Here is a 44,272-nt window from a genome sequence, read left to right as displayed (position 1 = left end):
GCAGCCAGGATGACTGGGATAGATATGAAGGGTTACAGTGGTATGCTGCGGAAACCTGGGCGAGTGATCATCGGGATGATCCAGATGTGGAGACCGTGCTGAAGCGAGTGCGTGAGAGTAAGACAGCATATCTGAGGTGGGGACGAGAAACGCTGGGGTGGGCGATTTATGCGTTCAAGAAGGGGGGCATAGCACATTTCTAGTTGGCTAGCGCACATTATTGGGTATGCCCATGACGAGCCAGATGAGAAAAGAGGCATCACCGCCTCCGAACAAACCGTTCCACCGGATCGGCGGGAAAAGGCACCCGCCTCCCGGTGAACTTCACGTTGTCAGGCAGAGGGATGAAATCCAGGTCAACACCGCTTCCGGCCTGCCGGAACGGCATGCTCTTTGATAACTCGTTGAATGATAAGCGCTTTCGGATTGACATCCGAGTGGAGAACGGTTATGAAGAGGGTTGCAAACGGGGAGCCATAAATCACCCGCTGATTTCAGCGGTTCTTGTTTAACGCAAGACCCCGTGGGTTGATCTCCTCGGGGTCTCGTCGTTTCCGCCGTACTCACGTCACTTGCGCCACCCTTCACATCCTTCCCGGTTCTCTGTTTCGAGGCCTGCCGTCCGGCGCTTCGCGGAGGTGGACGGCGAGACTCTGTTCCGCCTGGCCGCGAACGCCGCCCGGACGGGGCCGTGGACATCGAACGGTTCAAGGCCCGGCTCCGGCGCTGCCGGGGTCAGTCAGCGCCTCCATCGCCTGCCGGACCGAATTCCGCACAACTTACCTCCTTCCACAAGACCACTGTCCCAGGCTCAGGCGAGAGATTAGTCTTGCATTTCTGGGTGGAGTGTCGCACCTGCAGTAACTGCGGGCACACCTTTGAAATCCATAACACACTGCCAGTTGGCTCACAAGGACAAAGGTCTGCAGTGGGTGTTCTGCAAGGAATGCCATGAGGTGGTGGAGCTCCCCCTCACCCGCAAGGATTTGCTGTGGATGCGGGACTCGCATGCGGATCGCCCAGGGAAACGCCATGTTGTCCGATCATGGTGAACAGCAACAGGGTCCCGGCGGTAGTTGAGAGGATCCTGCAAAGGGGGTCTAGGCCTACTCCGGTTATCTAAGGCAGTGTCACCCTACCCATCGATCCCCTCCCGGATCCCCAGGCGCGGATCATAGAGACATTCCCCGACTGTCTCAGTGCGGCGTGCCACTACACGCAGCAGTCCTACAAACTGTCCCTGGTCCCTTTCCAGTGCCTCAGCGTCAGAAGGATGTATGCCTTTTCCGGCTACTTCCAAGGCTCGCTCAAAGTCACGGCAGTGACGCCACCCTTCCGGCATCACCTGGACGCTCGTGCCTAAAACCATGGGGCAGCGCTCCCAGAGGTCGAGCCAGAAATCCGCCGTCTTGGCACTCCGGCACGTACTGTCCCAGAATACCTTGCCGTTGGCTTGAGGCTCGGTGAGGTGGCTGGGTGGTCTATTGCCTATGGGCCGCATGAGCCCGGGAACAGCTATTCCCAGGAAGCCGCCGGGTCGAACGAAGCGGCTGAGGTAATCAAGGTACAGCTCATCGGTGCCGAAGTACTGGTAGGCATCAACAGAGACGGCAACATCGAAGAAGCCTTGGGCGAATGGCAGGGCATGCGCCTCGGCTTGCAGTGGGCACACCAAGCCGGCGGTGCCCGCATCTAAGACGCGTCTCCAGTTGCTGTCAGGAGAGATCCACAAGTCGACCGCCCAGACGCGTACCCCGAACTCCCGAGCCAGGAAGATGCTGGTCATGGCCTTGCCACAGCCGAGGTCCAGCACCCTCATACCGGTCTCAAGCGGGACCGCCTCACAGAGCCACTCCATAAGCCAGAGGGCGTTCGGCCCCATCTGGTTCTCAAGAACCCAGCCTGCGTCATACTTGTTGGAGCGGGGAAACTCGGGCTTTTCCAGCAGCGTCAGCACTTCGTCCATGGACTACACCCTCCGTCCAGAGAATACTCCAAGATTGGAAAGGCCAGGACCTTCATGCAGGTGTTATCACCGGAGGGGCGCCCGGCTTGGTGAGCAAGCGCCATCCCCGGATGCTTGCGGGTCAAATTCCCTGGATCTACCATCTCGGTGAAACTAGGGCATCACTACGATACCCCATCGGCATAATAAGCGCAATGCCTTAACGCGCCAAGTTTCAGAGGGTTCACATCAACTGTCCTCGATCCCGCAGTAAGAAACACCTTCTTCGAGGACTGGGCCAACGGCACGCCTCGGCTGGCGATCATAGGGTTCCAGGAGCAACCAGGGTTCGACACGGAGGCTTGCAATCTGCCGGAACTTGGAATAAAATGGAAGCACCTCTCATTGAGGGAAGAGAGGTCGCCCGGTCCAGATCAGGGTTGTCGTTCCCACACCGCTTTCCATTACGTGGGCATGCTGTGCAGTGGGGAGGGCAACCGGACTGGGAGGTCTGCAAGGATGCGCAGGAGCAAGGGGTTCACTCTGGTCGAGCTTCTGATTGTGGTGATTGTACTATCAGTACTGACGTCAGTTGTTGTGGGCGTGGTTCCCGCAGCCACAACCAGGGCCAAGGAAGCAGCCTTCGGGGCAACCCTGGCGGTGATTCAGTCGGCCTGTGACCGGTTCTACGCAGAAACCAATGTATACCCCAGCGAAATCCAGCCCGAGGCGGGGCAGGTGGCTGGTGTTATTGCCCTGTCCGCCTCGGATTCCGCCAAAGAAGGGTTTCTGGGTGGGTATGTGCAGTTTGCGCCCAATGACAACCCGGTGGACCTTGGGCTAAGGGCGGCAGACGGTGAGAGGGTGTACTACGGGGTTACCGCTTCAGGACGGGTCTTTGCCACACAGGCAGAACCGAGCCAGGGTGGGTGGACAGAGGAGGATGACGTCCCGGTCTACACCCAGAATGACGTAAGCGGCATCCTGTCCTTGACGGACATCTTATAGCAGTCAAGCGGTTCCCGGGCGGGGGGTAGGCCCCGCCCGGGTTCCCATGAGGGAGGGGCGATCGTTGATGTTCAGGTTACTCCGTACATCCCGGAAGGCGGCAGGGATACCAGGGGGGCACCTGGGGGAGGGGCAAGAGAGGGGTAGCGCCCGGAGAGCCTGGGGCGGCTGCTGCGGGTGGCTCACCGGCCCCGATCCCGCAATCATTGTTTCTGTGTTCCGCCAGCTCCACGCCATGCTTAAGATGGGGATCCCCGTCCTGGCTTCCCTGGAGATCCTGTCTAGAGGGACGGCAGGTGCCTGGAGCCCAGTCCTCGCCGGTGTTGCAGCGAGGGTCAGGGCCGGGCAGGGATTCGTAGACGCCATGGCTCGGTATCCTGGGTTTTTCTCCCCACTGCACGTGTCAATGCTTCAGGCGGGTGAGGCAAACGGGGCTTTCCCTGCAGCCCTGGATAGGTGCGCATGCCATTTAGAGCGATCCATCTCAGTGAAGCGAAAGGCAGAGGCTGTCATGACCTATCCCATACTAGTTTTCCTGGCCGTCTTCGCGGCTATTACATACCTCTCTTTGTCGGTATTCCCTGGAAGCCTGGAGATGGCTGGCATGATGGGAGCCTCCATGCCCCGTCCTATCACTTGGTTTATGAGTGCTTGCCTTTATGCGTTTAGGCACCCCGTAAAATTGGCTCCGGTCACCCTGATCACCGTATTATTGTATTTCGCAGTGTTCCGGGGGTCAACCGGCAAGGAGAGGCTAGAAAAAATGTGGGGGGTACTGCCCCTCTCAGGGAGGGTTCTCAGGTTGAACCAGGTGAGTCGTTTCGCCCATGCCCTGTCGGAGGGACTCTCCTCGGGAGTTGAGATTGGCCAAGCCATGGCTTTGGCAGCCCAGTCCTGTGGAAGCCCTCGCCTTGAACGCGGGGTTCAGCGTATCATCCCCATGATCGTGGGGGGTATGCCCTTGGACCAGGCACTGGCCGCAATTCCAGGGCTTCCCTGGGAGGTATGCCATGCGGTACACGCCAGCCACAGCGCGGGCAACACCTGTGAGGTTCTGAAAAAGGCGGCAATGCTCTACGAAGGCGAGGCTGACCGTGCTGCGGCCAGAGCCCTTGCCATCCTTGAACCAGTCTCCCTCGCGATAGCCGGGGGCCTTGTGGCCTTAATCGCCCTCTCGGTCATCTTACCTACCTACAGGCTCCTGGAGGCCATATGAGGGGGGTCAATCCCATGGCTACTGCAAGGCCAAGCCTCGCCTCAAGGAGACAGGGGGACCTTGATTTGCCAGGGGAAGCCCGCCTCGTATCTGAGTTAGAGGCTTCAGCGCTGGACGTTATCCCAGAGTACATGGCTCGTCTCTATCAAGTAGTCCCATTGCGAGTCCGCGACGGGGTGCTAGAATTGGCCGCCAGCAGTGTCCACAGTAGTCTTGCCCGGCTGGTCCAGGATATCACCGGTCTTGAAGTTCGCTGGAGGCTGGTTCCTGCCCAGGACATCGGGGAGGAACTGCTATCTGGCTGCCATGGGAGGGCACGACCAGGGGACGGCAAGGATGAGAAGGGGATGATGACATGGGCGCCTGCGGTAGTAGACTCGCTCTTGGCAGGGGCTGCCAAGGCCGGAGCCTCAGATCTCCACATGGAACCGGGGGAAGACTCGGCGCTTTTCCGTTACCGGATCGATGGCAGCCTGGTAGATGTAGGGACCATTCCCCTGCCAGACTACAGCTGGGTGGTGAACAGGGTCAAGGTACTCGCCGGGATGAACGTGGTGGAACACCACTCACCGCAGGACGGGAGGGCTGTGGTCAATACCCAGGAAGGGGTCGTTACGGTGAGGGCTACCGTCGTTCCCACCCTGAACGGGGAACGGATTGCCTGCCGCCTGGTGGATAGGGGCCGGGGCCTCCTCCCTCTTGAACGCCTGGGCTTTGAGTCTCACACCCTTCGATGTTTCAAGGAGTCCGTGATGTCCAGGCTACCGGGACTAACGGTCATTGCCGGCCCCACCGGATCCGGTAAGACCACGACTCTATACAGCACGCTCCTAGACATGGGAGGTACCAATGTGGTGACCATGGAGGACCCTGTGGAGTGGAGGCTTCCCGGGGCCACACAGATAGAGATCAAGCCCGGGAGAGGCTGGACCTTTGGATCTGGCCTGAGTGCCGCCTTGCGCACGGATCCGGATGTGCTGGTGATTGGCGAGGTGCGGTGTGAAGAGAGCGCCAGGGTCACCCTTACGGCAGCCTCCACCGGCCACAGGGTATTGTGCTCGCTGCATGCCCCAGACGCGCTCTCGGCCCTGCGAAGGCTCTCGGAGTATGGAGGACCCGGATCCTCGGCGGTGCCTCCGGTCAACTGCGTGGTGGCTCAGCGACTGGTCAGGCGCATATGTTCCCGGTGCATCCAGCGGCTGGCACTTGTCAAGGAAGAACGGGATCACCTCAAGAGACTGGGTGGGAGCTATGTGACAACCGCCTTCAGAGGGAAGGGCTGCCCCCACTGTTCTGGCACGGGCTACAGGGGGCGATCCGGGGTCTTCGAGTTTCTAGTCCCGACAGCCCAGGTGCGGTCTTTGCTGGTGCAATCCGGCCCTGAGGGCCTGGTGCCAGCCCTGGGGAGTGCAGATTACTGGAGCCTGGGCGCAGACATGGTATCCAAGGTAGAGCGGGGGATCACCTCAGTGCAAGAGGTAATGGAAATCGCCTATCCGGTGTGTACGAACACGTGGGACCGCAGGGTAGATGAAAAGGGGGAGGGAGTGTGATCTGGGGCCGGACGCTTCAGTGGCGCATTGGGGGCACCCTAGTACAGTTGCTTATTGCACTGGCCTTGATGGGTACGTTACTGGCAGTGACCAGGGCTTCAATGCCGGACCTGGTGAGGCGCGCAAGGCACCAGGCCCTGCGCAGCACGCTGGCACGCCTGCAAGTGGCCGTAGACCGTTTCCACGCGGAATCCGGTTACCTCCCGGCGGGGGACACACCAGGGGTTCACCGCGAAGGGGAGGTCTTTGGATGGGACCTCTCCATGACGGCCCAGGACCCTGCAGGCAATTCCCTGGTGGGAGGATATCTACAGTTCGAACCTGCCCGGAGCGCAGCTGCTTTCGGGCTGGATAGGTCCCGCGGGGAAATGATCTACTACTGTGTCACCCCCACAGGGTTGGTGTTCGCCACACAGGAAACAGCCTCTTCACCCCGGCACAGCAAGCCGGACACCTTCTTCACCCAGTTTGAACTGGACATGGGATCAGGGGAGGCACCAGGGCCCGCGAAGCCGGTGACGGTGGCAGGAGGCGGCTCCCATTCACTACTATTGTTGCCTGACGGTTCTGTAATGTCCTGGGGTGAAAACATGTTTGGCCAGCTGGGCGACGGCTCTTTTGCGTACCGCACTGCCCCTACCAGCGTTGTGGGCCTCGCTGAGGCGGCTGGCGTGGCGGCGGGTCTTACCCACTCCCTGGCTGTGCTGTCATGTGGGAGGGTGCTGGCCTGGGGAAGGAATGAGAGCGGGCAGCTGGGTGATGGAAGCACGGCGGTGAGAACGAGGCCTGTGGATACAGGGATCGTGGATGCCATTTCGGTGGCTGCTGGGGATTCTCATTCACTGGCGCTCCTATCTGATGGCCGGGTGATGGCGTGGGGTAACAACGCAAATGGGCAGCTGGGAGACGGAACCCACATCACGAGGCGGAGCCCCGTGGCAGTGAAGAACGTCAACAATGCGGTGGCAATTGCCGCAGGTTCGGAGCATTCCCTGGCAGTGCTGGACGACGGCCGTGTGGTAGCGTGGGGAGGAAACACATACGGCCAGCTGGGTGACGGCAGCAATTCGGCTAGATCAGAACCCGTGCAGGTGAGCCAGGTACAGGCAGCGGTGTCTGTGTCCGCCGGGGCTCGCCATTCGCTGGCGCTCCTTTCAGACGGAAGGGTCATGGCCTGGGGGTACAACGGACAAGGACAACTGGGAGACGGGACAATAGGGTGGAGAAGCGTTCCTGTTAAGGTTTCAGGGCTAGGTACCGCTTCCGTGGTGATGTGCGGGGCCAGGCATTCCCTGGCTATTCTAGAGGATGGTAAGGTTATGGCATGGGGCAGCAACGGTTCCGGGCAGTTGGGCGATGGTACAACCTTCGACCGCTGGAACCCGGTGGAGCTGGCTGGCCTGGCGATGGTGCAGGCTGTTGCTGGCGGGGGCTCCCACTCCGTTGCGGTCCTGGCGCCTGGTGCTGTCAGGGCCTGGGGCCTGAATGACCGTGGGCAGCTGGGGGATGGCACAGGTAATGGAAGCCTGCATGCCGTAAATGTACTGGGATTTGAATGATTTGCCCGCCAGGGACACTTGTGCCTGGAATTGATGTCCACTCCTGGAAGACCATCCTGGCAAGGGTGGCGCAAAGGGGTTTGCCCCGGTGCCTGAACCGGGCAGGCGAGAGACGCCGGAGTGAGAAACGGTGAGCTCGAGGGTTAATGAGTAAAAGCCCAGCCTGGGAAGGGTTTGATGCGGGTTCGGAGGCGGCAACGGGTTGCATTGGGCGGCTGTTGTGCTATACTGTACGTGTAACGCGCCCGTAGCTCAGAGGCAGAGCAGTCGACTCATAATCGATAGGTCGTGTGTTCGATCCACACCGGGCGCACCATTTTATCCGCCGATTAGGAGGCCGCTTAGCGCGCCTCCTTTTTCACGACGACACATGGCTTCTTGCCCTCTACTAAACACCTCAAGGTTTTACGCTGGCATCTTCTTGGCATTATTAGCCTTTTCGTGGGGAAGAATCATAAGGTGCGGTCCTGGGCATCATAATCCTGTCATGGTTTTCTTCCCTTAGACATCAGGCTATCATCTGGAGGTGAACCCGTCTTGAACCTCCGTGTCTCGGGCCCATTTGACTGTCCCCCGGTAGTCTTTGTCAGCACCTACCCGCCACGAAGGTGCGGCATAGCCACGTTCACTCAGGACCTGAGGCACGCCATGGAGGGTCTCGCCAGCGGCCCCAGGCCGCTTGAGACCATTGGGTTCCCCGTGGTCTCCCTGGTCGAGGAGATAACGGACACGGTTGGGCCGGGCGTGACCGCCCGTATTCTCCAGGATGACATTACCTCCTATACTGAGGCTGCCCATCGCATCAACACTCAGTGCCCAGCCCAGGCGGTATCCATCCAGCACGAGTTTGGCATATTCGGTGGGGACGACGGCGAGTATGTCATCGCCCTCCTGGAGGCCCTAAACAAGCCAGTGGTGACCACATTCCACACGGTGCTGAGAAGGCCCAGCAGGCGCGTCAAGACCATCGTAAGAGCCATCGCTGGGCTCTCCAAGTCCGTGGTAGTCATGGTAAAGGCGGGAAAGGAACTCCTGCAGGAACTATACGATATTGACCCTTCCATGGTGGTGACAATACCCCACGGTGTCCCCACAGCGGAAGGGCTGGACAGGGAGGTCATCCGTAAGGAGCTGTCTCTCTGCCCCTGTAAGGTACTTTCGACCATAGGGCTCATCAATCCAGGCAAAGGCGTAGAGTACGTCATCGAGGCGGTTTCCCGGCTTTTCAAGGAGTTCCCCGACATCATCTACCTGGTTGTTGGGCAGACCCATCCCGTAGTCAGGAGGAAGTACGGCGAGTCCTACAGGGAGCACCTGCAGGAAGTCGCGCACAGGATAGGGGTTGAAGGGAATGTTCGTTTCGTAAACGAGTATCTCTCCCAGCAGGACCTGCTGAGGTACCTGGTGGCAACAGATGTCTATGTCGCTCCCTACCTTAACGAAGAACAGATATCCAGCGGAACCCTGGCTTATGCCCTCGCCATGGGACGCGCCGTGGTCTCCACTCCCTTCATATATGCCAGGGAGGTCCTGGAGGGTGGGCGCGGCCTCTTCTCAAACTTCACTGACGCCCGTTCTCTGGCAGCCGCCACTGGGGCAATTCTCAGGTCACCAGATCTCCAGAGAGACCTGGAGGCCAGGGCGGTGGCGTACCGTGCCCGGATCCAGTGGCCCAATGTCGCCCGTTGTTACCGGGATGTCTTCAGGGCGTCTTTGCGTGGGACCGCGCGGCGTGTCGCCACCATGGATGTACCGGTGTCTGGCAGGAGGCATGAATAGCTATCAGGTGAGGTGACTTGCAGCTGAACAGGTACCCGGCGCCCAAAACGGATCACCTTGTACGGCTCACCGACGATACGGGCATGATACAGCACGCTGCCTACTCTCTGCCAGACAGGGACTCAGGCTATGCAACGGACGACAATGCCCGGGCACTCGTGGTCGCCTTGGCGCTGGAAGAGGCGGGTATTCAGGGCGTCACCCCCTTGATTGAGGTCTACATGGCCTACCTGAAGCACTCCCAGCTGGCCGATGGCCGTTTCCATAACCTCATGGACTACTCCCGCCGTTTTGTTGACGACGTGGGCTCTGAAGACTGCCTTGGCCGGTGCCTATGGGCCAGCGGGCGGGCTACTATGAGCCAGAACCCCGCCATCAGGCTCAATGGGGAGAGACTCTTCAATGGAGCCCTCCCCTGGTGTGAGAGGCTAAAGGCCCCCAGGGCAAGGGCCCAGGCGATCCTGGGCCTCAGGTTCCGCCTACTCTCTCTGGGTAGCGGGGAGGGGTTGGAGGCAACGATGATAAAGGGCATCATGAAGGTGCTGGCTGATTCCCTGGTTACGCAGAAGGAATGGTACTCCCAGCCCCAGTGGCAGTGGTATGAGGATATACTTGCCTACGATAATGGGCTCTTGCCAGCGTCGCTCTTCGCGGCCTACCGCGAGATCAAGGATGACCGGTACCTGGGTTGTGGCCAAGAGACGCTGGCGTTCCTTACGGGCCAGACCTGGCGTGGCCGCCACTTCAAGACAGTGGGCAATAGGGGATGGTATAAGAAGGGGTACACCATGGCTGAGTACGACGAGCAGCCCGTGGACATGGGAACACTGGTGCTGGCATGTGGGGAGGCCTATCACGCCACCGGGGAGGAAAGGTACTACCGCCTGGCTCACATGGCGTTCCAGTGGTTTCTCGGTAGGAACTCTGCGGGGAAAGCCCTCTACGATGAGAGGACGGGAGGATGCCATGACGGCATCACCCCAGAGGGTGTTAACCTTAACATGGGTGCCGAGTCCGTACTAGCCTTTTTTATAGCCTATCTATCCTTACTTGAGTGCGCCAAGAAGCGCCATCACGTGGCCGCGTAAGGAGGATAACCTTCTCATGGATGACCTGAAGGATGTTGCCTTGGCACAACATGTACAAAGCCTGCTTGGAGCCGATCAATTCCTCGCCACGTATCCGATCAAGGTGATTGCCCGCAACGGCACGGTGTTTCTTTCCGGCGCGGTGGGTGAGGAAGGCTGCGTCAAGGAAGCGGAGGTCATCGCCCGGGGTGCTCCTGGGGTAAGAAATGTGGTAAACGAGATCAGGCTCAGGTAGGTGACCGCTATTGTGTTACGGGCGTTTCTCTGAGGATGGGCTTGAGTACATCATCGATCGCTATGACACGCCAAGGCCTTGGATTAACTGCATCACCAATGGGAAGTACTGCGCGCTGGTGTCCCATACCGGCGGAGGGTATTCCTTTCTTGGCAGTTCCGGGTATAGCAGGATAACCCGGGCTTACCCCCCCGAGACAGTCCTGAGCGACAGGCCCGGGAGGTACGTGTACATAAGGGACCGGGTCACCGGTGAGTACTGGTCCGTTACGTGGCAGCCCGTGCAGAGACTCCCCAGCTACTGGCAGGCCCGGCACGGACTAGGCTATACAAGGATAGTCTCCGAGACGCGCGGCATCATGGGTGACATACTGTACTTTGTTCCCCTAGGGGCGAACCTTGAGGTTTGGCGGGTTAAGATCGGCAACAGCACGGGGATTCCCAGGGAGCTTACCATCTTCCCTTACGTTGAGTGGTGCCTGGGAAATTATGCCTTCGACCTCATTGAGACGGGGTTCTCCGGCCTCTTCAACCAGGTTGAACTGCGGGAGGGTATGATCGTCGCCCGGAAGAACCTGTGGAACATCGGGCACCGGCCCCAGAAGCCCCATGCTCCCTGGGACAAGATAGCCTTCATGGGTACCAGCGCCGTTCAGGAGGGGTTCGACACTGTCAGGGAGAGCTTCACCGGAATGTACCGGTCCACGCAGAACCCCGTGGGTGTGGAACGAGGGCTCCTGGCGAATTCCGTTTCCACGGGGCGGGATAGCTGCGGGGCCTTCCAGCTTCCCGTGTTTCTTGACCCAGGGGAGGAGTGGGAGTTCACGGTAACGGTGGGGGCTGCCGGGAGCATTGAGGAGGCCCAGTCTCTGGTGACGAGGTTCTCCCAGCTTGAGGCTGTGGCGGAGGAGTCTGAGAGGCTGGCGGTCCACTGGAGGGAATACATAGGCAGGCTTCGCGTAGATACCCCTGATGACAGCCTCGACCTAGCCATCAATGTATGGAACAAGTACCAGTCACGCTTCACCTTCGACTGGGCCAGGATGAGCAGCTACTATGTAGGGGGAGGTAGCATAATAGGTTTTCGCGACACCTGCCAGGATGTCCTGGGGGTAGTTCCCATGGAGCCTGGGCGCGTCAAGACAAGGCTTAGGGATATCGCGGCCCACCAGTTCAGGGACGGGGGAACCCTTCACAACTGGGATCCCATATCTGGCTCGGGACCCCGGACCGGCCACTCGGACGACCCCCTGTGGCTGGTGCTGGCAGTGGCTGCCTACGTGCGGGAGACAGGGGAGATGGGTTTTCTTGATGAGTCCTGTGCGTACTACGACGAGGGAGAGGGGATCATCTACCAGCACATCCAGCGGGCAGTTGAATACACCCTGGGGCGCCTGAGCTCCAGGGGGATACCGCTGATGGGTGCGGCGGACTGGAATGACGGCCTTGACCAAGTAGGGTCCGCGGGCAGGGGTGAGAGTGTTTTCACAGCGGGGCTCCTGGCCTTGGCCTTGAGGGAACTCGAGGCACTGGCCAAGGAGAGAGGGGACGATTTAACCAGGGACAGTTGCCGGGGTTCGTACAACGAGTTGGCCAGGGCCGTGAATGAGCACTTCTGGGACGGGAAGTGGTATGTCCGAGCAGTGACCGATGATGGCTATACTATTGGTTCTTCCAAGAACGATGAAGGGCGCGTGTTCCTGAACGCTCAGGCGTGGCCCGTGCTCAGCGGCATAGCCCCCAGGGACAGGGCGATTGCGGCCATGGATAGCGTGAGGGAAGTGTTGGATACACCTTATGGACCTGCACTGTTCCTTCCTGCCTATTCTGGCCCGGATCCGCGGATCGGCATAATAACCATGTTCTCTCCTGGGTCCAAGGAGAACGGTGCGGTGTTTAACCACTCCGTTGCCTGGGCTGTGATGGCCGAGGCCATTTTAGGCCGGGGAGATGTTGCCTACGAGTACTACCGCAAGTCTCTTTTCCTTACACAGTCCCGGGATATTCTCCGGTACAAGGCGGAGCCCTATGTGTACGCAGAGTACGTCCACGGACCTGAGTCCCCTTACTCCGGCATGGGGGAATTCTCCTGGACCACGGGAACGGCACCGTGGATGTTCAAGGTGTGTACCGAGTGGATCCTTGGAGTGAGACCTGAGTACGGTGGCCTGATGGTGGACCCCTGCATTCCCCCAGAATGGAAAGGCTACCGTTTCCAACGTGAGTTCAGGGGTGCCACATACGACATCAGGGTGGAGAACCCGGACCGCGTGTCCTGGGGAGTGAGACAAGTGAAGATCGATGGTAAGCCCCATGAGGGCCAGGTGCTACCGGATCTTAAGGACGCCAAGAGGCACCAGGTGGATGTAGTCATGGGACGTGCCCAGGGGCCTGCCAAGGGATGAGGATCGCCATAGTCTCCCCCATATGCTGGAGGACGCCCCCGCGGCACTACGGGCCTTGGGAGATGGTAGCCAGCCTTGTGGCAGAGGGATTAGGCGAGACCGGAGAGGAAGTTACGCTATTTGCGACGGGGGATTCCATTACCAGGGGCCGCCTATTGTGGACCTGCCCAAGGCCGTTGTACGAAGACCCTAACCTGGATTCGAAGGTAGAGGAATACCTTCATGTCTCCTCGGTGTTTGAGGAGGCAAAGAAGGGATCCTTCGACCTCGTTCACAACCACTACGACTTCATGCCACTGGCCTTTTCCCGAATGGTGGACACCCCTGTGGTCACGACCATTCACGGGTTTTCTGGCCCCTCCATTCTCCCAGTCTACCGGAAGTACTCTGGAAGGGTAAAATACGTTTCCATTAGCAACGCCAGCCGGCACCCGGAACTGGAGTACATCGACACCGTCTACCACGGCATCCCCGTCGAGGAGTACCGGTTCGGTGAGGGACGCAGGGATGGGCTTGCCTACCTCGGGCGGATCGCGCCGGATAAGGGGACGCACCTGGCTATAGAAACAAGCCTTGCCGCCGGGGAAAGATTGACCATTGCTGGTATTGTTCAAGACCGGGATTATTTTCGGGAAATGGTGGAGCCTCACCTGGACGGGGACCGGGTAAGGTATATAGGCCCCATCGGCATTGAGGGAAAGAACGCTTTACTCCCGTCGTGTGTGGCTCTCTTGCACATGGCTCCCAGGCCGGAGGCCTTCGGCCTTTCCCTGGTGGAGTCTATGGCTTGCGGTACTCCAGTGGTGGCCTATCCCTACGGATCCATCCCCGAGGTTGTCGAGGATGGTGTCACAGGCCGTATCGTCCAGGATGTCCGGGAAGGGGTCCGGGCTATAGCGGGTGTGTCATCCTTAGACCCAAGGCCAATACGGGAATGGGTGAAGGAACGCTTCTCGAGGGAGCGCATGGTCCAAGGCTACCTGGGTGTCTATCGGCGAGTACTTGAGGAGCACACATCCTGACTCTTGGGCTAGGTGATGTTCCCAATCCCGGGACACCAGGAGGAATGGCGGCACTGGCGAAGTATTCCCCAGGCAGGTTATGTGGAACCGGGGGTGCCGCCCATTGTCGCGCCTTTCGGAGATAGGGGATACGGTCCAGCAGGTGGCTGAGGCGATATCGGCTGCCCTTGGAGTGGAGACAGAAATCGTGGACAGCGAGCTCACGGTTGTGGCTGGAACGTCTAAGTACAGGCTACGCGTGGGTGACAAGCTGGAATGGGGCGACAGGAATGCAGGTTTCCTGTATGGCCGGGTAATGAACACTCGGGAACCATACGTTGTTGAAAACCCCGCCAGTGATCCCACGTATGATCCCTCTTCCCTCAAGGGTGAGACTGAAGAACTGGCTGAGATATGCAGCCCGATCATGCTTTTAGATGAGGTCCTGGGTGTTATTGGCTTTGCCGCTTTTAACAGCGAACAGCGCAAGACCCTCCTCAGCCAGCGAGATACCATTTTGCTGTTTCTCAGGAGAATGGCGGACATGATTGCCAGCAAGGTGTCAGAGACCGAGGGATTGGAGAGGCTTAGGCTCGCCTCAAGCCAGATGACTACCATACTCGAGACCATCAGCGAAGGAGTGCTGACTATAGACGGTAAGGGTGTGGTTACCCACGCTAACAGGGCCGCTGAGGCGGTCACTGGTATTCCCAGGCGGGAATTGGTGTGGAAGCCCTTGGCCAGCCGCTGGCCCAATTCCTGTGTGCTTGAGGTACTCAGGACAGGAAGAGAGATAGTGAACCGGGAGGAGATCTACGGGTCACAGTCCAGCCGCGTTCACGTCTTCACCAGCGCGAGGCCGGTACTGGACGGGGACAGCGTGGTGGGGGTAGTGGCATCGCTAAGGGACGTGAGCGATGTCCGCCGCCTAGTCTACGCAGTGACGGATTCAGGTCAGCGCTACGGGTTCGATGACATCAAGGGGCAGAGCGAGACTCTCCTTGAGGTTAAGGACAAGGCACTGCGTATCGCCGGGACCAACTCCACGGTGCTGATCACCGGGGAAAGTGGTACTGGCAAGGAGCTCTTTGCCAGGGCCATTCACCATGAGAGCCTCAGGGGTTCAGGGCCCTTCATAACCGTGAACTGCGGCGCAATTCCCGAGTCACTCCTTGAGTCGGAGCTCTTCGGCTATGAGGGAGGGGCATTCACCGGTGCAAGAAGGGAAGGGAAGTCCGGCAAGTTCGAGCTGGCCGACGGGGGCACCATCTTCCTGGATGAGATAGGGGACCTTCCTCTTCATCTCCAGGTGAAGCTTCTGAACGTTCTCCAGACACGGCGCATAGACCGTATAGGTGGAAGGAGAACCTTTCCTGTGGATGTGAGGATCATCGCGGCAACCAACAGGGACCTTGAGACCATGATCAGGGATGGTGAGTTCCGGTCGGACCTGTTCTTCCGGCTCAATGTCATTCCCATCTACATACCGCCCCTGAGGGAGAGGAAGGAGGACATCCCTGTTCTCCTTGAGGCCTTCCTGCGTAAACACTCCGGGTTTCTGGGAAGGAACTTCAGGGGGTTCAGCAAGGCAGCCATGTCTGTCCTGTGGAACTATGATTGGCCAGGGAACGTTAGGGAGCTGGAGAACGCGGTGGAGTATGCGGCAAATATGGAGACAGGTGAGACAATCACCATTGACAGTGTTCCCTTCAGGGTGAGGAAGGCCGCGATTCATGGTGCCCGGGATGAGTCCCTATCGTTGAAGAAACGCATACGTGAGCAGGAAAGGGATATCATTGAGAGCTGCCTCATGAAGTACGGAGACAGTCGCGAGAGCAAGGAACGCATTGCACGCATGCTCAAGATCAGCCGCACTACGTTGTATAGGAAGATACAGGAACTGGGTATCACACTGCCCGTCAGGAGACGGTAGACTCCACGTGATGTGGTCACTGGTAGCTTGGCAAACGGTGGAAGGCGCCCCGCGGTTAACCGGGGGCGCCTTCCTCATCTTCGTGCCATCCAGCTACACAGGGTACCAGGTCAGATACGGAAGCTGTAGCTACACCGATGACACTGTCGGCGGCGCCGTAGTACACCAAGATCTCGTCGTGAGCTCCCAGGACTTCCTTGTCCTCGCGGGGCACAGCGCCACACGTGAACACCACATTGGGCACCCAGCACTTGCCGGGCTCACCCACCTCGCAAACCTCCCTGGGTTCCAGGACGGGGTCGGGTGTCCTGTACAGCACCGTCGATGGGTCATCCAGGGCTACCAGGAAAGCGCCCAGCCTGTAGACGAGATTCTGGTCCACTCCGTGGTATATCAGGAGCCATCCATACTCGGTTTTAATGGGCGGGGCTCCTCCTCCAATGAAGGAGTCGTCCCAGTAGTTTTCCCGGGGACCCATGAAGAACCGGCCATCATCAGCGTTCCAGGGGCACGTAAGGTCCTGCGCCCTGGATATCACTATGTTTGGCTTGATCCTGTAGTACAGCACGTATTCACCGTTTGTCCGCTCAGGAAACAGTACCGGATTCCGGTGAGGCTGGCCAGGGAACATGTGCCCGTGCCTCTCCCAGCGGTCCCACCGGTCTGCCAGAAGGTCTTCTACGTCTATTGACGCCAGGCCAATCTGAGCCAGGCGACCGTCATAGGCGTTGTAGAACAGGAAGACACGATCCCCCATCATGAATAGGCGTGGGTCTTCACAGCCCATCTTCTCGGCTTCACCTATTGGCTCAAACACCGGGTGTGCCAGTCTCTCTTCTATGCACAGGCCATCGGGGCTCCTGGCGAGGCCCAGCCGGGACACACCGTCAGTGCCCAGTGCCCTGTAGAAGATGTGGACGACACCGTTGATCCGGATAGCCCCAGAATTCAGCACATAACGGGACTCCCACCAATGGCCCCTCTTGGGTTCAAGGATGGGGTTCCCTGGGTACCGCTTAAGCGGTAGTGTTTGTGCTGTCTCCTTTTCTATGATGCGAGCCATGGTGAGCGCCTCTCTTCGTGTGAATGTCAACAAGGTACTGGGTGTTCAACATGAACCGTTTAGATCCTCCTTGTTACGTAAACTAGTACTGCTCTATAACGTTACAGTATTCAGTATATGGGGATCAACGGTAAATGGTGGCTCTGCTGGGAATTAGGCGCCCAAGGCCTGGTATAAAAAGGGCCGGAGCAAGGGTGCCTAGCTGTGGTCTAGGGCGTAGGGTTGAAATGCGGGAGTTCATTAGGTATAATGGGGTCGACATCAACGGGCGGCTAGCTCAGTGGAAGAGCGCGTGACTCACATTCACGAGGCCACAGGTTCAAGCCCTGTGCCGCCCACCAGGTAAACCGATAAAACCGGCCACCCAAGAGGGTGGTCAAAGTCTTTCTTGTGCTTGTATAGTGCTTGAAACTCAAGATGCCTCACTTTCCTTCTGCTGTCGGGCAGGACGTGGCTGTATGCACCCAGGGTGAGAGTTACGCTGGCATGTCCGAGGCGTTCACTAACGATCTTGGGATTTACGCTCTCCTTCAGCAGCAACGTAGCATGGCTGTGGCGGAGGTCGTGAATCCTGATGTCATCGGGAAGGCCGGCCTTGGCTAAGAGGTTTGAAGTGTCCGTACCAGGTTGCGGTAGTGGACAGGCTGGCCATCACTTCCGGTAAACACCAAGCTAAGGTCCTGCCGGTTTTCACCGGCCTGAAGGCGTGCCTCGGCTTGCGTCTTTCCATGCTGCTTTAGGGCCTTAGTTACGGGTGGAGGCAAGGGAACCACCCGCCTTGCACGGGGTGTCTTGGGCTCCTCGAAACCCTTGCCAGGTGCAAGGCTTCGCTGGACATGTAGTCGCCCGGTTTCCAGGTCCATGTCTGACCACCTTAGGGCCAGCGCCTCACCCGGGCGGAGGCCGGTAGTTAAGAGAAGCCTAAAGACAACACCAAATCGGTCTTCCTCGCAAGCCTCTAGAAAGCGCTTCACTTCGTCTGAGGATAATGGCCGCATTTCTTCCCGCTGTTGTCTGGGCAGATCAACATTGTCAGCCGGGTTCTGCTGGAGAAGACGCCATTTGACTGCTTGTTCGAGGGCATTTCTCAACACGGCGTGAACGTAACGGATCGTTCTTGCTGAGAGGTCGCGCTCGAAGATGCTCGTAGAGGGTTATGGACAGCATGCCCCACGGAGTGGCCAGGGCCAGCCGAGATGAGTACCGTAACCGCTGGTAAGTGCTCGGGATGATCAATACGGCAGGATCTTAGAGCAATTAGAGCAAATAGCTTCATGGATAAATGCCTTGACAAATTTATAGATATGATATAGCTTGCTAGCAAGAACAGCAGTCCATGACTGTCACTGAGAAGGGTGAATGTTATGCAGAAGGCCGTCTCTATCAAAGACTTAGTGAATTCTCTTGTGCCGATTTCCCGCTTCAACAAGGGCGAAGCCAACAGGGTTTTTGAGGAGGTTCGTGAAACAGGCTTCAAGATTGTGCTTAAGAACAACTCCCCCGTCTGCGTACTACTCTCACCAGAATCCTATGGGCAGATGCTTGAGGCCATCGAGGACTATCACCTATTCATAGAAGCCGGGAAGCGGATGGAAAATACAGGGGCAGGGGATTTCATCCCAGTGGAAAAAGCCATGCAGGAACTGGGCATCACTGAGGCTGACTTAGACGGTGCAGACGTGGAGACAGAATAGATGTGGAAGGTGGAGTATTTGAGAGAAGCATTGGAGGACATCAGACGGCTTGACCCGTCACAACGCATCCAGGTGTTGAAAGCCGTCAACAAGGTGGCGGTTAATCCATTACCCCTGATGGAGGGTGGCTATGGAAAACCCCTGGCCAGTAGAAGCAGCATGAACCTGACAGGCTACTGCAAGATCAAAATTCGAAAATTAGGTTTGCGAGTGGTCTACAAAGTCTCGCGGGAAGACGCCACCATGAAGGTCGTTGTGGTTTCCAGAAGGGCTAATGATGAAGTGTATCTTCTGGCACATGAACGTAGAGATTCGTAGCCCCGTGAAGGTTTCCCCACCCCAAGCCTGTCACCCTGTGTTCACACTAGTGTAGTGTCAACCCTAAAACTATAATAAGAACCAGTTTCATGGTATACTCTTCTTCAGAGAGAGGAGGGGTATACCATGCCAAAGCTAAGATACCATGTTCGTCTTTCTGATGATGAACGAAAGACCCTGCTCAAGATCGTTTCCAAAGGTTCTGCCTCAGCCAAAATCATCATGCATGCTAATGTGCTGTTGGCTGCGGATGAGAACGGTGAAAGCGGGCGAAAGAGTGAAGCAGAGATCGCGAGGCTCTTTCATGTTCACCAGCAAACGGTTCATACCATTAGACGACAATACTCTGAAGAAGGGCTGCAGGCCGCGCTCGGCAGAAAGAAGCGGAAAACACCACCAGTTGAGCCCAAGATTACCGGCGAGGTAGAGGCAAAGATCATTGCGCTCAGTTGCAGCTCTCCTCCACCGGGGCGATCCAGATGGTCGCTCAGGGTGTTGGCGGATAAAGCGGTTGAATTGCAGTACATTGACAGCTTCTCACATGAGGCCGTAGGACGGCTCTTAAAAAAACGAACTCAAGCCGCACCTTCGTAAACACTGGTGTATTCCACCTGAACAAAACGCCGCCTTTGTCGCCTGTATGGAAGACGTCCTGGATCTATACCAGCAGCCCTTTTGTGAATCGTATCCAGTCATCTGCATGGATGAAAAGCCGTATCAGCTTCTGGGTGAAACCCGAACTCCGATCCCGATGGAGCCTGGGAAACAGGAGCGTCGGGACGGTGAATATGTTCGACACGGGACTTGCAGTATTTTCGTTTTCACAGAACCGCTTGCAGGTTGCAGGCACGTAGCGGCCTGTGAGAGAAGAACTCAGATTGACTGGGCAAATCAAGTCAAGGAACTGCTTGAGGTTCACTATCCAGACGCCCTAAAGATCCGGTTGGTTATGGATAACTTGAATACGCACACCATGGCATCGCTTTATGTGGCGTTTCCACCGGAGATAGCCAGAAGTCTTGCTAAGCGTCTTGAGATCCACTACACGCCGAAGCACGGTAGTTGGCTCAATATAGCCGAAATAGAACTGAGCGCAATGACTAAACAGTGTCTTGACCGCCGGATTTCCTCAATCGAATCTCTTTGCATTGAGTTGGCGGAATGGGAAACAACAAGAAACAGCAATCAAAAAGGCGTCGACTGGCAATTCACGACCGATGAGGCAAGGATCAAGTTAAAGAGGCTTTATCCACAGTTTAAGAGTTGACGCTGTACTAGGCGCATCCGGGGTCCGGAGTCAATGAGGAACGGCACGCGCCTCCTATTGCCGAGGAATCGAGGGGGGGGTACCCTGATAGAGGCAAAAACGCACCTGCGGGTTGTGCATGGGTTTCAGATTGCCTACGGGTGCACGTCCCGATGACACGTTGGTCAAAAGCGAAGACAATTACCGTAACATATTGTACCCCCAAGTTTTTCTTCGTCCCACGCCACCACAAACCGCTCGGGCTCAGCCTCCAGGTCTTTCAGCACCTGAGCAAAATAACCTGGAGCCGCAGCTCTCGGCCGAATGGATGCTGACACCACCCCTGCCAGGACCGAGTTCCACACACCGCGTACGGGATAATCGTCCCTGCCTTTTGCCCTCTCTGACTCAAGGACCCGCATCAATTCCTCGTCCGGCATGTGCTCTATCACCAGCCGCAGCCGTTCAAGATCTCCAAGTTCCTCGATCTCTTCCCACCCAAACAACCCCTGCTGTGGTATGATGGCCATGGGTGATCCTCCCTTCCCGCATACCCTTCTACGGTGCCCTGTACATCCCCGACGCCGTTGGTGGTTACTCCTCCGCGGCCATGGTGGGGTTCCTTACCGGACTTCTACCGTTCACGCCTATCCGTTAGAGGCCGACCGAAGCCAGGCCTGCCCCGGGGTCTCCCGGAGCGCCGGCTCAGAAGTGGGTGTACCCACCCTTTCCCAGGCGGACCTCCATGTCTCCTGTTTTTATGTGAACCCCTTCGCCCTGCCTCATCCTGCCAATGTACGTAAGCGGCGTACCGCATGACATCACTGCCTCTGCCACCGTTTCCTTCCTCGCCGGGTCCACCGTCATCAGGAGCTGGTAGTCCTCCCCTCCGTGAAGCGCCCACTCCAGCGGGTCTTTGCCTAGATTGAGAGCCATTGCCCTCGCCGCTGGGTCGACTGGCACTTCCCTGTCCAGGAGGGCGCCGAGCCCCGATTCTTCGCATATGTGCCCTAGATCCCCCGCGAGCCCATCGCTCACATCTATCATGGCTGTGACCCCCCCCGTGCCAGCTGCGGCCTGCGCCTCCCTTACCCGGGCCTCAGGCGCCTGGTGCGCCTGCACCGCCTTGTCCACGAAGCCCGGGCCCTCGCGAGAACGCCCCGAGAGAAACCACTCGAGAGCGGCCGCAGAAGCCCCCAGCGCCCCGGTAACGGCAACCAGGTCACCCGGCCGGGCGCCGCACCTCAATACGGGTCTTTCCGCCTCTCCTATGATCGATACGTCAATGACCAAAGGCCCCCCAGTCTTGACGGTGTCTCCCCCCACTATCGCAACGCCGTAACGGGAGGCCGCGGCGGCCATCCCCCGGTAGATCCCCTCGTAGAGTTCCGAAGGCCTCTCTTCAGCACTCACCCCCAGTGAGACCACCGCGTAAAGAGGCCTCCCGGCCATTGCGGCAATGTCGCTCACGTTCACAGCCAGCGCCTTCCACCCTACCTCCCAGGGTACCGCGAAATCAAGCCGGAAGTGGATCCCTTCGACCACCATGTCGGACGCGAAGAGGAGCCTCCCCCGGGGGGGCTCAAGGACTGCCGTGTCATCCCCTATGAAGCGATATATTCCGCCGGGGGGATCGCCGAGAACCCTGGCCAGCATCTTTATGAGTTCGAACTCCCCCACCTTCATTCTCGCGACACCCCTTCCACCTCCATCTTGAGCCTCCTCGCCGCCTCACTTGGATCAGGTGCCGATACGATGGCGGAGACCACAGCAATCCCGGCGGCCCCCGCGTCCAGAACCGCCCTGGCGTTTTCGGCCTTCACCCCGCCCATTGCAGCCACCGGAAGGCGGGTTGCCCGGCACAGCCTCCCCAGCCCCCCGAGGCCCAGGGGCGGCTCGGAATAGGTCTTGGTGGCTGTCGGGAATACAGCCACAGTGCCCAGGTAGTCCGCCCCGGCAACCTCAGCCTCCCTAGCCTCGTCCTCATTTCCTGCCGTGGCCCCTATGATGAGGTGAGGCGCCAGCCTCCTCGCCTCCGCGACGGGGAGGTCCTCCTGCCCGAGATGCACTCCGTCGGCTCCCACAGCCATGGCCACATCCAGGCGGTCATTGACTATGAACAAGAGCCCCTCCCGGGACGCGAGGCGCCTGAGTGTAACGCCCGCCTTCCAGAGCTCGCGGGATGTCATGTCCTTGCCGCGGAGCTGGACAGCCGTGATGCCTCCGGCCGCGGCAGCCCTCACCACTTCCTCCTCGCTCCGCCCCATGGAAAGGCTGCGGTCTGTCACGAGGTAGAGCCTGAGGGCCTGCCTCAGGTCACGCTTCATCCTGCCCAGCCTCCAGCCGTTTTACCCTGGCTCCCCTAGCCAGATCCTCCTGCGAAATGGCGTAGATCTCATCGAGTAGCCTCGTGGCAAAGGTACCCGGCCCTGGAGCCTCCTTTGCCGCCCTCTCCGCAGCCAGTCCGAAGAAGGCGAGCCCCGACGCAGCCGCCGAGGCAAGGTCCTTCTCGACAGCTGCGAAGGCGGCGACCACCGCTGTGGCGGCGCACCCCGTGCCTGTCACGCGTCCCAGGAGCGGGTGGCCGTTATGGACGCTATAGAGGCCATTCCCGTCGCTTATCCAGTCCACTGGACCCGTAACTGCCACGGTACAGTCAAGTCTCCGGGCCAGGGAGAACGCAAGCCGGGACGCGTCGATCCCCGTTGCCGCAGAGTCCACACCCCGGATGGCGACATCCTCGCCCGCGAGGCTCGCGACCTCTGAGAGGTTTCCCCTGATCACGTTCACCTTCGTCTCATTGAGTATCCTTGATGCGCTCTCCGTCCTCAGCCTTGTGGCCCCGGCCCCCACCGGGTCAAGCACGACCGGAACCCCGGAGGCGTTCGCGGCCCTGCCCGCCCTCAGCGCGGTCTCCACCAGTGGAAGCGTGAGGGTGCCAATGTTGATTACCAGGGCCCCGGCACACGACGCCATTTCCTCAACCTCTTCGGGCGCGTGCGCCATGACGGGCGATGCCCCCAGCGCCAGGGTGACGTTCGCGGTGAAATTGGTCACAACCCAGTTGGTGATGTGATGGATCAGCGGGGTCCTTTCCCTAATGCGCTTCAGATGCTCTCCGGCTGCGTGCACTCTCTCTTCCCCCCTTGAAGGTTTCCGGGCAAAACGCCCTCTCTCAAGAAATACATGTGGTTGGTGGGCCCGTACCCCTTGCCCAGGCCCGGGGCGTTGGCGATCCCCCACGTCACGGCCTCCTTGGCCGCCCGGACGGCCTCCAGCCCCCCGAGCCCCCGCGCAAGCCCGGCAGTGATAGCCGCCGAAAAGGAGCACCCCGTGCCGTGCGTGTTCCGGGTACGGATGCGGGCCATGGCTAGAACGTGAAACTCTCGTCCGTCATACACAAGGTCTGCCGGGTCCCCGTCAAGGTGCCCGCCTTTGACCACAACGAGGGGCGGGCCAAGCCCCGCTATGCGCCGCGCTGCCTCCCTCATGTCCGCGTATTTCCTGACCGGGATGCCGGCAAGTTCACCAGCCTCCGCCAGGTTCGGGGTGACGACCGCAGCCAGCGGGAGAAGGCTTTCTCTCAGCGCAGTGCGGGCGGCGGGCTCAAGAAGCACATCCCCGCTCTTGGCCACCATCACTGGGTCAATCACCAGGTTCCGTACCCTGAACGTCCGGAACACCTCGGCGACCGCCTGTACTATCGCCGGGCCCTGGAGCATCCCGGTCTTGGCCGCATCACACCCGATGTCCTCCAGGCACGCCTCCATCTGGGCGGCCACCGCCTCCGGGGGCAGGGGGTCTATACGCCTGACACCCGTGGTGTTTTGCGAGGTGACGGCGGTCACGGCGCTCATCCCGTAGATGCCCATGGCGGTAAACACCTTGAGGTCGGCCTGTATCCCGGCTCCTCCGCCACTGTCGGAGCCTGCCACCGTCAGAGCCCTCCCTACACGCAATTTGATCCCTCCCTTCCCAGAAAGCCCTTCACAATGTCCATGGCGCAGAGGGCGCCACACATACTGCAGGGGCCGGGCTCTTCGCCGGTCCTCAAGGAGCGGTACTTGCGAGCTCGCTCCGGGTCCACCGACAGGCTCACCTGGGCCTCCCAGTCCAGGGCGGCCCTGGCTCTGGCCATCCGCCTATCCCAGGCGGACGCCACCCGCCCCCGCTTTACCAGGTCCCCGGCGTGGGCCGCCACCCGTGAGGCGATGACCCCCTCGCGGACGTCCTCAAGGGAGGGAAGGCCCAGGTGCTCCGCGGGGGTCAGGTAACAGAGGAAATCCGCCCCGGACGCAGCCGCCAGGGCACCCCCTATGGCGCCGGCTATGTGATCGTACCCGGGAGCGACATCCGTCACCAGCGGCCCGAGAACGTAAAAAGGCGCCTCGTGACAAAGGCGCTTCTCCAGGAGTACATTCGCCTCCACCTGGTCCAGGGGTACATGCCCAGGCCCCTCAACAATCACCTGGACCCCGGCATTCCTGGCACGGAGCACGAGCTCGCCGAGGAGCGCCAGCTCCTCTATCTGGGGCCGGTCAGTGGCATCAGCCACCGAGCCGGGTCTCAAGGCATCGCCCAGGCTGAGAACGACATCGTACCTCAAGAGGATCTCCAGAAGGCGGTCAAACCCTTCATATAGAGGGTTTTCCGCATCCCGGTGGATCATCCACGCCGCCAGGAGGGCCCCTCCACGGCTCACCATCCCAGCCTGCCGCCCCTCCCGGCGCAGGCTCTCCAGCGTGGTGCGGGTGAGTCCCGCATGGAGTGTCATGAACGTCACGCCCTCTGCGGCCTGCTCCTCGATAACCGAGAACAGACCGTCGGGGCTCATGCGGAGGACGCTCCCTTCGCGTTCGCGGGCCTCGAGGGCCGCCTGGTATACCGGAACGGTGCCCACTGGCGCCTCTGACGCCTCTAGGATCGCGGTCCTTATCGCCCGGACGTCCCGCCCTGAGCTCAGGTCCATCAGGGTGTCAGCCCCAGCCTCCACGGCGGTCAACGCCTTCGCCACTTCCTCTTCGAGGCAGGATCTCCTATCGGACGCCCCGATGTTCGCGTTCACCTTGGTTCTGAGACGCTTGCCGATCCCCACAGGGCGCACATCGTTCCTGAGGCGGGTGTGAAGAATCACCGCCTCCCCCGATGCCACGAGCCCCGCGAGGTCCTCAGGTGCAAGCCCTTCGTCTGAAGCCACCGGCAGCAACTCAGGGGTCACGCTGCCTCTCCTTGACATGTCTATCTGCATGGGAAACACCCCCTGTCATACCGGGCGGGAAGGGAAGCCCCGGAAGGGGCGCCAGACGGGGCGAAGGGCAGGGGATCAAAAAGGACCGCCACCGGAAAAGGCGCGGTCCACCGTAGAATCTGCGACAGTTCCCTCCGCTGGTATTACCCATGTCAGGTTCGAGGGGTTCGGGCTTTCCCGTCTCAGCCAGCCATTTCAGGCCAGCACCCCCACCGCCATACGCTATGAGGTTTGTAACCAAAGTCTACTCCACCTTGACACCTGAGTCAAGGGCGCGACTTGCATCCACTTGCATCAGAAGCACTGTTTCTATCAGCGTTTTGATAGGCTTCTGTACTGCAGGGGGTTACGCAGGGCACTTGAAGAGCGTAGAAAGAATGACTTGACCTTAATACTGAAGCCATAATACGGTTAAGAGGATAGACTGCCCAGTAGCGTCAGGAATGAGGTGGCCAGGTGACAAGTATGAGTTCATCTGCTACGCTTCCCAACGATATTCTTGATGCCATAAACGCATCTATTAGAAAGCTGGGGTACGTGACACCTGCACAGGTTGCCTTCTCTCCTGTAACCCCTTGTGGTTTTCGCCATTTATCTGACCTTTCATCGTCTGACTCTCCATTGAAGCCAGTAATCCGGTTGCTCTGGAGTCCTTGGCCTTTGCGGCATCTTAGCATGGAGCACCTAGCAGATGTCAAGAGGATGGACATGCCGCCATCCATACGCTACCTATCCTTCACGAATGATGGGAAGGAGTTTATCACAACAGCAGCCTCCCCTCATGCCTTTGGCAGAATAGACTTCTTGCCGGTTTCTAACCAACTTAGAAGAAAGACTCCCCCCATCCGCATAAGAGACCTGCACCCAATCATAAGCATATATGATCTTCGCCAACTAGTTTGCAGGGTAAGAGACGCCATATTTGCTGCTCACGGGCACGATCGCTTGAGGCTGTTTGACACAATCCTTCTTCTTCTTGCCGCAAAGATATACGATGAGGCCAAGAACCCTGGGGACCTCTACCTTTCACGCCTTGCTGCAAGAGCCGATTGTCTTGACGAGTTCATTACGTTTTGTGATGAAGCACTGGAAAGTATCGGCTGCGAGCGGTTTCGATCCAGAGTAGACCTGGATAATGCCAGCCTTATTGCGTGCCTGCAAACCCTTTCAGCCTATTCCATACGCCTAACCCTCGAAATAGGTGGTCAGACTGACGTATTGGGAACGTTCTACCAAGAAATCGTCAGTTCGACCTTCCGTGGCAGTTTGGGTGCGTATTTTACTCCTAGACCCATCGCTGAGATTGCGGTCAAGATAGCTCAGCCAACTGCGGAAGATGACATCCTGGACATGTGCTGTGGTTCAGGCACATTTCTCTTGGAGGCATTCTCCAGTGCATGTCATGGAGGCACTTCACCAAGGGTTTTCGGTTGCGACATCCAGGAGAGGATGGTACTTGCCGCACTGATGAACTGCTTTCTCCACGGTGCTAGTAACGCAAAGATCATTCAGGGCGATGCACTGAAGATGCAGCTTGGCGACTTCGGGTTCCAAGGCGATGGGTTCTCCCTTATCGTTGGGAACCCGCCATTTGCAGGATTTGAAAGCGAGGAGTACCTACCATACTCCAATACCCTTCCCGGGGCCGGCACTCGGGTGAATAAGGTAGTACCCTTCATTGTCAAGACAGTCAACCTGCTCAAACCAGGCGGCCGGGCGGCCCTAGTCATACCATCAAGCGTTCTCAATGGAGAAGCAATCTCCTACGTACGCTTGCGCAACTGGTTGTCTGGACAGGTAGATATAACGGAAATCATTGGACTACCCCGAGATGCTTTTGTTCACACAGATTGCGGGATAGAGGGGGCCTTGCTGTTCTTTCATAGAAAGCCTGCCGTCGGGCAGAGGCGGAATGAGGTGTTCTTCTTCAGTCTGGCTAACATTGGGTATGACAGGCGTGGTCGCGCCGTGAACGGATCCGAGGTTGATCATGTCTTGTCACTGTGGAAACGTCACAATAGGGTTGATAGGTGTTGGGTTGAGATGGAACGCCTGCGCGGCTTTAGCCGGTGGGACCCTAATTGGCTGGATGCTGCGGTAAACCGTGCGGACTGCTACGGAATTGGGGCTCATGTGCGGCTAACCGATCTATGTAAAATAGCAAATCGCACGATGAAGAAGTCTGAGATCCAATTCTCGACCAACGTTCGGTACTTTGAGGTTTCTGATACGGACATGGATAGAGGGGTTGTGCTTCGCACACATATGGGGAATAGCGATGAACTCCTGAAGAAGGCCCGTTTGAGATTGATGGTAAGAAAGGGAGATGTGCTTGTTCCAAATCATAGAGACAGCCTTGCTGCAAAGACAGCACTTCATTCGGGTAGAAGTGCTGTCATAGTAGGCGAAAAAGAGGATGGCTGCATTACGAGTAATCGGTTCACGATACTTGAGTCGATCATTGACCCGAGGCTGTTGAAGTTTGTACTCAACAGTCCTGACGTACGAAGGCAAATGGTCCTGCAGGCCAGAGGCAGTGCGTCTTTTGACATTCGAGATAGAGTGCTTTATGAGATCTGGGTAAACAAATGCATACTGGATCCCAGTCTTCAGCAAGAGGTGCTAGGGCTCTTTGATCAGATGGAAGAAGCGCAACTCAGGATCGATGCTCTCAATCAGCACTTGGCGAGCCTGATGGACTCGTGAAGGCTTACACCTGCTTTCAGAATCCTTCTTTCGCAGTTTTTGGAATTCAGGTGACCGCTAGCATAGGGGATCGGTTAACAGTAAATGTCACTTAGGTATCTTGCCTTTCTGGAAGAGATGGTGTTTCCACTCCATCAGACGTTTGCGGTCGACGTGAAGGTCTGGTGCTTCCAGCAGGTAGAACCACATAGATGAGGGTGGGTACTCTGTGATCCCGGCGGTCCCGCTGGCCGGAATCCGCCGGTGCCACAGGCCTCTATAGAGGGATCCTCTATCAGACTGAGTCTTCTGAAGTCTTCCCGCAGGCAGGAATGGCCGGTTCACCGGGATGCGAAGAACCAGCAACGGCACTTTCTGCAAGCTCTCTTATGATGCTACCGTGCAGGGAAGGCCACCTGAAGGTCCCATACGCGTGGGGGTGAACCGCGCAGTTGAATAAGCGCCAGCGGAAGAAGATGAAAGCCAATACATCCCGGGGTTCCAAACAGCCGAGGTGCTGTCCCGGGGCGCATTCCGGGGACCCCCTGGCTGAATTGGTTTCCCTAGGGAGGGACCGGTTCATGAAGGGGGACTTCAAGGAGGCCCTCTCGCTGTGGCGGCGTTCTGATCCCGAGGCGCGGCTGGAAGAGGTCCGTTCCTTCATGGCCGAGGCCTGCTTCCGCATGGCCCAAGTACAGCGTTTACAGGGAAGGTACCAGGCAGCCATGAGCTACCTGACGGAGGCTTCTTCCCTGTGGCCCTCCAGGGCAAGCTATCCCTACCACCTCGGGCTGGAGTTTCACCGATCAGGGAACCTGAAACGGGCGGAAGCGGAATACCAGAGAGTGCTCGCCCTGGAACCCAACCATGACAGGGCCCTGTTCCACTTGGCGCTGGCCCGCATGGAGAGGACCATGGCGAAGGACTCGGACCGGGCAGGTGGCGCTGGAGCCCTAGCTGAATTCGTTGACTGGCTTGACGGACCCCAGGGCCGCTTACTGAAACCCCAGGAACGGGAGTTTTACGCCCACGATGGACATGGTCCTCTCCCTTTCCCCGGAGCGCTCCAGGGCTGACACGTGAAGTATTCCGTCGAGGTCATACTGGAACTTCACGAGGATCTGGGGAACCCCTCGAGGCATGGGGGGTATACCATCCAGGCGCAGGTTGCGGTCTTCCTAGGTGTTCGCGGTCTAGGCTTGTTAGGCCGAAAGATGTAAGGAGGTCAAAGCCCTCCGCTTCGGTGCTCCACCTGCCTTCTCGTCGCGGTCGTGAATGTCCCGCACTCAGGAGATGTCCACTCCCTGACAGAGGCATCTTGTCCGTCCTGTAACCCGAGTCGTGACAGGGCGTGCTGGACGGGAACCACTGGTCAATTCCCATGCTGGAGCGGGGACATTCCATGGTTTCCTGGAAGGCGCTGCCAGTTGGTGGGATCTATGGGCGCGGCAGAGGAGAGGCGTGATGAGACTCCGGTTCCGGTAACCTAACGAGAGTCATGGTTGACGATGGGCGGAGGAATCTTGACAAGCCAAGGTGTTTCAGGGTAGCTCCGGTTCCCGTAAAACCCTACGTGCGATCGGATGGCTGGACCATAACCAACCCAGGGTCATCAGGCAGGAGTACCGGGTCTGTTCAGGCTGCGATGAACCCAGAAGATCATCTCTCGGGAGCCCCATGAGGTCAAGGGCCCAGAACACGCTGCCTCTGGCCCTATGGGTGCCCGCTCATGGAAACAGCAGTCTTGTCAGAAATAGTGAAGACACTCACACACCGTGGTCAGACCCCACAAGTTTATTTCTGGCGAACCTCCGCCGGAATAGAGGTAGACATCGTTGTTGAGACCGGTGGGAGACTCGTCCCCATTGAGGTGAAGACTACGGCGACGCCACACCCGGCCATGGGCTCCTCTATTAGGACGTTTCTGCGAGACTTTGGTGATAAGGCCGTGCCGGGTTACGTGGTCCATCCTGGCAGTGTTCGCCTACCATTGGGGACAAACGTACTGGCATTTCCATTTTCTCATTTGTAGAGCCTGTCTCACGAAAATCCACTGTGTGGGCAGGCTTCTATCTTCGGGACTGCAAGTGAGGGCATCCAGCCTTGGTGTTGGTACAAGGTGGGGGTGCCGGTTAAGAGGTCCTGTCCTCGAGCCCATACAACCTAATCTGAATCTCCTTGTACAATTCGCTCACCGTCACCACGGCGAACACCGATTGTTGTGTTCGAACAGGGGGATGTGGGCTGCGCGGCCATGATTCCATATAATGGCTATCAATCTTGTCCAGGACGGTCTCCCGCTGGGCCGGGCCTGTAGCTATGCTATACAAGACAAACTTACAGCCTTACCTGGATGATGTATCTTTACCGGTGGCAACCTGAACTCTTTGCCCACCTGCTATCAGCCCGCATAACCGGCCAAGTTATCACTTATGCTGACCTAACTTGATAGCCATCTTCCATATTGAGGCAATGAGCGCCAGGACACCGGCGAGCTCTACGTTACCCCACGTGGCGTAACCGCGGTGTTTTTCTGAAACCCTGGGCAGGAGCCTCACTTGTTTCTCGCAGTAGCGGCCAGTGCAAACAAGGGAGAACGGGTTAACTCATTTCTTCATGTTTCCTCGGGTGGTGGGGTCACTTCGAGCGAAATACTGCATTCGATATTAGGATCTTGCTGTCAACGGTAAGGTCCACTTCCACTTCTGGGAAGATCTCCTCGTTCCATTTTGATGCCATTGCTTCCCATGCCTTGGGGTATTTCCTGTACAGTGACTGGCCAAAGCCAAAGATATCGGAGCGGAACTCCTGTTGCACCGTTCGGAGGGTCTTCCGCATTTCCCCCTTTACCAGCTCATTGACAGCTGCTTGGATTTCCTGTCTCAACCGGAGGTCATCATCATACAGGTCTTGGGGAATCTGGCTCATTTCCAGTTCCAGACGCACCTCAACCTTCATTCTTGGGGTTTTACCATCCAGGATGGGAGTCAAGGACGATTCCACGCTTCTGACAAGAAGCGCAAGGATGACGCCCTCTCGCCTAGGATTGGGCACCTCCACGATCGAGCCCCTCACCATCCTAGCGGTGACCCATAGATACCCCCTGGCGTCATTGCCATCAAGAAACCCTACCAGCCTATCATCTCTGAACGCCGCGATTCCCAGATTGATGGTGAGCCCGCGGAGTTTTTCCCCCGTACCATACTCGCTAAGGGGGTCAAGCACTGGGGAATCACGGGGAAGCATTCCAGGGATGTTTAACTCGCTTTCCAGTGGCTGCTCCCGGCTGGCCGAGGGCTTGGCCTGCCGTACTTCTCCGCCCTGCTTCTTAACCTGAGTGTCTTGGGTCTTCCTTCCAGCGGTATGCATGGTTATCGGTTCAATCCCGGGCTCCGCCATCTTCATGAGGAACTCGTTCAGTGAAACCCGGACAGATTTTCCGGAGAAGCGTGTTGTTGCATCCACCAATCCCCTTAGGGTCAAAGAGGGCAGGTTCTGTATAAAGGGTCTTTGAAGAAGACCAGCTGCCGAGTCGCAGGTTGTGATATAGATACTTCTTCGCACTAGGTTCTCCCTGGCGAAATAGTCAAGGTAAGGCTGAACCCCATCCCGAGCCAGGTTCATGCCCACTACTATAGTGCTAACTTGGCCTAGGAATATCTTTTGTGGGACCCTTCGCTGAACGTTCTTGATCGCGTTGGGCACTGTGGATCCCTCTTCCATCAGCACCCACCCCACAGTATTGGCCACTCCCTGCTGGCCGAGACCAGCAGCCAAGGCCTGTGGGTTACTGACCTCCAGCGAGACCAGCACCTTGCCAGGGGTCACCCTATCAAGGCCAACGGAGCCGATTATCGCCAAGTCATCTGTCTCGATACTGCCCCAGCAGCCGGAAATGCCCAATGCCAGAAGGCATATAAGAAGACCCGTAGGCAACCGTCCTTGGCCACTAGCCATTCTTGAGCCTCCCCCTTCCACGGCCAATACCACGAATCACTGATACCAGGAAGACTAGGCCAATAAGTCCAGAAAGGGCTACGGTTGCCAAAGTGGTGGGCACCGGTTCAAGGACCTTGCGTAATTGGAATGGGTCGCCTAACCTGAATGCGAGGGGAACCAGTCCCGCAGCGAAAAGGACAAGGACAGCGGACTTCGGCCGGGTTCCAAGAGCATCCGCCAGCATTATTGAGGCGACAAGAAGAAGAACGGTCACGTCGAACACCACACCAAGCATCCACAAGGTGGCAACGACGATATCAAGCCTTTCAACGATGCCTGCGACGAAGGCTATATGAGCCAGGGAAAGCAATGGGGAAAACTGGTCTTTTGCCTGGTAAGGTCCCATGTAAATCAGTACTGTCACCGACAGGACGACCAGCGTGATCCCAGAGATGAGAAGCGCTCCGTTCACCGCACGCCTGATCCTGGGCGGATCAACACAGTATTTACCCAGTCCTAGCGCCAAGCCACTGGACATGAGGAACCAGAAGATGGGATTCGCAGAAGCGTGGATGACAGGCAGGATTCCCCGCGCTAGTATGGGTTCAAGGAAGAAGATGTCGGGTCTTACCGGAGACATGAAGAGGAGAATGAAGCCAGTAATGATGGATAGCCCCACAAGGGTGAAAAGGAATTCGGCACTGCGACCCATGGCATCCGGGCCCAAGTAGGCGCCATAGGCGGCCACCAGCCATGCCGTGATGGCCACGACCGAATCTGGTGCTTCCGGGAGCGCTGATGTCATCAACAAGAAGGCTAACTCCCGAGTTCTCAATAGGGCAATGAAGCAGAACAAGAGGCTTACCAAGAGCCCAGTGGGGATCCCCAGGAAAAGTCCCAGGGAGTCTCGGGAGATTTCGGCGAAGCTCCGCTTCGGAAACCTCATCATGAGTGAGCCTAGCAGTGTTCCTAGCAGGAGAGATATGGCCGTTGCCACTATGGCGGCGATCCAGGCGTCCTGGAGAACTTTGGTCACGGTTATCACAGGCAAGGAAACCACGACAATCGATATCCTGGACAATGAGACCATGAAGAGCAGTTGTCTGGAACTGATTTTACCCCACAAATCACTCTTCTCCTGTGTCCCCGTCCTCCCGGGGCTCGCGGATTTCTGGCGGTGTCCCGCGTCTCAACCTGTCCCTATGGGCCGATGGCCTCACAGGCCTTGCAACCTGTGCTGGCACGATTACAAGATTTTCGCCAATTTCACTGACACGCCCGGGCGTGTAGAGGGCCATGAAGGGCATGCCTAGGGACTTCATTGAGGAAACATGGTATAAAACAACCAGCAGCCCTAGGGCAATCCCATAGAGGCCCAGTATTGACGCCACAAGAAGAAGAGGAAAACGCAACAGCCTAAAGGATATTGCTGCCTCTGCCCGGGGTACCGAGAAGGATGCTATTGTGGCTGCAGTAATGACTATAACCAGCCCGGGGGCTATGAATGCGGCCTGTACAGCGGCTTGACCGAGAACCAAGGCTCCCACGATACTCACAGCCGGGCCAAATTGCTGGGGCAACCTAACGCCGGCCTCACGCAGGATTTCCACTATTACTTCAGCAATAAGAGCATCAACCACCACCGGGAAAGGAACCGCCGCATGTGTGGCTGCGATATTGAGGAGCAGCGGTAGTGGTATGAGTTCTTGGTGAAATGATGTGGCGGCAATGTATAAGGGCGTAATCATGACCGAAAGGAAGAAGCCTAGCACCCGGAATATCCTCAGGGTTGAGGTGACAGGGAAACCCACGTAGTGGTCCTCAGGCGAGGCAAAGAATGAATAGAAGTGGTTAGGCATAGTGAGGGCAAAGGGACTCCCGTCCACCAAGAGGGCTACACGACCCTCGTTAATGTCAGCAATGGTGGAATCTGGCCTTTCCGTAGCCCTTATGGTTGAAAAGATTGAGTATGGATGGTCTCGAACAAGGTTCTGGATCATCCCGCTATCCAGCACAACGTCGGTATCGATGGATTTTACCCGGCGCCGCACCTCCTGGATAATCTCCGGGTGGACAATGGACCTCAGGTAGATTAGCCTGACGTCTGTCTGGCTTTTTCGACCTACTCTCAAGTCCTCCACAGCAAGGTCCGGTGTCTTCATATGCAGGCGCAGAAGTGCCAGGTTGTCTCTGATTAGTTCCGTAAAGCCAACCCGTGGGCCCCTAACCGTTTGCTCGCTAGTAGCCTGCTCAATGCCTCTAGAGGGAACGCTCTTTGTACGTACGACAAGAGCGACTTCTTGCCCCTCTACCAGGATTACTGATTGGCCAGCCAGAATGTGAGATATGGCCTCTTCACGGGTCCGGACCTCAATCACATCCTGCGCGGTTATGATGCGGGTCTTCATCTGGTGCATGATGTCCCTCTTCTGCATGTCGATGAGAGTCGGTCTTGCCCATAGAACGAGGGGCTTGAGAATCGTGTCATTCACGGCAACCTCATCAACGATGCCCTGCAGGAGCACTACGGCGATCTTCCAGTTAGGCCGTCCTCCAACCAGAAACTGCCTTACTATCAGGTCGCTAGGATGACCAAACAACCCTGTGATAGCGTTGATCTCATCCCCGATGTGTTTTGACAGGGGGGTAGATGGCCTTTGTCCTATCTGGTTTCTTGGAGCCCTTCTCCGAGCCACAACCCGCAACAACTCCTTCAGCACCGCACTCCTCTCCTTCTTCTAGTATGATCCCTTAATGAACACCTGGCTATACTGTGGGGCAAACGGGGAAGGGGGTAGCCGCCGGAGAACGGTCTATCCCTATCAGGTAATAGATGCCACGGTCCAATCCCATGGATTGAGGTGGGCCTGGCGCTATGACCACCTCGCTGGCAGCGCGCCAGGGCCCCAGCCCCTCGGGGGGTGTGCGATGCTCCTGTTTAGAGAGGCCTTCGCAAAACCCCAGGATTGATTAGGATTGATGACTATCAATCTTTTTCAGGAGATCTTCCCTCTGGGCAGGGCCTGTAGTTGTACTTACGAGACACACTTACAGTCCTACCTGGATGAGTTCTTTACCGATCTAGCCGGAGGTTGGTCGCGACCTGAACTCTTTGCCCATTGCTCTTGGCCTGCATAACCGGCCAAATTGTCACCTATGCTGACCTAACTTGATAGTCATCTTAGGATTTCTCGTTCTCGAGGTGTGGGAGAATGAGGAAGGAATAGCTGGCACCAATGATGGGTTGGAGGAAGACTGTGGCTAGACACCCCAGGTTGCCTCTCATTTCACCATGCTCATGTACCCGCCACCGCCACCTTTGGTCAAAGCCTGAGAACCAGCATTCGCTTGGCGTTGATGAAGATGAAGGTCAGGAAGACTTATGGTGACTCGTGCCAAGCCTCTATACCTCGCCCTGTGCATGCCAAGATAGATTTTGGCTAGGCCTAATACCCTCTAGACCGTGTCTTTCATCTCATCGCTCTCTCATGCCCCTGGGCCTGTTGGACAATACCCCCAGGTTAATCTCGATGTTGGCTTTCCCTATCACGCTGGGCACCTAGGGCAACAGCTGCAGTCCTTTCGGAAGCTCATAGATGCGTTTCATCTTCCCGCCTCCCAGCACCGGTGTGGACACCCCCCAATTCTTGGCCGGACTGGTGGTGTATTTCGATGGGAGGTGGGCGAATTCGCCTCCGGCGATCCTGGAACATTTCGGCACGGGCGGCAGCACTCTCGAAGTCCATTGGCCTGGTGGGTGTACTCCACTGGCACGGGCCTCGCTAATCAAACGGCCAAGCCACTCGAAGGAGGGGGAGGGTCACAGTGCTGGGTGGAGCCGGTGCCATGGGGCGTGCTACTGTCATGGACCTTTGTAAGATCTCCCAGGTTAAAGAGGTGCTGATCGGAGATATCGATGATGCTGGCGATGCCCTGGCGCGGAAGGCTGGACCCAAAGCCACATACCCCAGAGTAGATATCATGGACGATGAGGTATTGGCTGGTTCTATTAAGGGCTCGGCTGTCACGGTCAACTGCACTCAGTACTACCATGATACTCAGGTGATGATGGCCTGCATCGTGGCAGGGACTCACCACACAGATCTAGGGGGGCCTTTTCCACCAGACAGGGAGGCAATTGGAACTGGACAGTGAGTTCAGGGAAGCGGGGCTCACGGCCATTGTAGGGATTGGCGGTGTCCCGGAACCACCAACGCCATGGCAGCCCAGGCCGCTGAGAGCATGGATGTGGTGAGAGGGATATCCGAAACGGTTGCGCCGACTTCTCCCGCAGTGTTTCACGTCCAACGCCATGATGCCGGCGTGGCTCGCCAGGGTGGCCATGTTCAACCCGCTGAGCTATGGCATAAACCCCATAAGAGCCCTTTTCCTCAAGGGCCCGGAGTGGCCGTCACTAGCTAGCGCTGGACGCCGTGGTGCCGGGGTGACTATCGCTGCAACCGCGCTGGCCTCCGGCATGTCCCGCCGGAGTATCACATAAGGCCTGGCTCATCCGTGGGACCGGGCACCCATCGTCACTGACGGTGATGACGGCAGCGTGTCATGGGGGCAGGGGCTGCGATCTAGCACAGGGAGGGCCGTCCCGGCTTGCACTATCTCCACGTACCACCTCAGTCAAGAGGCTGTTGGATAGGCATATGGAAGGCTGCCTGTGGCTTTTGTTCCAGCCGCCCGCAGGGCATCAAGCCCTCATCAGGGCACTTCTGACCTCGGCTTCCGTGGGCAACGAGAGCACCTCCCTGGCGATGTTCGCCACCTCCGTCGAGTCGCAGGAAAGGAGGTTCTCCTTCACCCTGAGCAGGGCTGATGGGGCCACGCTAAGCTCATCGATCCCGGCGCCGATGAGGAAGGGAACCATGCTGGCGTCCGCCGCCATCTCACCGCATATGCCCACCCAGATGCCCTCGGCGTGAGCGGACCTGACCGTCAGGTCGATGAGCCTTAGCACTGCCGGGTTATAGTGAGAGTAAAGGTAGGAAACCCTCTCATTCAACCTGTCAGCGGCGAGGGTGTACTGGATGAGGTCGTTGCTGCCTATGCTGAAGAAGTCACACTCCCTTGCCAGTTCCCTGGCCATGACTGCCGCAGAGGGCACCTCTATCATGATGCCCACCTGCACGCTGTCATCCACCTCGAGTCCCTCCAGGATGAGGTCCCGTTGCACCCTTTCTAGCAGGTCCTTGGCCTGTCGCAGCTCCTCCAGTGCCGTGATCATGGGAAACATGATCCTTATTTTCCCGAAGGGGCTGGTGCGCAGGATCGCCCTGAGTTGCGTCTTGAACGCCTCGGGATTGCCGAGGCATACCCGTATCCCCCGGAACCCGAGGAAGGGATTATCCTCCTTTTCAGGGCCGAGACAGGGGAGAGCCTTGTCCCCGCCCACATCCATGGTCCTGATTATCACCGGCCGCGGCGCCAGTGCCTCCACCACCTGCCTGTAGGCCTCGAACTGCTGCTCCTCGCTGGGCGAAGGGTCCCTTCCGGTGTAAAGGAACTCGGTTCTAAAGAGGCCGATGCCATCACATCCCACCTCCAGGCATCCGGGGACATCCTGGGGTGAGGCGATGTTGCATGCCACCTCAATCCTCCTGCCGTCCTTGGTCACTGAGGGGAGGGATGCCCAGGCTTTGGTTGCCTCTGCCGCCGCTTTTGATCTCCTTGCCCTTTCTTGGTAGGTCCAGAGCGTCTCGGGGTCGGCGCCTGGGATGACCGTACCCTCATCCCCGTCGAGCACCAGTGTCTGGCCCTGGATGATCTCGCGGATCCCATCGCCCGCGCCAACCACGGCGGGGACTCCCATCTGGCGTGCGATGATCGCTGTGTGGGACGTCTTGCCCCCCGCCCCTGTGAGGATCCCCAGGACCATCTCTCGCGGTAACTGGATGGTCTCTGACGGCGCCAGTTCCCACGCCACGACGATCGCCGGCTCATCCAGGGTCAGTCCAGGTTGACCCTGGCCCCCCCGCAGAATGCGCAGGACCCTGGCGCCCACATCCCTGATGTCTGCGGCGCGTTCCCCGATATATGGGTCATCCAGGCTCTCCAGGGCCAGGGCCATCTCGTCCACCGCCACTTGCAGGGCTTCGGAGACAGGCCTGCCTTGGGCGAGGACACCTTGCTCGATCCTGTCCCAGAGCGCCGGGTCTTCCAGCATCAGCCTCTGAGCGGCGAGGATAGAGGCATGGTCAGGACCCAGTTCCCTCCTGGCCTTCTCCTCCAGGGCTTCCAGCTCCAGCGAGGCCTTCTTGAAGGCCTGGCGCAGGCTGGAAAGGGACTGCCCGGTTGCAGCCAGCCCTTGGCTTTCGGGGCACGGTTCGGGTCGTTTGAGAAAAAAGGCAGGACCAACGGCTATCCCGGGGGAAACCCCTTTTCCTTTCAACACCGTCATCCCTCCTGTCAGATATCCCCGGATAGGATGGATACGAGTCTCTCCATGGCTGCATCCTCATCGGGTCCCTCTGCCTTCAATGTGACGACGGATCCGCGGCCCGCGCCCAGGGCAAGTACCTCCAGGATGCTCTTGGCGTTCGCTTCCCTGCCGTCCTTGAGTACGCTCAGCCGGGATGAGTACTTGGCGGCCGCCTGGACGAATAGGGCGGCGGGCCTGGCATGGAGGCCTGCCTCTGTCCGGATTGTTACCATCCTCTCCACCACTTGCTCCTCCACTCCTCCGCTGGCTGAACGCGCCAGCCTCGTTCACCCTAGCGGATCGTTCCATGCGCTCTTACCGTCTCCTGCTCCAGATCCACCCTGATCTTGGCTGCGATCTCGCCAGGATGTGTTTTTTTGCTCATGTGAGTGAAATTCCACACACGAAAAGAGGAATCCTGCAACTTTACGCCGAATTCACAAGGCGCAGGAGGGGATGGCATGAATGCGAGGGACCGCCGGGTCAAGCTGTTGGAGTACGTGAAGAGCCAGCCGATCACCAGGCCAGCGGAGCTGGCTAGCGCTCTCAGTGTCTCAGCGGAAACTATCCGGAGGGACCTGGGGCACCTCTTGAAGGACGGGCTTATTGCAAAAACCCACGGCGGGGTGGTAGCTGTAAAACAGCGCGGTGTGGAAATTCCTTACGCGGCCCGCGCCACCAAGATGATCACCGAGAAGCGTGCAATAGGCCGGGCGGCGGCCCGCCTGATCGAACCCGGTGACTGCATCATCATAGAGGGCGGGACCACCGCGATGGAGCTTGTCCGGAGCATCTCCCACAAGGATGATCTGATGGTGGCCACCCAATCTATAGAGGTCGCCATGCTGCTGGAGCAGCTCGGGAATATCCGGGTTTTCCTCTTGGGGGGGTGGGTTCGGGGCAAGGACTGGATAGTGTATGGCAATCATGCCTTGCATGCCCTGAAGAACCTTCATGTGGATAAGGCCTTCATAGGTGGGGCGGGGCTTTCACTGCAGCACGGCCTCACGGACTACTTCGATGAGGAAGTCAACATGCGCAAATGCATGATAGAGGGAGCATCCGAGACAGTTCTGATGGTTGACCACTCAAAATTCGACGCGGTGGCGCTCCTGACGGTAGCCCCTTTGACAGCCATTGACGTTGTGGTGACTGACAGCCGGTGTTCTCCCAGCCACATCCAGCGATTGAAAGAGGCGGGTATCAGGGTCATAGTGGCGGAGGTCGATGATGAACGGCGGGATGAGGCACATGGCTGATCCCCCCATGCTGACACCCGACTTGCTCCTGAGATTCCCTGGGGACACAGTCCCCACCCAACCGGACCTCCTGGAGGCGATGGCCAAGAGACTCCAGGCCGCCGGCGCCGTTGACGAGAGGTTTCTCCCAGCGCTGCTGGAGCGGGAGGCCAACTACCCCACGGGCCTTCCCACGGAGGGCATAGGCTTTGCCATACCTCACGCTGACGCCGGGCTGGCCCTGCGCTCGGCCATGTGTGTGGCACTGCTTTCAGAACCCGTAGCCTTCCATAGGATGGATTGCCCGGAGGAGCAGGTGAGCGTGCAGGTAGTCGTCATGCTGGCCTTGGCCAATCCGGATCAGCAGGCCCAGGTTCTGGGAAGCATCACACGCAGCTTCGAGGATGCCCGCTTCTGGAGATCGCTGGTGGAATCTCCCCTGTCCCACGAGGATCTGGTTTCTCGGATAAAGGGCAGGATGATGCCTGAAGAATCTTGATAAGGGGGTGTACGTGTGACTAGGAAGAGGGTGCTGGTGGTATGTGGGACAGCGGGCATAACCTCAACAGTGGCGGAGAGGGAGATCATGAAGGCAGCGGCTTCCGCGGGCATCGATGTCCAGACCATCAAACTCACTCCTCACGAGGCAAGGCTCAGGGCGAACGAGGCCGACCTCATCGTAAGTATGACTGCGCTTCAGGGTGACTTCGGAATCCCATTGATAAACGGGATCTCCTTTGTCACGGGTTTGGGCAAGGCTGAGACCATCAAGCGCATCGTGGATGAGCTAAAGAAGTGACAGTTCACAGATTCTAACAAAGAGCGCCGAAAGGAGATAGAACTCTATGCAAGCCTTGATGAACGCCATAGATTTCGTCATGGGTGCCGGACCGGCGATCTTCATGCCTATCATCCTCACCATCCTAGGACTGGTGTTCGGCCAGCAGCTGGGCCGCGCCGTTCGAAGTGGCATCACGGTGGGAATAGGGTTCATCGGAATCAATCTTGTCATCGCACTCCTATCCAACACCATCATGACGGTGGTAAATTCAATGGTCGAGACATACGGCTTCAAACTGACCGCTGTGGACGTCGGGTGGCCCATTGCTGCCAGCATCGCATGGGGCTCGGGGTTGGTCGTGCCCTTCATCCTTGTGGGTGTTCTGCTGACCAACATCGCCATGCTGGCCCTGGGGTGGACCCGGACACTGGACGTGGACATCTGGAACTACTGGCAGCCGCTCTTCCTCGGTGGCGTTGTGTACATGCTCACAGGCAACCTGTGGTTCTCCGTGCTGGGCGCCTGTATTGCCATGGCGATCATATTCAAGGTGGCCGACTATTCGGCCCCATATGTGGCGGAGTTCTTTGGCCTCCAGGGCATATCCATTCCTCACATTGAGTCAACGGGCTGGGCGCTCATAGGTATCCCCTTTAACCGCCTCCTCGACCGGATCCCGGTGATATCTAAAATAGACTGGTCACCGGAGAAGATCCAGCAACGCTTCGGGGTCCTGGGTGAGCCCACCGTTCTTGGCATCATAATTGGCACGACCCTCGCGGCCATAGCCCGGACCGACTTGCCCACCATGCTGAATACAGCTATATCGCTGGCTGCGGCCATGTTCCTCCTTCCCCGGATGATAGGCGTACTGATGGAGGGGCTGATGCCACTGTCAGAGAGCGCCGCGGAATTCATGAAGAAGCGTTTCGCCGGGCGCGCGGTGTACATCGGGCTGGACGCTGCCGTGGTCGTGGGACACCCATCGATCATCGCCACCGCTCTGCTATTGATCCCCACCATACTGGTGCTGGCCCTGGTACTTCCCGGCAACATAACGCTTCCCCTTGCGGAACTGGGCGGTCTGGTGTTCTTCGTGGTCTGGGCGGTAGTGCCTTGCAAGGGCAATATCTTCAGGGGATGGCTCATGGGTACCCTCTTCATGATCCCCATCCTGTACATTGCCTCAGACTACGCCCCTGCCATGACCCAGCTGGGCCGCCAGGTAGGATTCGCATTCCCTGAGGGTTCAAGCCTGGCAACCTGCCTGTCCATCGGTTCGCAGTGGATGACGTGGATCATATACAAAATCCAAATGCTCGTGGTAGGCGCGCTATAGACCTGAAGGGAGCCCTTGGCACCATGAAAGCAGCGGTTTGGCATGGCCCGGATCGGATTCGAGTTGAGCAAGTGCCAGTTCCGGTTTCACGTCCTGGTGATCTCCTGGTTCAGGTCAGGGGCTGCAACATATGTGGGTCGGACCTTAGGACGTATGTCGCTGGATCCAGCAGCATCGTGCCGCCGGTAATCCTGGGGCACGAATTCGCCGGGGATGTCATTGAGGCCCCAGGTCAAGGGATAGGCGGCTTCCGACCGGGAGACCGGGTGGTTGCCATGCAGGATACCCCCTGCGGGGAGTGCGAATACTGTCTGGGCGGCAATGAGCATGTATGCGAGAATAAGCTGGAGTTTGGTAGGCACTTCCCGGGTGGGTTTGCCGAGTATGTGCTTGTGCCTCAGGTGGTGGTGGAAAAGGGATGGGTTCGCCACGTGCCTGACGGACTCTCCTATGATGCGGCCACGCTGGTTGAGCCATTGTCGTCTTGTGTTCACGCGCAGCACATATCCGGCATAGGCCTGGGCGACAACATCGTGGTGATCGGGGCTGGCCCCATAGGATGCATGCACCTGCAGCTTGCGCGGCACCGGGGGGCCCGCAGCGTTACCATGGTGGAGATAAGTAGTGCGAGACTATCTCTTGTCCAGGCCTTTTCCCCGGATCTCGTGATCGACCCATCCAAGGGCGACATGGTAGAATCATTCCGGGCGGTCTACCCCGTGGGGGCCGATGTGGCCATCGTGGCGTGCCCTTCACCCGAGGCGGTTTCCCAGGCTGTCCTGGTTACGAGGAAGTGCGGGCGCGTGGTGGTATTCGGAGGACTGCCAAAGGACAGGGCTGGCGTGTGTCTGGATGGCAACTACATCCATTACGAGGAGATATCCGTGATGGGCTCCTACGCCTACACCCGGGCTGAGAACGATGAGGCGCTGGAATTGGTGAGGACCGGCGTAGTTAGACCGGAAGACTACATCACACAGGTCTTCTGCCTGGATGATGTGGTGCAGGCCTTCGAGGCGGCGAAGGCCGCCACTGCCCTGAAGATCAAGGTTGTGCCGTGCTAGACTAGGTCAGAACCCGGAGGGACGCTATGCTACTGGAGGAACTCAGGCAAGAGGTGGTGTCGGTAGGGCGCATGCTCCACGCAGAGGGTTTGGTGACCTTGACCTGGGGTAACCTGAGCGCCAGGGACCCGAACTCCGGGCTGGTGGCCATCAAGCCCAGCGGCATGTTCTATCATGAGATAACGGCCGGCGATGTGGTTGTGCTGAGCCCGGAGGGAACGGTGGTCGACGGAGCGCGTAAACCCTCCTCTGAGACGCCAATGCACCTGCACATCTATCATTCCCGGCCTGAGGTGATGGCTGTGGTGCACACCCATTCACCCTATGCCACGGCCATCGGGGTGCTGTGCCTCGAGATACCCTTGGTGATAGGGGAGTTGGCCAACGCCGTGGGGGGGGCAGTGAGAACCGCGGCCTTTGCGTCTGAGGGAACGGAGGAACTGGGCAGGTCAGCCGTGAAGGCTTTGGAAGGCCGGAATGCGGTGCTGCTGCAAAACCACGGGGTGGTGACGGTGGGCCCTGATCTGAGGGATGCCTTCTTCTCGGCGGTTGTCACTGAGGATGCGGCGCGAGTCTTCTGGCTTGCCAGGTCCATAGGGAAGCCAACGGTCATACCCGATGAAGAGGCGGCCAGGTTGCATGAGGAGTTTGTTGCGACCTACGGGCAGGAGTGAACTGCCAAGGGGAGCCCTGAAAGAAAGGGCTCCCCTGGTCTTTGGGCCATAAGGCGGGAGATGGACCTCACGATGGCCCCCTCCAGGTGCTCCAACTGGGTGTTTCTGAGGGCGGCGCTCCGGTGAGAGAAGGCTGAACACTCCAGTAAGGGCAAGGCGGTTTCGGTGACTGCGAAGGGGATGTGGGGGGCTGCATATGCGCTTGGGCGTATTGACTAGCGGCGGGGATGCGCCGGGCATGAACGCTGCCATAAGGGCTGTGGTGAGGGCGGGGATTTACCATTCATGCCAGATAACGGGCTTCAGGCGAGGGCTTGCAGGGTTGTTGAACCGGGAGGCCCAGGAGATGGACCTGGGTTCCGTTGCGGACATCATCAACCGTGGCGGAACCATACTCCACACCAGCAGGTCTCAGGAGTTCAAGGACAATGGCGTGGGTAGGGCCGCAGGCTGCCTGGCTGATGAGGGCGTGGAGGGCCTGGTGATCATAGGCGGGGAGGGTTCGGTCAAGGCTGCGGCCTGCCTGGCCCAGGCCGGGGTGCCAGTGGTGGCGATTCCCGCTACGATAGATAACGACGTGGCCGAGACTGACGCCTGCATAGGCTTTGATACAGCGGCTAACACCATCGTGTCCTCTGTTGACAGGGTGCGTGATACCGCTTCAGCGCTGGAACGGGGCTTCGTGATTGAGGTCATGGGGAGGATGAAACAGTTACCGGATAACTGACTTTTCCTCTAGAAACCTGCCCGAAGCATTTGACAGGGAAGTAAAAATGATGTATACTATAAACGAGATTGGTGAGGATTTCGTGGTGGTCAACGGTGAACGGAT

The 44,272-nt window shown here is 58.2% G+C and carries 38 protein-coding genes, 2 tRNA genes, 3 pseudogenes and 1 riboswitch; of the genes and pseudogenes, 28 read left to right on the top strand and 15 right to left on the bottom strand.

Annotated features, from left to right (window positions below; genetic code table 11):
* A partial coding sequence (locus AB1576_05230; protein MEW6081171.1) for a class I SAM-dependent methyltransferase occupies positions 1–203 on the top strand: 203 nt, incomplete at its 5' end.
* A 932-nt stretch (positions 204–1,135) separates the two neighbouring features.
* Here AB1576_05230 and AB1576_05225 read toward each other — a convergent pair.
* Positions 1,136–1,966, bottom strand: coding sequence for a methyltransferase domain-containing protein (locus AB1576_05225; GenBank protein ID MEW6081170.1), 831 nt, complete (start codon positions 1,964–1,966; stop codon positions 1,136–1,138).
* Between the two features lie 498 nt (positions 1,967–2,464).
* Here AB1576_05225 and AB1576_05220 point away from each other — a divergent pair, with 498 nt between their 5' ends.
* From AB1576_05220 to AB1576_05170, 11 genes are all read left to right on the top strand, one after another.
* The gene (locus AB1576_05220; protein ID MEW6081169.1) at positions 2,465–2,953 is read left to right on the top strand and encodes a prepilin-type N-terminal cleavage/methylation domain-containing protein; all 489 of its coding nucleotides are present in this window, start codon (positions 2,465–2,467) and stop codon (positions 2,951–2,953) included.
* A 67-nt stretch (positions 2,954–3,020) separates the two neighbouring features.
* The gene (locus AB1576_05215; protein ID MEW6081168.1) at positions 3,021–4,169 is read left to right on the top strand and encodes a type II secretion system F family protein; all 1,149 of its coding nucleotides are present in this window, start codon (positions 3,021–3,023) and stop codon (positions 4,167–4,169) included.
* A gap of 14 nt (positions 4,170–4,183) precedes the next feature.
* Complete coding sequence (locus AB1576_05210; GenBank protein MEW6081167.1) at positions 4,184–5,722, top strand: ATPase, T2SS/T4P/T4SS family; 1,539 nt, start codon at positions 4,184–4,186, stop codon at positions 5,720–5,722.
* A complete protein-coding gene (locus tag AB1576_05205; GenBank protein MEW6081166.1) occupies positions 5,719–7,281 on the top strand; it encodes a hypothetical protein in 1,563 nt (520 codons plus the stop codon). The genes AB1576_05210 and AB1576_05205 overlap by 4 nt, the downstream gene beginning before the upstream one ends.
* A gap of 241 nt (positions 7,282–7,522) precedes the next feature.
* Positions 7,523–7,597: transfer RNA gene (locus AB1576_05200), tRNA-Ile, on the top strand.
* Between the two features lie 221 nt (positions 7,598–7,818).
* Positions 7,819–9,060 (top strand): glycosyltransferase family 4 protein, encoded by a 1,242-nt coding sequence (locus AB1576_05195; protein MEW6081165.1) that lies wholly within the window; start codon positions 7,819–7,821, stop codon positions 9,058–9,060.
* A gap of 17 nt (positions 9,061–9,077) precedes the next feature.
* A complete protein-coding gene (locus AB1576_05190) occupies positions 9,078–10,148 on the top strand; it encodes a glycosyltransferase (protein ID MEW6081164.1) in 1,071 nt (356 codons plus the stop codon).
* A 16-nt stretch (positions 10,149–10,164) separates the two neighbouring features.
* Complete coding sequence (locus AB1576_05185; protein MEW6081163.1) at positions 10,165–10,383, top strand: BON domain-containing protein; 219 nt, start codon at positions 10,165–10,167, stop codon at positions 10,381–10,383.
* 10 nt (positions 10,384–10,393) lie between these two features.
* Complete coding sequence (locus tag AB1576_05180) at positions 10,394–12,787, top strand: glycosyl hydrolase family 65 protein (GenBank protein ID MEW6081162.1); 2,394 nt, start codon at positions 10,394–10,396, stop codon at positions 12,785–12,787.
* Positions 12,784–13,809, top strand: coding sequence for a glycosyltransferase family 4 protein (locus tag AB1576_05175; GenBank protein MEW6081161.1), 1,026 nt, complete (start codon positions 12,784–12,786; stop codon positions 13,807–13,809). Before AB1576_05180 ends, AB1576_05175 begins: the two co-directional genes overlap by 4 nt.
* 103 nt (positions 13,810–13,912) lie before the next feature.
* The gene (locus AB1576_05170) at positions 13,913–15,721 is read left to right on the top strand and encodes a sigma 54-interacting transcriptional regulator (protein ID MEW6081160.1); all 1,809 of its coding nucleotides are present in this window, start codon (positions 13,913–13,915) and stop codon (positions 15,719–15,721) included.
* A 55-nt stretch (positions 15,722–15,776) separates the two neighbouring features.
* Here the strand turns inward: AB1576_05170 and AB1576_05165 are convergent, their stop codons facing one another.
* Positions 15,777–16,784 (bottom strand): glycosidase, encoded by a 1,008-nt coding sequence (locus AB1576_05165; protein MEW6081159.1) that lies wholly within the window; start codon positions 16,782–16,784, stop codon positions 15,777–15,779.
* Between the two features lie 266 nt (positions 16,785–17,050).
* Here AB1576_05165 and AB1576_05160 point away from each other — a divergent pair.
* Positions 17,051–17,125 (top strand) — tRNA-Val (locus AB1576_05160).
* Here AB1576_05160 and AB1576_05155 read toward each other — a convergent pair.
* Positions 17,088–17,782: pseudogene (locus tag AB1576_05155) on the bottom strand (site-specific integrase). The gene AB1576_05160 and the pseudogene AB1576_05155 overlap by 38 nt on opposite strands.
* Before the next feature lie 366 nt (positions 17,783–18,148).
* Here AB1576_05155 and AB1576_05150 point away from each other — a divergent pair.
* From AB1576_05150 to AB1576_05140, 3 genes are all read left to right on the top strand, one after another.
* Positions 18,149–18,478 (top strand): type II toxin-antitoxin system Phd/YefM family antitoxin, encoded by a 330-nt coding sequence (locus tag AB1576_05150; protein ID MEW6081158.1) that lies wholly within the window; start codon positions 18,149–18,151, stop codon positions 18,476–18,478.
* Positions 18,479–18,796: a type II toxin-antitoxin system RelE/ParE family toxin gene (locus AB1576_05145; protein MEW6081157.1), complete on the top strand. Its 318-nt coding sequence runs from the start codon at positions 18,479–18,481 to the stop codon at positions 18,794–18,796. It abuts the gene before it with no gap.
* Positions 18,797–18,922: 126 nt separating this feature from the next.
* Positions 18,923–20,063 (top strand): IS630 family transposase gene (locus AB1576_05140; protein MEW6081156.1). Its coding sequence is split into 2 segments (ribosomal slippage): positions 18,923–19,362 and positions 19,361–20,063, totalling 1,143 coding nucleotides; the frame shifts between segments, so codons are not numbered across the junction.
* A gap of 314 nt (positions 20,064–20,377) precedes the next feature.
* Here AB1576_05140 and AB1576_05135 read toward each other — a convergent pair.
* From AB1576_05135 to thiC, 6 genes and pseudogenes are all read right to left on the bottom strand, one after another.
* Positions 20,378–20,572: pseudogene (locus AB1576_05135) on the bottom strand (DDE transposase).
* Between the two features lie 175 nt (positions 20,573–20,747).
* Complete coding sequence (gene thiL / locus AB1576_05130; GenBank protein MEW6081155.1) at positions 20,748–21,728, bottom strand: thiamine-phosphate kinase; 981 nt, start codon at positions 21,726–21,728, stop codon at positions 20,748–20,750.
* Positions 21,725–22,369, bottom strand: coding sequence for a thiamine phosphate synthase (gene thiE, locus AB1576_05125; protein MEW6081154.1), 645 nt, complete (start codon positions 22,367–22,369; stop codon positions 21,725–21,727). The genes thiL and thiE overlap by 4 nt, the downstream gene beginning before the upstream one ends.
* Positions 22,359–23,174 (bottom strand): hydroxyethylthiazole kinase, encoded by an 816-nt coding sequence (thiM, locus tag AB1576_05120; protein MEW6081153.1) that lies wholly within the window; start codon positions 23,172–23,174, stop codon positions 22,359–22,361. Before thiM ends, thiE begins: the two co-directional genes overlap by 11 nt.
* Entirely contained in the window at positions 23,150–24,001 is an 852-nt protein-coding gene (gene thiD / locus AB1576_05115; protein ID MEW6081152.1) for a bifunctional hydroxymethylpyrimidine kinase/phosphomethylpyrimidine kinase, read from the bottom strand. Before thiD ends, thiM begins: the two co-directional genes overlap by 25 nt.
* Positions 23,992–25,290 (bottom strand): phosphomethylpyrimidine synthase ThiC, encoded by a 1,299-nt coding sequence (thiC, locus tag AB1576_05110; GenBank protein ID MEW6081151.1) that lies wholly within the window; start codon positions 25,288–25,290, stop codon positions 23,992–23,994. Before thiC ends, thiD begins: the two co-directional genes overlap by 10 nt.
* 112 nt (positions 25,291–25,402) lie before the next feature.
* Positions 25,403–25,511: riboswitch (TPP riboswitch) on the bottom strand.
* A gap of 244 nt (positions 25,512–25,755) precedes the next feature.
* On the opposite strand from thiC, the gene AB1576_05105 reads away from it, so the two are divergent.
* Positions 25,756–27,996: an N-6 DNA methylase gene (locus AB1576_05105; protein ID MEW6081150.1), complete on the top strand. Its 2,241-nt coding sequence runs from the start codon at positions 25,756–25,758 to the stop codon at positions 27,994–27,996.
* Between the two features lie 560 nt (positions 27,997–28,556).
* The gene (locus AB1576_05100) at positions 28,557–29,051 is read left to right on the top strand and encodes a tetratricopeptide repeat protein (GenBank protein MEW6081149.1); all 495 of its coding nucleotides are present in this window, start codon (positions 28,557–28,559) and stop codon (positions 29,049–29,051) included.
* 15 nt (positions 29,052–29,066) lie between these two features.
* Here AB1576_05100 and AB1576_05095 read toward each other — a convergent pair.
* Positions 29,067–29,117, bottom strand: a pseudogene (locus AB1576_05095) (hypothetical protein).
* Positions 29,118–29,704: 587 nt separating this feature from the next.
* Here AB1576_05095 and AB1576_05090 point away from each other — a divergent pair.
* A complete protein-coding gene (locus AB1576_05090; protein MEW6081148.1) occupies positions 29,705–30,007 on the top strand; it encodes a DUF4143 domain-containing protein in 303 nt (100 codons plus the stop codon).
* A gap of 605 nt (positions 30,008–30,612) precedes the next feature.
* On the opposite strand, the gene AB1576_05085 is transcribed toward AB1576_05090, so the two are convergent.
* The 3 genes from AB1576_05085 to AB1576_05075 are packed head-to-tail and all read right to left on the bottom strand — an operon-like array spanning position 30,613 to position 34,634.
* Complete coding sequence (locus AB1576_05085; protein ID MEW6081147.1) at positions 30,613–31,932, bottom strand: Ger(x)C family spore germination protein; 1,320 nt, start codon at positions 31,930–31,932, stop codon at positions 30,613–30,615.
* Positions 31,925–33,040: an endospore germination permease gene (locus AB1576_05080; GenBank protein MEW6081146.1), complete on the bottom strand. Its 1,116-nt coding sequence runs from the start codon at positions 33,038–33,040 to the stop codon at positions 31,925–31,927. The genes AB1576_05085 and AB1576_05080 overlap by 8 nt, the downstream gene beginning before the upstream one ends.
* A 1-nt stretch (position 33,041) precedes the next feature.
* Positions 33,042–34,634, bottom strand: a complete 1,593-nt coding sequence (locus AB1576_05075; protein MEW6081145.1) for a spore germination protein — start codon at positions 34,632–34,634, stop codon at positions 33,042–33,044.
* A gap of 1,105 nt (positions 34,635–35,739) precedes the next feature.
* Here AB1576_05075 and AB1576_05070 point away from each other — a divergent pair.
* Both AB1576_05070 and AB1576_05065 read left to right on the top strand, forming a co-directional pair.
* Positions 35,740–36,069: a saccharopine dehydrogenase NADP-binding domain-containing protein gene (locus AB1576_05070; GenBank protein MEW6081144.1), complete on the top strand. Its 330-nt coding sequence runs from the start codon at positions 35,740–35,742 to the stop codon at positions 36,067–36,069.
* 118 nt (positions 36,070–36,187) lie between these two features.
* A complete protein-coding gene (locus AB1576_05065; protein MEW6081143.1) occupies positions 36,188–36,415 on the top strand; it encodes a hypothetical protein in 228 nt (75 codons plus the stop codon).
* Positions 36,416–36,616: 201 nt separating this feature from the next.
* Here AB1576_05065 and ptsP read toward each other — a convergent pair whose 3' ends face one another.
* Both ptsP and AB1576_05055 read right to left on the bottom strand, forming a co-directional pair.
* Positions 36,617–38,317, bottom strand: a complete 1,701-nt coding sequence (ptsP, locus tag AB1576_05060; protein MEW6081142.1) for a phosphoenolpyruvate--protein phosphotransferase — start codon at positions 38,315–38,317, stop codon at positions 36,617–36,619.
* A 14-nt stretch (positions 38,318–38,331) separates the two neighbouring features.
* Positions 38,332–38,601 (bottom strand): HPr family phosphocarrier protein, encoded by a 270-nt coding sequence (locus AB1576_05055; protein MEW6081141.1) that lies wholly within the window; start codon positions 38,599–38,601, stop codon positions 38,332–38,334.
* Positions 38,602–38,805: 204 nt separating this feature from the next.
* Here AB1576_05055 and AB1576_05050 point away from each other — a divergent pair, with 204 nt between their 5' ends.
* The 7 genes from AB1576_05050 (at position 38,806) to AB1576_05020 (ending at position 44,167) form a co-directional block, all read left to right on the top strand.
* Positions 38,806–39,603 (top strand): DeoR/GlpR family DNA-binding transcription regulator, encoded by a 798-nt coding sequence (locus AB1576_05050; protein ID MEW6081140.1) that lies wholly within the window; start codon positions 38,806–38,808, stop codon positions 39,601–39,603.
* Complete coding sequence (locus tag AB1576_05045; GenBank protein ID MEW6081139.1) at positions 39,575–40,081, top strand: PTS sugar transporter subunit IIA; 507 nt, start codon at positions 39,575–39,577, stop codon at positions 40,079–40,081. Before AB1576_05050 ends, AB1576_05045 begins: the two co-directional genes overlap by 29 nt.
* Before the next feature lie 15 nt (positions 40,082–40,096).
* Positions 40,097–40,381: a PTS galactitol transporter subunit IIB gene (locus tag AB1576_05040; GenBank protein ID MEW6081138.1), complete on the top strand. Its 285-nt coding sequence runs from the start codon at positions 40,097–40,099 to the stop codon at positions 40,379–40,381.
* 46 nt (positions 40,382–40,427) lie between these two features.
* Positions 40,428–41,702, top strand: coding sequence for a PTS transporter subunit IIC (locus AB1576_05035; protein ID MEW6081137.1), 1,275 nt, complete (start codon positions 40,428–40,430; stop codon positions 41,700–41,702).
* 71 nt (positions 41,703–41,773) lie between these two features.
* Positions 41,774–42,766, top strand: a complete 993-nt coding sequence (locus AB1576_05030) for an alcohol dehydrogenase catalytic domain-containing protein (protein ID MEW6081136.1) — start codon at positions 41,774–41,776, stop codon at positions 42,764–42,766.
* 26 nt (positions 42,767–42,792) lie between these two features.
* The gene (locus AB1576_05025; GenBank protein MEW6081135.1) at positions 42,793–43,440 is read left to right on the top strand and encodes a class II aldolase/adducin family protein; all 648 of its coding nucleotides are present in this window, start codon (positions 42,793–42,795) and stop codon (positions 43,438–43,440) included.
* A 196-nt stretch (positions 43,441–43,636) separates the two neighbouring features.
* A complete protein-coding gene (locus AB1576_05020; protein MEW6081134.1) occupies positions 43,637–44,167 on the top strand; it encodes a 6-phosphofructokinase in 531 nt (176 codons plus the stop codon).
* Positions 44,168–44,272 lie beyond the last annotated feature (105 nt).

This window comes from Bacillota bacterium (genome assembly GCA_040754315.1).
Classification (GTDB): Bacteria; Bacillota; Sulfobacillia; order DUSP01; family JBFMCS01; genus JBFMCS01.
The sequence above is the reverse complement of the archived record's forward strand: the minus strand, read 5'-3'. Positions and strand labels throughout refer to the sequence as shown.

Excerpts from the sequence above, each read along its gene's own strand:
- thiL (MEW6081155.1), bottom strand. The coding sequence starts at position 21,728 with ATGAAGGTGGGGGAGTTCGAACTCATAAAGATGCTGGCCAGGGTTCTC.
- AB1576_05045 (MEW6081139.1), top strand. The coding sequence starts at position 39,575 with ATGAACGGCGGGATGAGGCACATGGCTGATCCCCCCATGCTGACACCC.
- AB1576_05100 (MEW6081149.1), top strand. The coding sequence starts at position 28,557 with ATGAAGGGGGACTTCAAGGAGGCCCTCTCGCTGTGGCGGCGTTCTGAT.
- AB1576_05085 (MEW6081147.1), bottom strand. The coding sequence starts at position 31,932 with ATGGCTAGTGGCCAAGGACGGTTGCCTACGGGTCTTCTTATATGCCTT.
- AB1576_05215 (MEW6081168.1), top strand. The coding sequence starts at position 3,021 with ATGTTCAGGTTACTCCGTACATCCCGGAAGGCGGCAGGGATACCAGGG.
- thiE (MEW6081154.1), bottom strand. The coding sequence starts at position 22,369 with ATGAAGCGTGACCTGAGGCAGGCCCTCAGGCTCTACCTCGTGACAGAC.
- AB1576_05150 (MEW6081158.1), top strand. The coding sequence starts at position 18,149 with ATGCAGAAGGCCGTCTCTATCAAAGACTTAGTGAATTCTCTTGTGCCG.
- AB1576_05175 (MEW6081161.1), top strand. The coding sequence starts at position 12,784 with ATGAGGATCGCCATAGTCTCCCCCATATGCTGGAGGACGCCCCCGCGG.
- AB1576_05225 (MEW6081170.1), bottom strand. The coding sequence starts at position 1,966 with ATGGACGAAGTGCTGACGCTGCTGGAAAAGCCCGAGTTTCCCCGCTCC.
- AB1576_05090 (MEW6081148.1), top strand. The coding sequence starts at position 29,705 with ATGGAAACAGCAGTCTTGTCAGAAATAGTGAAGACACTCACACACCGT.
- AB1576_05020 (MEW6081134.1), top strand. The coding sequence starts at position 43,637 with ATGCGCTTGGGCGTATTGACTAGCGGCGGGGATGCGCCGGGCATGAAC.
- AB1576_05105 (MEW6081150.1), top strand. The coding sequence starts at position 25,756 with ATGAGTTCATCTGCTACGCTTCCCAACGATATTCTTGATGCCATAAAC.
- AB1576_05145 (MEW6081157.1), top strand. The coding sequence starts at position 18,479 with ATGTGGAAGGTGGAGTATTTGAGAGAAGCATTGGAGGACATCAGACGG.
- AB1576_05025 (MEW6081135.1), top strand. The coding sequence starts at position 42,793 with ATGCTACTGGAGGAACTCAGGCAAGAGGTGGTGTCGGTAGGGCGCATG.
- AB1576_05035 (MEW6081137.1), top strand. The coding sequence starts at position 40,428 with ATGCAAGCCTTGATGAACGCCATAGATTTCGTCATGGGTGCCGGACCG.
- thiC (MEW6081151.1), bottom strand. The coding sequence starts at position 25,290 with ATGCAGATAGACATGTCAAGGAGAGGCAGCGTGACCCCTGAGTTGCTG.
- AB1576_05165 (MEW6081159.1), bottom strand. The coding sequence starts at position 16,784 with ATGGCTCGCATCATAGAAAAGGAGACAGCACAAACACTACCGCTTAAG.
- AB1576_05185 (MEW6081163.1), top strand. The coding sequence starts at position 10,165 with ATGGATGACCTGAAGGATGTTGCCTTGGCACAACATGTACAAAGCCTG.
- AB1576_05220 (MEW6081169.1), top strand. The coding sequence starts at position 2,465 with ATGCGCAGGAGCAAGGGGTTCACTCTGGTCGAGCTTCTGATTGTGGTG.
- AB1576_05210 (MEW6081167.1), top strand. The coding sequence starts at position 4,184 with ATGGCTACTGCAAGGCCAAGCCTCGCCTCAAGGAGACAGGGGGACCTT.
- AB1576_05050 (MEW6081140.1), top strand. The coding sequence starts at position 38,806 with ATGAATGCGAGGGACCGCCGGGTCAAGCTGTTGGAGTACGTGAAGAGC.